This window comes from Candidatus Delongbacteria bacterium (assembly GCA_041675285.1).
GTDB lineage: Bacteria > CAIWAD01 > CAIWAD01 > CAIWAD01 > CAIWAD01 > CAIWAD01.
Genome location: JBAYTZ010000008.1, coordinates 1 through 57671, shown reverse-complemented (window position 1 = coordinate 57671; position 57671 = coordinate 1). Strand labels below are relative to the sequence as shown.

The window sequence follows — 57671 nt, the reverse complement described above, 5'->3', positions numbered from 1 at the left end:
AGCAGTTTGACCGCCCTGAAACCCGACTCCAGGGCCCGATCAAAGCTCAACCGGCTGTAGTGCAGCAGAGACTGGAACTTCAACGCCCGGGCCAGGCTCAGTTGGTCATTGGAGACCGTGGCCAGTTCCAGAGCCGTGTTCACAGGCGATTCAAGTTCGGTTAGCCGACCTTGCGTATTCAGCAGATCGCAAAGTTGGAGGGCTTCCTGCAGGCGCTGCTTCCGGTCGGATGCCTGCTCAGAATCGTTCAGCCGTTCTTCCAAATGGCCCATCCGTTTCTCGCTTTCCCTGGCCGTCCGACTCAATCGGAGATCCGATCACTTCTGCTGGCAGAGGGGCGATGTTGCGCGGACGAATTGAGGCGGTTCGGAAAGCAAGGTACCCATTAGATTCTTGAGAATCCTCAGATTCTGATCAACTGGATGCGCTCATCTAACAGCCCTGCGTGCGACTCACCTGCATGTCCGTGATTGATGTCTATCATTGACAAGCAGATATAATTGGCACAGGCCAGGAACACGATTGGCACGCAAGCTGCAAAACCGGCCGTGTTGTTGAGGGGAATCGGATGAACATTCTGCTGGTGGATGATGACTGGCTAAGTCTGCTGAGTCTGGGTCGCTTTCTTCACTCCGAAGGTCACCGGGTGGACGCGCATCAGGGTCCCGCCTCGGCTCTGGCTGCCTGCGAAAAAGGGACCTACGATCTACTTGTTTCGGACTTTCGGCTACCGGAAATGGATGGCCTGTTATTGATCAAGGCGGTCAAGGGCAAACAGCCCCAGATCAAGACCATCCTCTACTCCGGTCAGTTTTCGCCGGCGACCCTGCAGAAAGCTCACGCGCAAGGTGTGGACAAGGTGCTGGGGAAGCCGATTTACATTCAGGACTTGTTGGCCGCCATCCAATCCCTGGCCCTGCCGCTCAGTGGAGCCGGCCCGGCCATCTTCACAATCTCCGGTCAGGGATACGAAGTGAATCCCTGACCAGCCCCGCGCTTGAAGAAAAAGGCCACCCACTTGCGGTTGCGGGTGGGCGATCATCCCGGTTTAACAACCCTGTCCATGTGTGGGGAAGACTGGTGGACTGATTCCAGAGGATGGTCTGGCGAGTAGATGGGCCGTTCCCTGCGGGTCGTTGCCCCGTCTCCTTGCACGCCAAAAAAAAGCCCGCGAACGCGGGCTTTTTCGTGGGACGGAGAGGGTGGGATTCGAACCCACGGTAGGTGTAACCCTACATACGCTTTCCAAGCGCACACCATCGGCCACTCGGTCACCTCTCCCGGCCGATCGCCAGCACGTGGCCGGCTCAGGAAGCGCAAAGTGTAGGGAAGCGCGGGCGCTGATGCAACGGGCCGCGGTCTTCCCCAACTCCAACCTGTTGTCCATCATCCGCATCGAATGCGGAAATCAGCGGCGGCGGGGCGTGTGGAAATGGGTGGCGTGTCCGTAGAAGACTTCCGCCGCCTCCATCAGGGTCTCGGAGCAGGTGGGGTGCGGATGGATGCTGCGCGCCAGGTCCGAGGCCAGCGCGGCCATTTCCAGCGCCAGCACGCCCTCGGCGATCAGCTCGCCCGCGCCCTTGCCCACGATGCCCACGCCCAGCACGCGCTCCGTTTCCGGGTCGATGATCAGCTTGGTCAGGCCGTCCGGGCGGTCCATGGAGAGGGCCCGGCCGCTGGCCTGCCACGGAAAGCGCGCCACGGCCACCTTGCGGCTCTGTTCCTTGGCCTCGCCCTCCGTCAGGCCGCACCAGGCCAGTTCGGGATCCGTGTAGACCACGGACGGAATGGCAGCGGGGTCCCAGCCGGCCCCCTTCTGCCCGGCCATGTCCTCGATGGCCGCGCGGGCCTCGGCGCTGGCCTTGTGCGCCAGCATGGGGTTGCCCGTCAGGTCGCCGATGGCCCAGACCCGCGGATCCGCCGTGCGGCGCTTCCCGTCCACCTGGACGAAGCCGCGCGCGTCCAGCTGGACGGCGCTGTGCTCCAGGCCCAGTCCGTCGCTGTTGGGCCGCCGGCCCACGGAGACCAGGATCTGGTCAAAGCGCTCCTGGGTCTCCGCCCCGTCGGGCCCGGTCAGCGTGACCTTCAGGCCGTTGCGGTTCTCCACCACCTGACCGACCCGCGTGGCGGTGCGGATAGCGGCGAAGCGCGGCAGCAGGCGCTTCTCCAGCATGCGCACCAGGTCCCGATCCGCGCCAGGCAGGATGGCCGGCAGCATCTCCACCACCACCACCTGGCTGCCCAGGGCCGCGTAGACGCTGCCCAGCTCCAGCCCGATGATCCCGCCGCCCACCACCAGCAGGCGGCGCGGGATGCGCGGCAGCTCCAGCGCGCCGGTGGAATCCCAGATCCGGGCGGAGTCCGGCAGGCCGGGCAGCATCACGGGCCGCGAGCCCGTGGCCAGCAGCAGGCGCTCGAAGCCCAGCTCGGCGTGGCCGCCGCCCTCCAGGTCCACGCGCACGCGCCCCGGGGCCACCAGCCGGCCGCGGCCGCGCAGGTGGCGCACACCGCGCTTCTGGCGCAGGTCGCCCAGCCCGCCCGTCAGACCCGTCACCACCTCGTCCTTCCAGGCGCGCAGACGGTCCAAGTCCAGCCGCGGCTCGCTGAAGGCCAGGCCCCAGCGCTGGGCCTCCCGGGCCTCGTTCAGCAGCGCGGCCACGTGCAGCAGGGCCTTGGAGGGAATGCAGCCCACGTGCAGGCAAACGCCACCCGGGTTCTCCTCCGGGGCCACCAGCACGGGCTCCAGCCCCAGGTCGGCGGCCAAGAAGGCCGCGGCGTAGCCGCCCGGTCCGGCGCCCAGAATCAGCAGGGGGGCGTGGGTGATCTCGCTCATGCGGGTCTCCACTTGGTTTGCAGCACGCACCGGACACGAAGCACGGGAAGAAATCCGAAGAACACGAAGGATCCAATCATGGACCTGAACTCAAGCCAGGCAATCCTCGCCACCCGTTTCCCAGTCCGTTCTCGACTCCCAGGCCTTCTCAGGATCTCCGTGCCCTGCGTGCCGTCTTCGTGCCCTTCGTGTCCGTTCTCGAATCGACGCCCCCGCTAGAAGACCAGCAGCAGCGGGGACTCCAGCGCCTCGCAGATCCAACGCGTGAAGCGCGCGCCGTCCGCCCCGTCCACGATGCGGTGATCGTAGGAGAGCGAGAGCGGCAGCAGCAGGCGCGGCTCAAAGGTGCGCGTGGCCTCGTTCCAGACCGGCTCCACGCTGGCCCGGGAGACCCCCAGAATGGCCGCCTCCGGGTGGTTGACGATGGGCGTGAAGCCCGTGCCGCCGATCCCGCCCAGATTGGTGAGCGTGACACACGCGCCCTGCAGCTCCTCGGGCCCGCTCTTGCGCTCCCGGGCCCGCCGGGACAGCTCGCCCAACTCGCGGGCCAGCTGGAGCACGCCCTTGTGGTCGGCGTCGCGCAGCACGGGCACCAGCAGGCCGCGCTCCGTGTCCACGGCCACGCCCACGTGGCAGTAGTGCTTGCGGATCAACTTCTCGCGCCCGAGGTCCAGGCTGGCGTTGACCTGGGGAAACTGCCGCAGGGCCTGGGCCAGCACGCGGATCAGGATGGCCGTCATGGTCAGGCGCGGGGCGTCCGGCCGGCGATCCAGCAGGGCCTGCTGGCGCTTGCGGAAGGCCTCCAGCTCCGTGATGTCCGCCCGATCCTGCTGGGTGACCCGCGGCGTGAGCAGCCAGGCGCTGGCCAGGTGCCGGGCCGTGGTCCGGCGCACGCCGCTGAGCGGCAGCTCCTCCACCGCGCCCCAGCGGCTGAAGTCGGGCAGATCCTCGGCGGGCAGGCCGGGTCCGCCAGCGTCCACGCTGGCGGACCGCGCCAGCAGCTCTTTGACGTGGGCCTTGACGTCCTCGCGCGAGATCCGGCCGCCGGGTCCGGCGCCCGCCACGCGGCGGATGTCCACGCCCAGCTCCCGGGCCAGGCGCCGCACCGTGGGCGAGGCGGGCACGGGCAGACCATGCTCCCCCGGCGGAGGACCTGGCGCCACACTCCCCGAACTCGGCGCCGAAACCGGCGGAGCCGCAGGGGCGGGCGCCGGCGCTGCCGTCACCGGCAGGTCGGGCGCGGGTGGTGGAGCGGCTGCGGGAGCGGGCTCCGCCGTCGCAACGCTTGCGGCTGGGGCGCCGTCCGCCTCCGCGGCCTCCTCCAGGCTGAGCAGGGCGGCGCCCACCTCCAGCCGCTCGCCCACGCGGGCCAGCCATTCCAGAACCCGGCCGGCGCGGCCCGCAGGGACCTCCACCACGGCCTTGTCCGTCTCCAGTTCCAGCACGGGACTGTCCGCCCGCACCGGATCGCCGGGTTTGACCAGCAGGGCGGTCAGCTCGCCGGCCTTGATGTTCTCGCCCAGATCGGGCAGTGTGATGATGATCGCCATGTCTCCTCCGCTCAGGCGCTGAGAGGATTGGGTTTGTCCGCCCGGATCTCCAGCCGGTCGCGGGCGGCCGCCAGGGCCGACTCGTCAAAGGTCCCCCGGCGCGCCAATTCCGTCAGGGCGGCCAGGGCGATGTGGCGCGCGTCCACCTCGAAGAAGTCGCGCAGGGCCGCGCGGCCCTCGCTGCGCCCGTAACCCTCGGTGCCCAGCACGGCCATGGGGGCCGGCACCCAGCGGGCGACGGAATCGGGCAGCGCGCGCAGGTAATCCGTGGCCGCCACCACCGGGGCGTCAGACTCTCCCAGCTGCGCGGTCAGGAAGGGCACGCGGGCCGGCTGGTCGGGATGCAGGCGGTTCCAGCGCTCGCACTCCATCCCGTCCTGGCGCAGTTCCTTCCAGGAGGTGACGCTCCAGACGTCGGCGGCCACGCCGAACTGCTCGCGCAGCAGCGCCTGGGCCTGGCGGGCCTCGCCCACGATGGCCCCGCTGGCCAGCAGGCGCACGTGCGGGGCCTTGGCTCCCAGTTTGCGCGGCGCCTCGCTGCCCGCCTCCTTGGCCACGGCCGCCGCGGCTTTGGCCGCCTCCGCCGCGCGGCTGAAGCGGTAGAGTCCGCGCAGGATGCCCTCCCGGCAGTCGCCGGGCATGGCGGGCATCTCGATGTTCTCGTTCATCACCGTGATGTAGTAGAAGCCGTCCTCCGGGTCCTCCACCATTCGCCGGATGCCGTCCTGGATGATCACGGCCAGTTCGTAGGCGTAAGCCGGATCGTAGCAGCGCAGGTTGGGCACGGCCAGCGCGTAGAGGTGGCTCTGCCCGTCCTGGTGCTGCAGACCCTCGCCGGCCAGCGTGGTGCGGCCCGCCGTTCCGCCGATCAGGAAGCCGCGCGTGCGCATGTCGCCCGCCAGCCAGGCCTGGTCGCCGATGCGCTGGAAGCCGAACATGCTGTAGTAGACGAAGAAAGGGATGGTGGGCACGCCGTGGGTGGCGTAGGCCGTTCCCGCCGCGATGAAGCTGGCCATGCTGCCCGCCTCGGTGATGCCCTCCTCGAGGATCTGCCCGTCCCGGGCCTCGCGGTAGTAGAGCAGGCTGCCGGCATCCACGGGCTCGTAGAGCTGGCCCACGTGGGAGTAGATCCCGCACTGGCGGAACAGCGACTCCATCCCAAAGGTGCGGGCTTCGTCGGGCACGATGGGCACGATCAGCCGCCCCACGTCCGGGTCGCGCAGCAGCTTGGCCAGAATGCGCACGAAGGCCATGGTGGTGGAGACCTCGCGGCCGCCCGTGCCCTCGAGGAACTCCTGGAAGACTTCGTGGCCCGGGGCCTTCAGGCGCGGCGCCCGTGGCTGCCGGCGGGGCAGCGGACCGCCCAGCTCCGTGCGGCGGCGGCGCAGATACTCGAGTTCCGGGCTGCCCTCGGCGGGCCGGTAGAAGGGCGCGTCCTTGAGTTGATCGTCGGGGATGGGGATCCCGAAGCGCGCGCGGAATTCCCGCAGTTCGTCCTCGTTGAGCTTCTTCTGCGAGTGGGTGATGTTCTTGCCCTCGCCCGCCTCGCCCAGGCCGTAGCCCTTGACAGTCTGGGCCAGAATCACCGTGGGCTGGCCCGTGTGGGCCACGGCGGCCCGGTAGGCGGCGTAGACCTTCTCCGGATCGTGCCCGCCGCGCTTCATGCGGCGCAGCTGGTCGTCGGAGAGGTGTTCCACCAGCTTGAGCAGCCGGGGATCCGAGCCGAAGAAATGGCGCCGGATGTAGTCCCCGCCTTCGGTGGAGTACTTCTGGGACTCGCCGTCCACGACCTCCTCCATGCGCCGCTGCAGCAGGTGGTTTTCGTCCCGGGCCAGCAGGCTGTCCCACTCCGCGCCCCAGATCACCTTGAGCACGTTCCAACCCGCGCCCCGGAAGGCCGACTCCAGCTCCTGGACGATCTTGCCGTTGCCGCGCACGGGGCCGTCCAGCCGCTGCAGGTTGCAGTTGATGACGAAGATCAGGTTGTCCAGCCGCTCGCGCGCCGCCAGGGTGATGGCGCCCAGGGCCTCCGGCTCGTCGGTCTCGCCGTCGCCCAGGAAGGCCCAGACCTTGCGCCCGCTCTCCTTCTTCAGCCCGCGGTCTTCCAGGTAGCGGTTGAAGCGCGCCTGGTAGATGGCGTTGATCGGCCCCAGGCCCATGCTCACCGTGGGGAATTCCCAAAAGTCGGGCATCAGCCAGGGATGTGGATAGGAGGACAAGCCGCCGCCGGCGCGCAACTCGTGCCGGAAGTTCTTGAGCTGCTCCTCGTTCAGCCGGCCCTCCAGGAAGGCCCGGGCGTAGATGCCCGGCGAGGCGTGGCCCTGGAAGTAGATCTGGTCGGCGCTGCCGTCCAGGTCGGAGCCGTGGAAGAAGTGGTTGAAGCCCACTTCGTAGAGCGTGGCGGCGGAGGCATAGGTGGAGATGTGCCCGCCAATCCCGTTCTCTTCCCGGTTGGCGCGCACCACCATGGCCATGGCGTTCCAGCGGATGATGCTCTTGATCCGGCGCTCCAGCTCCCGGTTGCCGGGAAAGGGCACCTGTTCGTCCGGGGGAATGCTGTTCACGTAGGGCGTGCGCGCCGAGAAGGGCAGCGCCACGCCGCGGCGCCGGGCGTGAACTTCCAGCTGCTGCAGGAGCTCCACCACCCGCCCGGGTCCGCCGTCATGCAGCACGGCGTCCAGCGACTCGCGCCATTCCTGGCTTTCCACATCCCGCAGGTTCGACTCGTCCATGCGCTGCCTCCCGGTTGGAGCCCGCCCGATTCCCGAAACCACGCCGGCCAAGGTAGCATTCCCCTCCTGGCTGGTCAAAGCTGAGTTTCAGCTTTGCCTGAATTCCGAACATTTATCGACAACTGGTCCGGTCGACTTTCCCGCACTTGGCTGAATTCTGATCAGCTGGGAACTCAGCGTCTTCAATCGAAACCAGCGGGGGTGGAGGGCCAGCGCCCCGGCCGGACATGGAAAAGGGGCCGCCAAGCGGCCCCTCTGCATGGTCGATGTGCTTCGCCGATTTACTTCTTGGTGGCCTCGAGGGTGATCAGGATGCTGACCTCGTCGCCCACCATGCCGCTGCCGTAGCTCACGCCGTAATCCTGGCGGTTGAGCACCAGCGTGGCCTCGATGCCGATGCGCGTGTTGCCCCAGGGATCCTGGATCGGGCCGTTGAAGGTGAAGGGCAGCTCGATGGTCTTGGTCACGCCGTGCATGGTGAAGTCGCCGATGGCCACCCACTGGGCGCCGCGCTTCTCGATCTTCTTGCTGGTGAAGGTCAGGGTCTTGAACTTGGCCACGTCGAAGAAGTCCGCGCCGCGCAGGTGTTCGTCGCGCTTCTCGTTGTCCGTATCGACGGACGCGGCCTGGATGACGGCCTTGACGGAGGATTTGCTCAGGTCCTTGGCGTCCACCGTCAGGTCCACGGCGAAGTCGCCGAAATTGCCCCGCACTTTGCTGATCATCATATGGGTCACGGTGAACCCCACTTCGCTGTGGCTGCGGTCCAGGCTGAAGACCTCCGCCGCCCGGGCGCTGCCCGCCATCACGATCACCAGCATCAGGGCCGCCAGGCTGCTCAGTACGCGCTTCATGTCGCTCTCCTTGGTTGGGTTATTTTGTGAACCGGCCAAAGTTCGCACAACCGAAGATGAGAATCCAAGGATTGTTGCCATCTGCAACTATTTCTCACCGTTAATCTTTCAACCGCCCCTCCGACGCCGGCCCCCGACCCGGCGCTGGAACGCCCCGGGAGCGGGGCAATAGGATTTCCAGCCCCCTCGTGGTAGGTTCCCATCCCGACGCACATCCAGCATCGGGATCCCCATGAACGCACCTGTTCCCGCCCGCCTTCTGCTGCAGAACGGCCGGCTGTTCCACGGCCGGGCCCACGGCGCGCCGCGCACGGTGGCGGGCGAATTGGCCTTCCATACCGGCCAGTCCGGCTGGCAGGAGATGCTCAGCGACCCGTCCTACACGGGCCAGCTGCTCGTGCTCACCACGCCCCACGTGGGCAACACGGGCGTGCTGCCCGACGATCTGGAGAGCGACGGGATCCGCGCGGCGGGCCTCTTGTGCCGCAACCTCAGCCGGACGCCCAGCGGGGCCCGGGGCGGCGATCCCCTGCCCGACTGGCTCGAGTCGGAGGGCGTGCCCGCCCTGGAGGGCCTGGACACGCGCGCCCTGGTGCACGTGCTGCGCGAGGAGGGCGCCATGAACGGCATCCTGGCCTGCGCGGGCGAGCCCCTGGAGGAACTGCGCGAGCGGCTGGCCGCCACGCCCTCCATGGCCGGCCTGGACCTGACGGGCCGCGCGGGCTGCCGTCACGCCTGGGAGCTGCCCGCCGAGCAGGAGCGCTTCCGCGTGGCCGTGCTGGACTGCGGCGTCAAGCACAGCATCCTGGCCGAACTCTCGCGCCGGGCCTGCACGTTGGGCGTCTTTCCCCCGGACTCCTCCGCCGCCGAGCTGCTGGCCTGGCGCCCGGACGGCGTGTTTCTCTCCAACGGCCCGGGCGACCCGGCCGCCGCCGCCGGCCCGCTGGCCTGCCTGCGGGGACTGCCGCCCGCCCTCCCGCTGTTCGGGATCTGCCTGGGCCACCAGCTGCTGGCCCTGCTGGCCGGCGCGCGCACCTTCAAGCTGCCCTTCGGCCACCGGGGCGCCAACCACCCGGTGCAGCGCCTGGCGGACGGCGGCGTCTGGATCACCAGCCAGAACCACGGCTCCGCCGTGGCGGCGGAGAGCCTGCCCGCCACGGTGGAACTCACCCACCTCAGCCTGAACGACGGCACGGTGGAGGGGCTGCGCTGGCGCGACCGTCCGGCCTTCTCCGTCCAGTTCCATCCCGAGGCCGCCCCCGGCCCGCGCGAGGCCCGCGCCTGTTTCGACGAGTTCATCGCCCTGCTGGAGCGCAGCCGCGCCGGAGGTCCCCATGCCCGCACGCACTGACCTGCACTCCATCCTGGTGCTGGGCGCCGGGCCCATCGTCATCGGCCAGGCCTGCGAGTTCGACTACTCGGGCACCCAGGCCTGCCGCGCGCTTAAGGGCGACGGCTACCGCGTCATCCTGGTCAACAGCAATCCCGCCACCATCATGACCGAGCCCGATGTGGCCGACGCCACCTACCTCGAGCCCGTGACGCCCGACAGCGTGGCGGCCGTGCTGCGCAAGGAGCGCCCGGACGCCCTGCTGCCCACCGTGGGCGGACAGACGGCCCTGGACTGCGCCATGGCCCTGGAGCGCACGGGCCTTCTGAAGGAGCTGGGCGTGGAGCTGATCGGCGCCTCGGCCGCGGCCATCGAGAAGGCCGAGGACCGCGAGCTCTTCCGCCGGACCATGGAAGCCGCAGGCCTGGCCTGCGCCCGGGGCGGCTTCGCGCGCAGCGTGGAAGAGGGCCGGACCTTCGCCGCGCAGTTGGGCTTCCCGCTCATCCTGCGGCCTTCCTACACCCTGGGCGGCAGCGGCGGAGCCATCGTCTACAACCCGGAGGAGCTGGAAGAGGCCCTGCCCCGTGCCCTGGCCGCCAGCCCCATCCAGCAGGTGCTGGTGGAGGAATCGCTGCTGGGCTGGAAGGAGTTCGAGCTGGAGGTGGTCCGCGACCGGGCGGACAACGCGATCATCGTCTGCTCCATCGAAAACATCGATCCCATGGGCGTCCACACGGGGGACAGCGTCACCGTCGCGCCCCAGCTCACCTTGAGCGATCGCGAGTACCAGCGCATGCGCGACTCCGCCCTGGCCTGCCTGCGCGCCGTGGGCGTGGACACGGGCGGCAGCAACGTGCAGTTCGCCGTGGATCCGGCCAGCGGCCGCCAGGTGGTGATCGAGATGAACCCGCGGGTCAGTCGCTCCAGCGCGCTGGCCTCCAAGGCCACGGGCTTCCCCATCGCCAAAGTAGCCGCGCGCCTGGCCGTGGGCTGGACCCTGGATGAGCTGCCCAACGACATCACGGGGACCAGCCTGGCCTGCTTCGAGCCCGCGCTGGACTACGTGGTGGTCAAGGCCCCGCGCTTCCACTTCGAGAAGTTCCCCTCCGCCCCCGGCGTGCTGGGCGTGCAGATGCAGTCCGTGGGCGAGGCCATGGCCCTCGGCCGCAGTTTCCGCGAGGCGCTGCAGAAGGCCTTCCGCAGCCTCGAGGAGGGGCTGGACGGACTAGAACCGCGCCCGGCGCGCGGCCGCGGCCTGGACCTGGAGCGCCTGCGTTTCGCCACGCCCTTCCGCCTGCTAAAATTGCGAGAAGCCTTCCTACAGGGCATGAGCCTGGAGGAAGCCCACGCGCTGACTCGGATCGATCCCTGGTTCCTGGGCGAGATCCGCGCCCTGGCCGAGCAGGCCCGCGACCTGCAGGGCCGGACCCTGGCCGGGCTCTCTCGGGACGAGCTGCTGGAGGCCAAGCGCGCGGGCTTCTCCGACGGCCAACTGGGCCGCCTGCTGGGCACGGACGAGGACGCCGTGGCCGCGCGCCGAGCCGAGCTCGACCTGCAGCCCAGTTGGCGCAGCGTGGATACCTGCGCGGGCGAGTTCCGCGCCCCGACGCCCTTCGTCTACAGCAGCTGGGGCGAGGCCGACGACGGCGCGCCGCTGCCCGGGCGGCCCGTGCTGATCCTGGGGAGCGGGCCGAACCGCATCGGCCAGGGGATCGAGTTCGACTGCTGTTGCGTGCAGGCCGTGCAGGGGCTGCGCGAGCGCGGCATCCCGGTGATCATGGTCAACGCCAACCCGGAGACCGTCAGCACCGACCCGGACCTGGCGGACCGGCTCTACTTCGAGCCGCTGACCTTCGAGCACGTCTGGCACATCGCCCGGCGCGAGAACGCCCGGGGCGTGCTGGTGCAGTTCGGCGGGCAGACGCCGCTGAAGATCGCCGCTCGCCTGCAGGCCGCGGGCCTGCCCGTGCTGGGCACGCCGCCCGAGTCCATCGAGTGGGCCGAGGACCGCGAGCGCTTCGGCGCCTTGCTGGACGAGCTGGGCGTGGACGCGCCGGCCTGGGGCATCGCGCGGAGCCTGGACGAAGCCCTGGCCGCCGCGCGGCGCGTGGGCTTTCCCGCGCTGGTGCGGCCCTCCTGGGTGCTGGGCGGACGCGGCATGGAGATCGTCTACGACGAGGCCGCGCTGACCCGCTACGTCCAGGTGGCGCTGGAGCGCGAGGGCGGCCCCGTGCTGGTGGACGCCTTCCTCGAGGACGCCTTCGAATTCGACGTGGACGCGCTCTGCGACGGCGTGGAGGTGCGGGTGGCGGGCGTGCTCCAGCAGGTGGAGGAAGCCGGTGTGCACAGCGGCGACAGCTCGTGCGTGCTGCCGCCCTACCGGCTGGACCCCGTCGTGGGCGCGCGCATGCTGGAGATCGTGCGGCGCCTCGCCCTGCGCCTGGGCGTGCGCGGCCTGCTGAACGTGCAGTTCGCCCTGCAGGGCGAGCGGCTGGTGGTGCTGGAGGTGAATCCGCGCGCCAGCCGCACGGTGCCCTTCCTGGGCAAGGTGACCGGCATTCCGCTGGCCGCCGTGGCCGCGCGGCTCAGCCTGGGCGGCCGGCTGGCCGACGAGAGCTGCGACTGGGAGCGCTCCCTGGGCCTGACGGCGGTCAAGCGCCCGGTCTTCCCCTGGAGCCGCTTCCCGCGCCAGGACGTCTTCCTCTCCCCCGAGATGAAGTCCACGGGCGAGGTGATCGGGCTGGACCGCAGCCTGGACGGCGCCTGGTTCAAGGCCGCCGAGGCCGCCTCGGAAGCCCTCCCCGCCACCGGTTGCGTGCTGTTCTCCGTCAACCGCCACGACAAGCTGCGCGCCCTGGAATTGGCCCGGGACTTCGCCGAACTGGGTTTCCGCCTGGCCGCCACGGCGGGCACGGCCCGGGTCTTCCGCGAGAACGGCCTGCAGGTCCTGGAGGTGTTCAAGGTGGGCGAGGGCCGGCCGGATTTGACGGACGAGCTGAAGAACGGGCGCGTGCAATTGGTGGTGAACACGCCGCTGGGCGAACGCTCGCGCTTCGACGAGCAGGAGATCGGCCGCACGGCCGTGCGCCTGCGGATTCCGCTGATCACCACGCTCTCGGGCGCGGCAGCGGCCCTGCGGGGCATTCGTGTGGCGCGCCAGGGACGGCCCGCGCCGCTCTGCTTGCAGGAGCTCCACGCGCGATAAGCACCTCACCACAGAGACACAGAGACTCAGATGGATGCAGGGCTGGAACTTGTTCGTCATCCCTGCGGCGACCCCTTCCCCCTGCAAGGGGGAAGGTTGGGATGGGGGTTCAACGTGTCTTGCTCTTCTGCCAGGATCCTAGTTTTCCACTTTTCTGCTGGCGCCAGAAAGGTGGAGTCAGAGAGGCGCTTTTTCTCACCCGGTCTGACCGGCCGTCCAGACTCAGCCCGCCTCCCGGCGGGCTTCCGCTGGCGGCAGCGGCTCCTTCCTGACTCCACGTAGCTGGTTCCGCTTGACGGCGTCACCACCTGGTTTTGGTTCAGCCACGGGCGGTCAGCCCTGCGGGCTTCACCTCGCGTGACACAAATCGTCTTCGATCCTTTGAGCCTTCGTGTTCAAGTCGTTCACCGGCCGTTCCATGTTCCAACCCAGGCCGAGTCCAACATGAACTCTGTGCCTCTGTGTCTCTGTGGTGGGTCTGGCGCAGGGATGCTTGGCGGCTCAGGCAGGAGTCAACATTTTTACCTGCCGGATATTTGCTTGAGCCTTCCCGGAATTTTGCGTACCGTGCCTCGCCCCCCAACTCGCACACGACAACATCTCTTCAGCCGACTCGACGGAACCCGTGACGGGGACCGTCCACCGTATTCACACAGGGGGTTGATCATGTCCCACTCTCAAGGCTTGTGCGTCCTGGGCGCCGCGCTGGCGCTGGGCGGATGGCTATTGGCCGGATGCGGCGACCACGAGGGGAGCGCTCCGCCCACCGGCTCCTTTTCCCAGGTCCGGGTGACCCCGGGCCAGACCTGCACGTCGCTGCTGGCCGGGCAGACCATTCCGGCGGGCGAGGTCTGCGTGGAAGTGATCGACGAGGGCGACCAGCCGTTCCTCGCCATCACCTACACCACCACGGACGGCTGGCTGCTGCTGGAGACCCACGCCTGGGTGGGCCTGGATCTCGCCGATCTGCCCGCCACCGGCAGCGGCAATCCGCGCGTCGGGCACTTCCCCTACTGTGCCAGCGGCTTGGGCGGCTTAACCCGCCACACGCTGTTCGTGGACTTGAGCCTGTTCGGCAGCGAACACGGATCGCCCGATTTGTGCGAGCTGACCTTCCTGGCCGCCACGCACGCCGTAGTGGGCCGCGACGACAACTGCGACGGGAGATTCGAGCGGACCGAGACCGCCTGGGGCGCCGGTCCGCGACTGGTGGAGCGGGGCAACTGGGCCACCTGGTTTAGCTTCGTGATGGAATGCTGCGAGCCGGCCTTCGACGGCAGCGAGTACTCGCTGCAGGTGGACGGCCTGAACGCGTCGGGACAGGCCCGGATCCAGGCCAGCGCGCCAGGAGAGGATCTGCAGTCCTACTTCACGGCCCGGCTGGACCTGGACGGAGACGGCAGTCTTGACGGCGACGATCTGGAAGTGCCGGCTTGGTGCCTGGATCACATCCGCAACTTCACGGCCGGGACGGACTGGCATGCTGCGATCTTCTACTCGTCGCTGATCGACCTCTCCGGCCTGGAGGACCTGCAGCACAACCCGTTGCTGGATCGCTGGCAGAACCTGGACCTGGTGAACTGGATCCTCAACCAGGGCTTCGTGGGCCGGGAGTCCAGCCTGGGCAACGGACCCTTCACCTACGGGGACCTGCAGGTCGCCATCTGGACCCTGGTGGAATCCGATCTGACCGGATCCCTCGGGGGTCTGGGCGCCTGGTCCCAGGCGCGAGTCGACGAGATCCTGTCGGAGGTGCCCGACAGTCTGGGAGTGGATCTGGCCCGGGTGGACTACCTGCCGCCCTGCCCGGGGCTCATGAGTGTCGTGGTCACGCCCCGGGTGATCATCCCGAATCCCGATCCAGACAAACCCAGCCTGGGAGGCTATGTCCAGCCCCTGCTGCTGGTGCTGCCCAGCCCCTGCAGCAGTTGCGAGTAAGACCCAGGCTGCGAGGGACACCGGCAACGGAGGCCGCTGGACTCGGATTGCGAGCGGACTTGGCGGAAGGTCAGGCGAGGCTCCTGACCTTTCGCTCGATCTGCCCCGTGCGCTGGACAAACCCCACGTATGGTGTCAGGCACCGTGCCTGACACTGCTTTGGACTCAGATAGCGGACGGACCTGGCGGAAGGTCAGGTGAGGATCCTGACCTACCGGTTCGATCTGTCCCGTGCACTGGACAAACCCCTTATGCAGTGTCAGGCACGGTGCCTGACACTGCTTTGCACGCCCCCATCCGCCCGCGTGCGCTGCGCGCACCCGGACGGCTTCCCCCGCGGGGCGCGGGGGAAGCTACTCCGGTCTCCAGGACTTCTGTCATGCACAGCCCAAGGGATCCCCCGGTCAAGCCGGGGAACGACGAGCAAGGTGGTCGGATTGCGCAAGGTGAAGCGCGCAGCGCTGAACCAGAACCAGGTGGTGACGGCGTCAGCCGGAACCAACTACTCGGTTGCAGGAAGGCCAAACTGCGGCCAGCGGAAGGCCACCGCGAGGTGGCCTGACTCTGGCCGATGAGAAAAAGCGCCTCTTTGGCACCTAACCGGCCGTTCCACCTTTCTGGCGCAAGCAGAAAGGCTGAAAACATGGGTTCCGGGCAGACGACCGGGATGACAGGCAAGGCCTTAGGATCCCCCGGTCAAGCCGGGGGATGACGGGCGCGGAGCTCCAGCTCTGACTCTGTGCCTCTGTGCCCCTGTGTTGAATCTGGTCACAGAACGACTAGCTACGGAGATACGAGGCGCCGTTCAGGTCGATGGTGCCGCCCGTCAGCCAATCCGCGCGGCCCGAGACCACGAAGCGCACCGTCTCGGCGATCTCCTCCGAGCGCGCCACGCGCTGGTGCGGACTCTGGCCGCGGGTGGCCACGCCGCGCTCGCCTTGCAGGGCCTCGCGGGCCATCTCCGTCTCCACAAAGCCCGGCGCCAGGTTCACCACGTAGATCTTGTCGGGCGCCAGGGCCACGGCCATGTACTGCCCCAGGCCGTGCAGGCCGGCCTTGCTGGCGCCGTAGGCCGGCGCCGTGGGCTCGCCGCGGAAGGCGCCGCGGCTGCCGATGTTGACGATGTAGCCGCCGCCCGCCGCCGCCAGAAAGGTCCGGGCCGCGTGAATCAGCAGGGCCGGGGCCAGCAGGTTGACGGCCAGGATCTCCTTCCAGCGGGCGGCCCATTCGGAGGCGTCCATTTCACGCACCGGGTGCTCGCGGAAAATCCCCGCGTTGTTCACCAGGATGTCCAGCCCGCCCAGGGCCTGGGCGGCGCGCGGCGCCAGGGCCGCCGCCTGGGCCTCGTCGGCCAGGTCGGCCTGCAGCAGCACGTGGCCCGTGCCGGGCAACGAGGCCAGCAGTTCGCGGGCCCGCTCCTCGCTGGCCGAGTAGTGGACGGCCACGGCCACGCCGTCCTCCGCCAGCACCCGGGCGATCTCCCGACCGATTCCCCGCGAAGCACCGGTCACCAGCGCCCGCCGCCGTCCTTGTTCCATGCTCATCCTTCCTCCTCCTCCGTCAAGATCCGTTCCACCAGCACTACATCCAGGTGACGGCCGAATTTCACCCCCACCTGATGCATCACTCCCACTGTCCGGTAGCCGGCCCGGGCGAACAACTCCAGGCTGGCGGCGTTGCCGGCCTCGATGCGCCCCAGGATCACCCGGTGGCCGGCCCGGCGCGCCGCGTCTTCCAGGGCAACGGTCAGCAACCGCCCCAGGCCCCGGCGCCGCTGCTCGGCCGCGACGAAGACCGAAGCCTCCACGGTGCGGGCGTAGGCCCCCCGGGGCGACCAGGCCGTCAGGCTGGCCCAGGCGGCCAGCTCCCCGTTCTCTTCCGCCACCAACACGGGATGAAGCGTCCCGCCGTGGGCGGCGAGCCACTCCCGCGCCGCGGCGGCATCCCGCGGCTCCGTGTCGAAGGTCGCCGTGCCGTGCAGGACCTGCTCGTTGTAGATGGCCGTGATCGCCGCCAGATCCTCCGGCCGGGCGCTTCGCACCTGCATGGTCGCTCCCCCTTGTCCGGCAGGAATCTGCCAAACATCGAGCGGCCCCGTTCGCCGAGCGAACGGGGCCACAGCCATGACGGATGGAAGAGAGTCCTACTTGATCAGGGTCAGGGCGCGCACCTGGCTCAGGCCCTGGCCCTCCAGCTGCGCGTAATACAGGCCCGAGGGAACGCCGGCGGCATCCCAGCTGCGAGCGTGCTCACCCGCCCCCAGCAGGCCGTCCTGCAGCACGGCCACGGTCTGGCCCAGGCTGTTGTAGACGGACAGGCGCACCTGCTGCGCGCGGTCCAGCCGGAAGCCCAGCGTGGTGCGCGGATTGAAAGGATTGGGATAGGCGCTGCCCAACTCCAGGCCCAGCGGACGACCGCCGCCGGCCACCACGGCGCTGGCCTGCTCCAGCCACAGGGTCTGGCTGCCGTCCCCCGGGGAGTCGATGGCCACCAGCGCGCCCAGCGTACCCGCCGCCAGCGAGCCGGTGGCGAACACACTCAGGGTTGTGCCCGCGCTCAGCTCCACGGGCAGGAAGTTCAGCACCACGGTGGAGCTGCCGGCCAGGCGCACCTGCAGGCCGTAGGAGCCCGGGGCGACGGGCAGGTACGCCAGGCTCTCGTTGAAGACCACGTCGCCGAACAGGACCGTGCCGTCGGGCAGCGTGATGTCCACCGCCGGGGCGTCGCCGGCCGCGTGGACGAAGCGCACCCAGGCCTCCGTGGGCGAGGTCTGCCGCGTGTCCGTCAGGACCAGGGGACCGAAACTGCCGTCGCCCAGCAGGCCCGTGGCCGCCACCGTGGTGACGCTGCCCGGGGTGAAGTCCAGCGTGGCGTCGATCACCGGGTTCTGGTTGGTGCCCGCGACGTAGACCTGCACGTGGTGGCTGCCGCCGGGGATGTCCAGGTAGGGGCTGAAGGCCGGGTAGAGAACGCCTGTCAGGACGGCCGCTCCGTCCAGCCAGACGTCCACAGCCGGCGCGTCGGGGCTGAGATGCGCCACGCGCAGGTGGGTGCCCGCCGACTCCAGGGTCAGAAAGGTGCTGCCGTCGCCCGGGGCGTCCACGGCGGCCAGTGCGCCCAGCGTGCCTGCCGCCAGCGTGCCGGTGGCGAACACGCTCAAGGTCGTGCCCGCGCTCAGCGCCACGGGCTGGAAGGCCAGTACGACCGTTGAGCTGCCGGCCAGGCGCACCTGCAGGTCGTAGGATCCGGGGGCAACGGGCAGATAGCCCGTGCTCTCGTTGAAGACCACGTCGCCGAACAGCACCGTGCCGTCGGGCAGCGTGATGTCCACCGCCGGGGCGTCCGCCGCGCTGTGGGAGAACCTCACCCAGGCCTGGGTGGGGGACACCTCGCGGGTGTCCGGGATCACCACCGGACCAAAGCTGCCGTCCGCCAACAGGCCGGTGGCCGCCACGGTCAGGGCCTGTCCGTCCACGAAGGGCAGGGTGGCGTCGATCACCGGGTTCTGATTGGTGCCGGTGGCGAAGACCCGCACGCGGTGCGGCCCGGCGGGCACTTCCAGGTAGGGGCTGAAGGCCGGGCAGGCGACGCCGGAGAGCGCCACGCTGTTGTCCAGCCAGACATCCACGGCGGGAGCGTCGGGGCTGAGGTGGGCCACGCGCAGGTCGGCGGCAGCTTCGACGCCACCCGCCAGACCGGCCAACAGCAGGAGTCCAAACATCGAGCGGTTCATGGTCGTCCCTTTCGTATTGCTGTCGTGTTCTTCGATCGACAGCCAACATAGCGGACGATTTCAGTCTTGTCAAGACCTTGCCCTTGTTTTGTTCATGTTTTGACTGAATTCGAGGAGAGCGACGCCGGGCGGCGGAATCCCATCTTCCGCTCGGGAATGCTCCAGCAGTGGCGAGGCCCTGCCTCCGGGACGCGTCCGCCGACCAGACGTTCCGCCGCGGGTCTTCCTTGACAAAACTTGGGCAGTTCCCCTTCTTGTGGACATGACGCCATCCACACGTCCCCGCCACACCATCGCCGCCGTCGCCCTGCGCACGGGCCTGTCCCAGGATCTGCTGCGCACGTGGGAGAAGCGCCACGCCCTGGTCCGCCCCGGCCGCAGCGAGAGCGGCCGGCGCCTCTACAGCGACCAGGACGTTGAGTTCCTGCTGCTGGTGAAGGGCGGGCTGGAGCGGGGCCTGCGCATCGGTGATCTGGTGCCCCTGGACCGCGAGGCCCTGGTGCGGTTGACGGCCCCGTCCGCCGCGGCGGCGGATCCCGCGGCGGACACGGCTGTCCTGGCGAGCCGCCGGCCGGCCGGGGAGAGCCAGGCGGCCGCGGACCCCGACCCGGCCCGCCGGTTGGCGAGCTGCCTGGGACGCGTGGACGGCTGCGACGCGGCGGGTTTGTGGCGGGAGCTAAACCGGGCCAGCGTGGATCTCAGTCTGCCGGCCCTGCTGGATTCCCTGCTGGTGCCGCTGTTGCGCGACGTGGGGGAGGCCTGGACGGAGGGGCGGGTGCGCATCGGCCAGGAGCATCTGGTCACCGTGGCGGTGCGCTCCCTGCTGGAAGGCCTGCTGCGCCGGCGCCAGGCGGCACCCGGCGCCCCGCGCCTGCTGGCCGGGACACCCAGCGGACAACGCCACGAACTGGGAGCTTTGATGGCCGCGCTCCTGGCCGGGGAAGCCGGCTGGGACGCCGTCTATCCGGGGCCGGACCTGCCGGCGGAGGAGTTGGCGCAGCTGGCCCGGCGGCTGGGCGCGCAGGCGCTGGCCCTGAGCCTGACTCCGCCCGTGGACGCCACGCTCGCGCTGGAGCTGGCCCGCCTGCGCGAACTGCTCCCGCCGGAGATCACGCTGCTTTTGGGAGGGGGCGCCGTGCCGCTGACCCCGACGGGCCCGGGCATCCGCCGGCTGGATAGTCTGGCGCAACTGCCCATCGTGCTGGCCGCCCTGCGTCGACCCGTCTCCCCCGCCTGAGCCCGCTTCAGCCGGCGCTGGGCGGCGCGACCCGCCGCGCCCGCCGGACCAGCCCCGCCAGCCAGAGGCGCGCCTCGTCCACCCAGACGTAGAGCAGGGGCACCACCACCAGCGTGAAGAAGGTGCTGGCGATCAGACCGCCGGCCATGGCGCGACCCATGGGCGCGTAGGGCATGCCCACCAGGGCCGCGTTGCCCACGGCCATGGGGATCAGGCCGCAGACCGTGGTCAGGGCGGTCATCATCACCGGCCGGTAGCGCTTGCCCACGGCCTCCACCAGCGCCTCGTCCCGGGGCACGCCGTCGGCGCGCAGGCGCACCACCAGGTCGATGAGCACGATGGCGTTGTTCACCACCACACCCACCAGAATGATCAGTCCGATGCCGGCCATGATGTCGAAGGGTGTCCCGGTGATGAAGAGCGTCCACCAGGCGCCGAAGAAGGCGAAAGGCACGCTGCCCAGCACCACCAAGGGCAGGCTGTAGGATTCGAACAACATGCCCATCAGCAGATAGACGAAGGCCAGGGCCAGCACCAGGGCGAAGTTCTGCTGTTGCTCCTGCTCCTCGAAGCGGTCGAAGCCGCGCCCCAGGCTCCAGCTGTAGCCCGGCGGCAGGGCCAGGTCCGCCAAGGCCCCGCGCAGCCGCCCCTGGAAGGCGTCGTCCTTGCCGCCCTGGTCGAAGACCTTCACGCGCATGAAGGTCTGGCCCTGGGTGCGCTGGACGTTGCCCAGGCTGCGGCCGTGGCGCACCGTGGCCACCTGCGCGAGCGGCACCTTGCCCCCCGGGCCGGCCAGCTCCAGTTCCTGAACCTTGTGCAGCTGGTCGCGGTCGTCCTCCGCCAGCCGCACCAGCACGGAGACGTCGCGGTCCGGGCGCTGCAGCCAGCCGATCTGGTCGCCGGAGAGCGCGTAGCGCAGCGTGCCCGCCACCTGGCTGCCGCTGAGTCCGTGGCGCGCCAGCCGTTCGCGGTCCAGCTCCAGCACCAGCTCCTCCTGTCCGCGCTCGGCGTCCAGCTCGGTGTCGATGACTCCATCCACGAAGGCCAGCCGGCGCCGCACCTCCTCGGCCAGTTCCTTCAGACGATTGGTGTCCGGGCCGCGCACGAGAATCGTGGTGCCCGATTCCTCGCTGAAGTCGTTCCAGCCCATCCGAATCTCCACTCCCGGAACCTTGGGCAGCCGCTTGCGCAGATCCTCCAGCGCCTCGTCCCGGGAGAGCCAGTCCTGTTTGACGAGACCCAGCTTCTTGCCCGCCGCGCGGAAGAAGTAGGCGTACCAGCTCTGGCCGCTTTCGTTCTCCACCCAGACGTGCACCTGGCCCCAGGCCCGGCTGAAGCCCGAGGTCACGGTGCGGATGCGGTAGCGCTTCTCCTGGGCGTAGATGATCCGCTCGATGCGGCGCACCAGGCTGTCGGCGTCCGTCAGCGTGTAGGCGGCGGGCATGTCGAGGATCACCTGGAACTCGCCCACGTTGCCTTCGCCCTCGCCCTTTTTTTCGACTTTTTGCATCGGCAAGGACATGCTGAACAGCACCAACAGGGCCACCAGGCTGGCGTCGCCACGGTGGCGCAGGGAGAAGCTCAGCAGACCCTGGGCGTGCTGCCGGCCCCAGCGCACCAGCCGGGGCTCGTGGCTGCTCATGTTCAGCGGCAGGCGCGCGGCCAGCTGGGGGATGAAGAGCAGGGCCACCAAGAGCGAGGCGGCCAGCGAGACCACCACGGGCATGCCGATCCGGGTCAGGAAGAAGGAGAGCGTACTGTTCCCGCTCATCAGCATCAGGGGCAGGAAGACCACGATGGTCGTGCCCGTGGCCACGGTCACCGCCAGACTGACTTCCGCCGTGCCGCGCACCACGGTCTCGTGGCGCGGGTTGGCCAGGCCCGCGCGCCCCGACCCGTCCCGGGCTGGATCCGGCGGATCGGTGATGGCGATGCTCTCCATCACCACGATGGCGTTGTCCACCACCATGCCCACCGCGATCATCATGCCCATCATGGTGATGATGTTCAGCGACCAGCCGGCGAAGTAAATGCTGGCGATGGTGATCAGCATGCAAAAGGGGATGGCCGCCGTGATCAACAGGGTGGGTGTCCAGCGCCGCAGGAAGAAGTAGAGGACCAGCAGGGCGAACAGTCCGCCCCAGAGCGCGCTGCCCTTCAGGTTGTCGATGGACTCGCGGATGTAGCGGCCCTGGCTGAACAGCGGGCTGATCCGCAGCTCGGCCAGTTCCGGATCGGCGCCGGCCTGCGCCAGGATCTCGTCCACCTGGCGGCAGAGCTGCTCGGTGTTGGCCGTGGATTCGCGGGAGACGCCCAGCATCAGCGCGCCCGTCCGGTCCACGCGCTGGATCCAGTCCGATTCCGGCACGTCCAGGTGCACGTGGGCCAGGTCCCCCAGCCGTAGCACGCGCTGCTCCACGCGCACCGGCAGGTCGGCGATCTCCTCCAGGCTGCGCCAGCGGGCGTCGGCGCGCAGGGCCAGCCGCCGGTCGCCCTCGCGCACGGTGCCCAGCGAGAGCGCCAGGTTGTCGCGGGAGAGGGCCTGCACCAATTGCCAGGCGCTGACGCCGTGGGCGCCCAGGGCCTGCAGGTCCAGGTCGATGAGCACGTCCTTCAGGTCCGCGCCCCAGAGTTCCACCTTGGCCACGCCGTCCAGGCGCTCCATCGGTTTCTGGAGCTTCTCCTCCACCAGCGCGCGGGCCTGGGCCGGGTCCAGGCTGGAGCTGATCCCCAACCAGTAGACCTCCTCGTCGTCCATGCCCATCCGGCGCAGCACCACGCGCTCGATGTCCAGGCTGGACTCCGCCAGGCTGCGGTCGATGCAGTCCCGCACCTGGCTCCAGGCCTGGTTCAAGTCCGTGCCCTCGCGGAACTGCAGCCAGAACCAGCAGCCGTGGGCCTGGCTGTTGCTCTCCAGGTATTTCATCCCGTGCACGGCGCGCAGGTTGTCCTCGAAGGGCCGCGCGATGCGCTCCTCGATCTCCTCCGGCGTGGAGTTGGGATAGGGCACCCAGAAGCCCATGTAGGGCGAAGAGAAACCCTGGGGCATCATTTCATAGGAGACGCGCTGCAGGGCGATGGCCCCCAGCAGTCCCAGCGCCAGGAAGAGCATGAGCACGGTCACCGGGCGCTTGAGGGAGAGCTCGGGCAGCCAGCGATGCAGGTTCACGGGCGGGCCTCCCGGGCGTGGCCCAGCCAGGTCCGCACGCGCGCCGTGGCGGTCTCCGCGAACTCATAGAGGACGGGAATCACGAACAGGGTGAGCAGCGTGCTGGTGCTCAGGCCGACGATCACCGTGATCGCCATCGGCCGCCGCAGCTCGGCGCCGTCCCCCAGGCCCAGGGCCAGCGGCGCCAGGCCCAGCACGGTGGTCAGCGTGGTCATCAGGATGGGTCGCAAGCGCTGGGCGCCGGCCTTGACCACCGCCTCCCGGCGCTCCAGGCCTTCGCCTCGGAACAGGTTGATGGTGTCCACCAGCAGGATGGCGTTGTTGACCACGATGCCCACCAGCAGGATGGCCCCCAGGAAGACCAGGATGGAAACGGGCACGCCCAGCAGCCAGAGGGCCGGCACCACGCCCAAGAAGGCCAGTGGCACGGCCATCAGGATCACCAGCGGGTGGATCAGGCTCTCGAATTGGCTGGCCATCACCACGTAGACCAGGAAGACCGCCAGCGCCAGCGCCAGGTAGAGGCTGGACAGGCTGCGCTGCATCTCAGTGCTCTGGCCCGTCACCTCCCAGCGCTGGCCTTCCGGCCAGTCCAGGGCGGCCAGGCGCTGGCGCAGCTGGGGCACCGCCCGGCCCAGATCCAGGCCGCTCAGGTTGGCGCGGATCAGCGCCGTGCGCTCCTGCTCCAGCCGGCGGATCTCGCTGGGGCCCTCGCTCAGGAAGACCTCGGCCACGGCGGAGAGGGGAATGGGCACGGCCTGGCCGGGGTTGACGATCAGCGCGCGGATGTCCTCCACGCCCAGCAGGTCCTCCGGCCGCAGGCGCACGCGGATGTCCACGCGCTGCTCTACGTCGCGGAATTCGGTCTCGACCTCGCCCAGCACCTTGTGGCGGAGCAACGCACCCACGCTCTGCAGCTCCAGCCCCAGCCGGGCCAGCTCGGCGCGCCGGAAGCGCACGTGGATCTCCGGGTTGCCGCCGCCGGAGGTGGTGTGCAGGTCGGCCAGCCCGGGCAGGTCGGCCAGGGCCGCCGCCACCCGGCGCGCGCTGGCGCGCAGGTCGGCCAGGTCGTGGCCCGTGATCTGGACCTCCACGGGCGTCTTGTAGCTGAAGAGCACGGGGTGGCCCACGCGGCTCTTCACGTCGGGCAGGTTCAGCAGGAAGGGCCGCAGGCGGGCCAGCACGCGCTCCTCGGCGCCGCGCGGGTCGCCCGTGTCCTTCAGCCGCACCGTCAGCCGCGCCAGGTGCTCGCCGCCCTCGGTGTCGATGCCGCCCTGGGTGTCGGCCCCGGCAACCAGCGCCACGCCGGCCACTTCCGGCTGGGCGCGCAGGAAGGCCTCCAGCGGGGCCAGCCGCTCGGCCGTACGCTCCAGCGGGCTGCCCACGGGCAGTTCGGCCTCCACGAAGAACTCGCCCTGATGCAGGAGGGGAATCAGTTCGCGGCCCAGCCGGGGCAGCAGGGCCACGGCCAAGGCGAGCAGCAACAGCACCCCCGTCAACAGACCTTGGGGCCGCTCCAGCACGCGCCGCATGGTTCGCGGGTAGGCCTGATTTCCAGCGCCGCCACGGTCGAAGCGTCCGCCCAGCCGTTCCAACAGCCGCCCCAGCCCGCCGAAGGCCGCCCCCAGGCGGCGCCCGCTCCAGGCCAGGCCCAAGGTCAAGACCCAGGCCAGTACCTGCACAACGCGCGCCACCACGTCCAGCAGCACCAGCACGGGCAGGCGGAGCAGCAGCAGGCCCCAGGCCGGGAGCCAGGCCAGGCTGCGCCACGCGCGGCCCGCGCGCCGCCACTGGTTCAGGGAGCGCGCCGACCGGCGGGTCTGCTCCCAGGCCGCCGGCCGGCCCAGCAACAAGGCCCGCTGCCCGCGCCAACCGCCGGGCCGCTCCGGCGCTGGGTCTGCCGGGGAATCCGGCGCGCCGGCCTCCGCCCCCCGGGCGCCCAGGGCGGCCAGCATGGGGATGAAGGTCAGCGCGAAGACCAGCGAGGCGCTGAGGGAGAACACCACCACCAGCGCCAGGTCGCCGAAGACCTGGCCGGCCACGCCTTCCACGAAGACCATGGGAAAGAACACGGCCACGGTGGTGAGCGTGGAGGCCGTCACCGCCTGGGCCACCTCCCCCGTGCCCCGGATGGCCGCCCGCAGGCGGTCGTCGCCCTCGGCCCGGCAGCGGTGGATGGATTCCAGCACCACGATGGCGTTGTCCACCAGCATGCCGATGCCCAGGGCCAGGCCGCCCAGGCTCATCACGTTGAGCGAGAGCGAGCTGAGCTGCATGGGACCGAAGGTCGCCACGATGGAGAGCGGGATGGTCAGCGCCACGATCAGCGTGGGCCCCACGCTGCGCAGGAAGAGGAAGAGGATCAGCACGGCCAGCAGACCGCCCTGCACGGCGTTGGAGCGCAGTTCGTCCAGGCTGCCCTGGATGAACGTGCTCTGATCCGCCAACAGGGAGAGCGCCACGCCCTGGCCGCCCAGCTGCTTGGCCAGCGGCTCCGGGCCCATGGGTTGGGGCGGGCCGCCCTTGCCGGGGCGACCGGAGCTCTTCTCGGCGGCCGCCGCCTGGCTGGAATCCGCCGGGAGCCCGGCCGTCCCGGGTTTGTCCTGGCCGAACAGGCGCTTGCGCAGGCTGGCCGCCACTCGCACCACGTTGGCGTCGGCCTCCTTGTGGATCTCGATCTCAACCGCCGGGCGGCCCTCCACCCGGGTCAGGGTCTCGGCGTCGCGCCCCGTGCGCCGGATGGTGGCGATGTCGCCCAGGGTGATGAACGCGCCGTCCGCCGTGCGCAGGCGCGTGTCCGCGATCTCCGCCAGGCTCTTGAATTCAGACAGCACGCGCACCACGTACTCCGAGCGGCCCTCCTTCAAATTGCCGCCCGCCAGGTTGACGTTCTCCGAGGCCAGCTGGCGGGAGATGGACTGGATGTCCAGCCCGCGCAGGCTCAGTTCGGCCTCGTCCAGCTCGACGCGGATCTCCTCCTCCAGGCCGCCCTTGACCTTGACGGCGGCCACGCCGGGCAGCTTCTCCAGCTCGAGCTTGACCCGTTCCTCGCCCAGCAGGCGCAGGCTGCGCAGGGCGGACTCGTCACCCGCGCCGTCTTGCCAGGTCAGGCCCACGCGCAGGACGGGATCCAGCGCGGGATCGTAGCGCAGGATCAGCGGGCGCTCCGCGTCATCGGGCAGGCGGACGGTCTCCAGTTTCTCGCGCAGGTCCTGGATGGAGAGGTCCATGTCGTTGTCCCAGCCGAACTCCACCACCACGTCGGACTGGCCGGCGCGGGAGAGGCTGGAGATGGAGACTTTGCCCGCCACCACGCCCATGGCCTGCTCGATCGGCCGCGAGATAAACTGCTCCACCTCTTCCGGGGCGGCGCCCTCCCAGACCGTGCGCAGGGTGATGCTGGGGTAGCTGATGTCGGGCATCAGCGTCAGGGGCAGGCGCTGCATTGAGATCAGACCGAAGACCATCACGGCCAGCACCAGCATGGTCACGGCCACGGGCCGGCTGGTAATGAAGGCCACGAAACCGTGGCGCTGAAGTGGATCGGCGGGTTCGGGGAGTGGCGACATGGAACTTCCTGGGCTGGCGGTGGCGAACTACTTCTGCGGCCGGGAGCCGGCCTTCACGCTGTCCGCGGGCTGGGGCAGGTCGCGGCCGTCCCGGCGCACCACGCGGATGGGCGAGCCCGGCTTGAGCGCGCTCTGTCCCACCACCACCAGGGCTTCGCCGGCCTGCAGGCCCTGGCGCACCTCCAGCCGCTCCTCGTCCTCGTAGCCGCGTTCCACCTGCCGCCGGACGGCGCTGCTGTCGCCGGCCACCCAGACGTAGCTCAAGTCGCGGTCGTAGACCAGCGCGCGCTTGGGCACCACCACCACGTCGTTGCGCGTGTCCGTCAGGATGGAGAAGCGCGCGTACATGCCGGCCCGCAGCGCGCTGCCGCTGTCCTTGACTCCCACCGTGACCCGCAGCGTGCCGCTGGCCGGGTCCACCACCGGGCTGATGCGCTTGATCCAGCCCTGGCGCACGCTGCCGTCCCCGGAACTGGGCGTGACGTCGACGCTCTGGCCCTGGCGCAAGCGGACCAGATCGCGCTCGGGCACGTCCAGCACGGAGATCAGTTCGCGATCGTCCACCAGGGTGAAGAGCTGGCTGCCCGGCTGGACGAAGTCGCCCTGTTGGACCAGCCGCCGTCCCACCACGCCGCCCACGGGCGCGGTCACCCGGCTGCGCTGCACGGTGAGCCGCGCGCTCTCCCAGGCCAGCTTGGCCTTGTCGGCCAGGTACTGGGCGTCGCTCAGATCCTGTTCGGGCACCAGCCGCGCCTCCGCCAGTTGGCGCACGCGCTCCAGGTCCTGGGCGGCCTTCTCCATCTCCAGCCGCAGGCGGCGCTCGCTGAGCAGGATCTCGGCGTCCTCCAGTACCAGCAGCGTGTCGCCGCGCCGCACGCGGTCCCCCTCCTCCACGCGCAGACGGCCCACGTGGCCGGCCACCAGCGGGTAGACCTTGATCTCGCCCTCGGTGGTGAGCACGCCGTTCAGGTGCAGGCGCGAGGCCATGCTGCCCAGCACGACGGTCTCCAGTTCCACCGGGACGGGCTGCACCTTGTTGCTGTCGGCCGGGTTGGACTCGCCGCGGCCCGTCTGCACCTGGCAGGCGCCGGTCAGCAGGGCGAGACTGGAGAGCAACAGGACGGAGAAGTGACGCAGACGGACGGGAAAGGGCCGGGCGACGTTCCGGATCATGGGGACTCCCTGGACTGTGGTGCTGGGGCGGGCGGCTGTGTCGGCCCGCGGCGCAAAGTGCCAAATACCCTGCCCGGGCGGAAGGGTTTCCTGCCAAGGACGATTCCGGCCCATTTCGTCCACGATTCTGCCAGAGCGTTTGGATTGCCGGCCCACTTCTGGAAAAGCAGACGCCGAACGGGCCTGGCGGGCGGGAAGGAGCTTGGCCCTGTTCTTGCAATCGACAGGCGGGAGTTCAAGTTCAGGTTCACGTCAGGACGTGTCGGCCGGTCCCTGGGGATCTCCGATGCGTCGGGGGTCGACGCCGCGGAATGCGACGACCCCCAGGTGGCTCCGCAGTGCCACAGGCCGCCCCCGGTCCTCCGCCGGGGGCGTCACTTTTCCTCCCGGTCGCTTCAGCCCAGCCGCTCGCGCACCTGGTACTCGGGCTCCTTCTGGCTGCGCGAGATCATCTCGCCGATCAGCCCCAGGCTGACCAGCTGCAGACCCACGATCATCAGCAGGATGCCCAGGAAGAGCAGCGGGCGGTTGGAGAGACCCTGGCCGCAGACCAGCTTCTGCCAGGTCAGCCAGAGGTTGATCAGCGCGCCGGCGAAGCCGAAGCAGAGGCCGGGAGCGCCGAAGAAGTGCAGGGGTTTCTTGATGTAGCGCGTGGTCACCACCACGGTCATCAGGTCCAGCAGGCCGCTGATGAAGCGCCGCGCGCCGTACTTGCTCTTCCCGAAGGGCCGGGCGTGGTGCTCCACTTCCATCTCCGTGACCCGGAAGCCGATCATGTGGGCGATGGCCGGCAGGAAGCGATGCAGCTCGCCGTAGACCCGTAGCGCCTGGGTGACCTCGCGCCGGTAGCACTTGAAGCCGCAGTTGAAATCGTGCAGGCGCACGCCCGAGACGCGGCTGGTCACGGCGTTGAACAACTTGCTGGGCAGGGTCTTGCTCAAGGGGTCGTGCCGCCGGCGCTTCCAGCCGGAGACCAGATCCCAGCCCTCGTTGAGCTTCGCCACGAAGCGCGGGATTTCTTTGGGGTCGTCCTGCAGGTCGGCGTCCATGGTGAAAATGAGCTCGCCCTGGGCCGCGCGGAAGCCGGCGTCCAGCGCGTCGGACTTACCGAAGTTGCGCCGGAAGGAGATGATCCGCAGGCGCGGATCCCGGCTGCGCAGGCTTTTCAGCACCTCCAGCGAACCGTCGGTGGAGCCGTCGTCCACGGCGATGATCTCGCAAGGCAGGCCCAGCGGCAGGCAGGCCTGGAAGATTCCCTTGACCAGCGGCTCGAGGGATTCCCGTTCGTTGTAGAGGGGCACGATGATGCTGACCCGCGCGTCCATGCTTACTCCTTGCTCATCTCGGTCACCTGCGCCTCGCGCAGTTGCAGCACCACGCGCCGCCGCGCGGCGGGCTGGCTGATGCTCATCCGGCCGGGTAGCACGACGCCCCCGGACCGGCGCTCGTAGCCGTCCAGCTGGATGCTCCAGCCGTCCTGCTCCACCTGTTCCACCAGGCCGCTGGCGGCGCCCACGCTCCAACTGGACTTGCCCTGTTCAAAGCGCCGCTCGGCGGGCCGCCAGCGCGCGCCGAGCGGCGGGCGCCACTCGCCCCACAGCCAGGGGGCCAGGCTCTCCCGCCGACAGAGACCTTCGTCCAGCACGCCGGCGGGCAACTTGTCCAGGGCCAATACCAACAGCGGGGCCAGCGAGGGATCCTTCAATTCGACGCTGACGCCCTCGGGCAGCCCGGCCAGCCGGGCCGCGCCCCAGTCCAGCCAGTCGGCGGGCCGCCCCTCCAGGGCGCCGGCGACGCGCTCCAGCCAACCGGGCAGCGCTGCGCCGCTGCGCGCGGCGAGCTGTTCGGCCGAGCAGCGGAAGACGGCCAGTTCCCCACCGAATGGCGAGCAGAGCGCCAGGCGCGTGCTGTCCGCGCACCAAGCCAATTCCACGCGGAAGGGGACGTCGGTCTCGGCGTCCTGGTACTGCCCGCGCCAGGAAAGGCGCAGGGCCGTCAAAGGCTGCCAGTTGCCCTCGATCCAGGCGCGCATGGCGGCCTCGTCCAGCCGCTCGGGCCGGACCTGACGGCCGGCGCAGCCGGCCAGCAGGAGCAGGCCGGCCAAGAGGATCATTGGCAGGAGCAGGCGGTTGGTCTTCATCCGCCGGGCCGCCGCTTGCTGGCCAGGTGCTCGGCCAGGCTGCCCGGGGCGGGACGGGCCGGCGGGCGCGACGGGGATTGGCCGCCCGGGCGCTCGCGGTCGGCCGACCGGGCCTTCTCCGGCCGGTGCCCGCGGGGAACGGGAGGCGCCTCCAGCAGGGCCTTGAGCGAGAGGGCCAGCCGGTTGCGGACCAGGTCCACCTCCAACACCTGGGCCTTGACCCGCTCACCCACGCGCAGCACGTCCAGCGGGTGGCGGACGCGCTCGTGGCGCAGCTGCGAGACGTGCACCAGACCCTCGGTCTTCAGACCCACGTCCACGAAGGCGCCGAAGTCCACGATGTTGCGCACCGTGCCTTCCAGTACCATCCCGGGTTTCAGCTCCTCCAGCCGCAGGATGCCGCCGCGCATCAGCGGCGGGTCCAGCTCGTCGCGCGGGTCGCGGCCGGGCTTGCGCAGCTCGGCCAGGATGTCGCGCAGGGTGGGAACGCCGAGCTCCAACTCGGCGGCCAGGGCGGCCAGCCGGGCCTCGTCTCCGCCCAGCTCCGCGTCCACGGCGGCGGCCAGCTCCCGGGGCTGCGCTCCGGAGACGCCGCAGCGCTGGAAGAGGCGGCGCAGGGCCGGGTAGCTCTCGGGATGGACGCCCGTGTTGTCCAGGGCCTCCTCGCCGTCGCGGATGCGCAAGAAGCCCGCGCACTGCCGGAAGGCTGCCGGGCCGATCCCGCTTACCTCGCGCAGCTGCTCGCGGCGCCGGAAGGGGCCGTGCTCCTCGCGCCACTGCACCACGGCGCGGCTGGTGCGGCGGGTCAAACCCGCCACGTGCCGCAGCAGGCTGGCAGAGGCCGTGTTCAGGTCCACGCCCACCAGGTTCACGCAGGATTCCACCACCGCGTCCAGGCGGCCACCCAGGCGGCTCTCAGTCACGTCGTGCTGGTACTGGCCCACGCCCAGGCTGCGCGGATCGATCTTCACCAGTTCAGCCAGCGGATCCTGCAGGCGGCGGGCGATGCTGATGTTGCCGCGCTGGGTGGCGTCCAGCTCGGGGAACTCCTCCCGGGCCTCCTCGCTGGCCGAGTAGACGCTGGCGCCGGCCTCGCTGACCACGCACCATTGCACGCTGAGCTGGTTCTCGGCGATCCACTCCGCCACCAGCTCCTCGGTCTCGCGCCCAGCCGTGCCGTTGCCGATGGCCACCACGTCCACCTGATGGTCCCGGGCCAGCTCGAGCAGCATCACACGCGCCTCGGCCTGCTTGTTCTGGGGCGGGTGCGGGTAGATGGTCGCCCCGGCCAGCAGGCGCCCGGTGGCGTCCACCACGGCCACTTTGCAGCCCGTCCGAAAACCCGGGTCGATGCCCAGCACGCGCCGGCCCGTCAAGGGCGGCTGCAGCAGCAACTGCCGCAGGTTGCCCGCGTAGATCTCCAGGCTGTGGAGCTCGGCCTCGACGGTCTTCTCCTCGCGCAGCTCGCGCCCCAGCGAAGGCAGCAGCAGGCGCTCCAGGCCGTCGGCGAAAGCCTCCAGGACGTCCGCCGCCCAGGGCGAATCCGGCCGCTTCAGATAGGTGCCCGTCACCCGCTCCAGGGGCCGGACGGGCTGCCAGTCCAGTTTGATCTGGAGTACGCCCAGGCGTTCGCCGCGGTTCAGGGCCAGCACCCGGTGGGGCGGCAGGTCGCGCAGCAGTTCGTGGAAGTCGTGATAGAGGGAAAACTTGGCCGCCTCCGGGCCGGACTCTTTGAGCCGGGCCTGCAGGACGGCGTGACGCGCCCCGCCCTGGCGCAGGGCCGCGCGCAACTCGGCGCGCTCGCTCAGCCACTCGGCCAGGATATCCCGCGCGCCGGCCAGGGCCTCCGCCGGACCCGGCACCTCGTCGCCCAAGAAGGCCGCCAAGGCCTCATCGCGGGAGGCCCGGCGCAATTCGTCCCAGCTGAGCGGGGCAGGCCGGTCGGCGGGACCGCTGTCCGGAACCAGGGCAGGATCCTCTCCCTCCAGCGGCGCGACGTGGCCAAGTTCCTCTTGCCAGCGCGCCTCGCCGGTCACCGAGACCAGCAGCAGGGCCGCCAGCGGGGTCAGTCCGCGCCGCCGCGCCTCGCTGGCGCGGGTCTTGCGCTTGGGCCGGTAGGGCAGGTAGAGGTCCTCCAGCTCCGCCAGCCGCTCGCAGGCCAGCAGGGCCGCGCGCAGCTCGTCCGTCAGGCGGCCCTGGGACTCGATGGAGCGCAGGATGGCCTGGCGCCGCTCCTCCAGGCCGCGCAGGGCGTCGCGCAGTTCCAGCACGCGGCGGATCTGCTCTTCGTCCAGGTCGCCCGTCAGTTCCTTGCGGTAGCGCGTGATGAAGGGCACGCTGTTGCCCTCGTCCAGCAGGGCCAGGGTTTGCTGGACCTGCTGCAGCTTGAGGTTGAGCTGCGCGGCGATCTGGGAGAGGAGTTCCATCGCACCCGTCTGGCGTTGTGTCACCGCCGGGCCCGACGCCGGGTCCCGGAGGCGAAATTCGTCCGCATCTGCGCGGCCTGCCCAAGGTAGCAGAGCCCGGCCGCTGGCGGGCCGGCTCAATCCGGGTCCCCGGCCTGCCGATCCCTGCCGGGCAGGCGTGGCGAATCTTCGCCATGTTGGGTCCGGATCTGGAAAGGAGAACCCGTGCGATTCCTGAAGAAGCTCATCGGCCTGGACGGCCGGCCCGACGAACTGCGCGACGGCGCCCTGGAAGAGCTGGTGCAGAAAGAGCCGCGACCCGTGGTGGCGGAGTTCTACTCCAACACGTGAAGCGGCTGCCAGACCGTGTCCGGTCTGCTCTATCAATTGCGCGACGACTTCCCCGACCAGTTGCGGCTGGCCCGGGCCAACGTGCTGGGCAACTTCGCCACGGCCCAGCAGTACGGCGTGCGCGGCGCGCCCACGGTGCTGATCTTCCACAAGGGACGGCTGGTGAAGCGCTGGAGCGTGCGCATCGACGTGGACGAGCTGTACGCCGTGCTGGAAGGGCTGCTGGAGCTCCCGCCGCCCGCGCCGGCCTCTTGAGTCACCCGGCCCCGGACGTGGAAATCGGACCTGCGCCGCAGGGGCAAAAAAAGTTCGGCGCAGGCCTCAAGCATTTTCGTGGAGTTCCGATAGTCGCCTCAGATCGTGGCTCTGACCCTTTGGCCGAAGGTTCAGGGGGCGGTCGAACCCCGCGGAGGGCCATCCGCGGGATAGCGCGAAGACCTCCACGATTCGCGCGGCACTCTGGGCGCGGCAGTCGCGACTGTCGCGCCTAGATTTTTATGGGCCGCACAGCAGGCAGACCGCCTGGGCGGCGATGCCCTCGCCGCGACCGGTGAAGCCCAGCCGCTCGGTGGTGGTGCCCTTGACGTTGACAGCCGCTTCCGGCAGCTCCAGCGCGGCGGCGATGCGCGCGCGCATGGCCGGAACGTAGGGTCGGATCTTGGGCCGCTCGCAGATCAGCGTGGCATCCACGTTGAGGGGCCGGAAGCCCGCCGCCCGCACCCGGCGGTTCACCTCCACCAGCAACTTCCAGCTGTCCGCGCCCTTCCAAGCGGAGTCCGTGTCCGGGAAGTGGGCGCCGATGTCGTCCAGGCCCGCCGCGCCCAGCAGGGCGTCGCTGATGGCGTGCAGCAGCACGTCGGCGTCGCTGTGGCCGGCCAAGCCGCGCTCGTGGGGGATCTCGACGCCACCCAGGATTAACGGTCGACCTTCGGTAAAGGCGTGGACGTCGAAGCCCTGGCCCACCCGCAGGTCCGCCAGGCTGGAGCCTGGCGGTCCCGCCTCACCCCTCAGATAGCCTTCCGCCATGGCCAGATCCTCCGGCCGGGTAAGTTTCAGGTTGACGCGCCGTCCCTCCGCCGCCAACACCCGGCCCTCCGGCGCGTAGCGCTCGGCCAGCGAGGCGTCGTCTGTGCCTACAAAGCCCTCGGCGGCCGCCCGCTCGTGCCAGCGGCGCAGGTCCGGCCAGCGAAAGAGCTGGGGTGTCTGCACGGCCCGCACGCCCTCGCGATCCACCGTGGCCGTGACCTGGGCCAGACCGTCGGCCGCGCAGCTGATGGCCTTCAGGGTGTCGCCGGGCGGGAGCAGGGGCACGACGCCCAGCGCGGCAGGAGTGCGCTCCAACAACTGCCAAAGGGATTGATAGAGCTCGGCGGACGCCAGGGGCCGGGCCCCGTCGTGGACAAAGACGGCGGTCAGATCATCGGGCAGGCCGGCCAGGGCCAGCCTCACGCTCTCCTGGCGCGTGGCCCCGCCGTCCAGGCAGCGCAGCTGCAGGTCGGGCGCCCAGGTGGCGCAGTCCGCCGCCTGGCAGGCCGCCACGGCCAGCCGCGCGGTTTCCGCCCCCCCACCGGCGGGATGGCTCACCACCAGGGCAGCCAGTTCCAGCGCGGGCGCCGCCCGCCGGCCCCACTCCAGGGCCTGCTCAAGGGTGCGGGCCAGCACCGGCCGGCCCGCCAGGGTCAGAAACTGCTTGGGGGCTCCCGCGCCCATCCGTCTGCCCGTGCCGCCCGCCGTGATCACCACGGCCAGCCGGAGGGGCGCGGCCGTCCGCGGCGCGCTCACTTGATCAACATGGCGTCGCCGTAACTGAAGAAGCGGTACTTCTCCTTGACGGCGGCCTTGTAGGAGGCCAGGATCTGGTCGCGGGTGGCGAAGGCGGACACCAGCATCAGCAGCGTGCTGGAAGGCAGGTGGAAGTTGGTGATCAGCCGGTCCACCACCTTGAACTCGTAGGGCGGGTAGATGAACTTGTCCGTCCAGCCCTTGTCCGGGTTGATCCCGCCGTTGAAGCGCGCCACGGTCTCCAACGTGCGGGCCACGGTGGTGCCCACAGCCCAGACCTTGCCGCCCAGTTTGATGCGGTCGTTGACGGTCCGGGCGGTCTCCCGGGTGACGATGTAATGCTCGCTGTCCATCCGGTGGCGGGTCAAGTCCTCCACGTTCACCGGGCGGAAGGTGCCCAGGCTGACGTGCAGGGTGATGGGAACCACGGCCACACCCTTCTTCTCAAGCCGCCCCAGCAGGCGCTTGGTGAAGTGCAGGCCGGCGGTCGGCGCGGCCACGGCGCCCACCCGGCCCTCGTCGGCGAAGATGGTCTGGTAGTTCTTCTCGTCCTTCTTGTCCGGCGTGCGGCGGATGTAGGGGGGCAGCGGCACGCTGCCGTACTTCTCGATGATCTTGTGGAAGTCGCCGTCGTAGTTGACGCGCACTACACGGCCGCCGGAGGTGGTGTTGTCGATGATGTCGCAGGTGATCCCCTCCTGGAGGGTGATGGTGTTACCCATGCGCACCTTGCGCGCCGGCTTGACCATGATCTCCCACATGTTCTCGTTGAGTTCGCGCAGCAGGAAGACCTCGATCTCGGCGTCGGTCTTCTCCTTGTAGCCCGTCATGCGCGCCTTCACCACCCGCGTGTCGTTCACCACCACCACGTCATGCTCGCCGAAGTAATCCACCACGTCCTTGAAGAGCTTGTGCTCCACCTGGCCCGTCTGCTTGTCCAGGATCAGCAGGCGCGACTTGTCGCGCTCCTTCAAGGGTTCCTGGGCAATGAGTTTCTCGGGAAGCGTGTACTTGAAGTCGGACAGACGCATGGCGGGAATCCTCGCTTGGCTCCCCTCCACCCCGACACGGGTGGTGGAAGCGCACCGGACAGCCTCCGGCGGGCGGAAAAATGGCTGTCCAAGGTAGGAAAACCCGGGCCGGACCGCCACTCGGGGATTCTTGCGGTCTGATAGCACTTCAGTTTTTAATAGAGAATCCAAATAGCCGCCATAAACTGCAGCTGAATTTTAACCGAACAAATCGCCACTTAACTAATCTTGCGAATTTAAATAGATTTTGATGCGTAACTTAGGTTGGGGTCTGGCATCAGCCTGACACCGCCTGGGTCCGCCGTCCAAGGTGATAGACACGGATTCCACTTCATGCACGGTGCCTGGCACCGGCCTGGCACCGGCCTGGCACCGACCTGGCACCCGCCTGGCACCCGCCTGGCACCCGCCTGGCACCGGCCTGGCACTGGTCTGGCATCGGTCTGGCGCCGGCCTGGCGCCGGCCTGGCAACGACCTGGCACCGACCTGGCAACGACTTGGCACCCGCCTGGCACCGACCTGGCACCGGCCTGGCACCGACCTGGCACGGCTCCGGGGAATCAGGCCTGCGCGCTCCGCAAGTGCGTAAGGCCCGCCGGCCAGCGCTCCGGGTGGAGGAAGAAGTAGCAGCAGCGCGCCTCGTAGCCGGCGACGGTCACCAGCTGGTCGTGGGAATCCGCCCGGAGGGCCTGGTAGCCCAGTTCGCCCACAAAGGCGAAGATGTCCTCCGGCCGATGCCCCGAGCGCTCCAGATAGGGGGCCTCCACCTCGCAGAATAGGGCGGGATGACAGCGGGCCAGTAGCTCGCGCGCGCCCTGCAGCACGAAGAGTTCCTGCCCCTCCGTGTCACACTTGATCAGGCTGATGTCCGGTTCGCCCTGCTGCTTCCAATAGGTGTCGAGGGACAGCAGCGGCACCTCGAGACGTAAACCTTCCTCGCCGCCGTCTCCAGCCCGGTGGGTGATCTGGTGCATGGGTTTCCAATTGTCCTTCAAGGGAATTAGCAGTTCCAGCCGGCCGTCCTCCCGGCCCACCGCGGCGGGCACGACCGTCACCTGGCGGAGCCGGCGCAGCTTCACCAGCGCCTCGAGGACGCGACGCGCCATGGGGGTGGGTTCGAAGGCGTGGACGCGGCCGGCCGGCCCCACCGCCCGGGCCAGGGCGTGGGTGATGCGCCCGATATTGGCGCCCACGTCCAGCACGGTGTCGCCACGCCGGACCAATTGTCCCGTGATGATGCGCATGCCCCGGGTGCGCGGGGGGAGCAGGGCGTGGTGCAGCTCGGTCCAGAAGGTCACGCGGTCCGCCCAGAAGGCGCGACCCACCAGGCGGATGCAGAGGTCTTTCAGCATCGGGCTTCCTGAGTTGGGTGCCGGGGAGCGCAGGAAGCCCCGCGATCCAGTGACTAGAATGGCAGACGGTCGGACTCCCCGGGCGCCGGACGGGGGCTGAGTCCCAGGTGGCTCCAGGCACGGGGCAGGGCCACGCGGCCGCGCTGGGTGCGCTGCACGAATCCCTCCTTCACCAGGAAGGGCTCCAGCACCTCCTCCAGCGTGTCCTCCTCCTCGCCCAGGGCCACGGCCAGCGTGCCCAGGCCCACCGGACCGCCTTGGTAGACCTCGCACAGGGCGCGCAGGAAGCGGCGGTCCAGCTTGTCCAGCCCGGCCTCGTCCACTTCCAGCCGCTCCAGCCCGTAGCGCGCGATTTCCAGGGTCACCCGGCCCGTGCCCTTGACCTGGGCGAAGTCGCGCAGGCGGCGCAGCAGGCGGTTGGCGATGCGCGGAGTGCCCCGGCAGCGGCCCGCCAGCTCGGCGGCGGCCTCCGGGGCCAGATCGATGTCCAGCAGCGTGGCGCTGCGCGCCAGGATGGCGGCCAGCTCGTGGACCTGGTAGTGCTCCAGGTGCACGACGATCCCGAAACGGGCCATCAGCGGACTGGAGAGCAGACCGGCCCGGGTGGTGGCGCCCACCAGCGTGAAGCGCGGCAGGCTGAGCTGCACGCTGCGCGCCGCCGCGCCGCGGTCCAGCAGGATGTCCAGGCGGAAGTCCTCCATCGCCGGGTAGAGGTACTCCTCCACCACCTTGCCCAGCCGATGCACCTCGTCCACGAACAGGATGTCCCGGTCGCTCAGATTGGTCAGCAGACCCGCCAGGTCGGCAGGTTTCTCGAGCACGGGGCCGCTGGTGACGCGGATTTCGCAGCCGAGTTCGCGGGCCAGGATGTGGGCCAGCGTGGTCTTGCCCAGCCCGGGCGGGCCGTGGAACAGGCAGTGGTCCAGCCCCTCGCCGCGCCGGCGCGCCGCCTCGATGAAGACCCGCAGGTTTTCCTTGTGGCGCTCCTGCCCCACGAAGTCCTCCAGCCGCTCCGGGCGCAGGGCGCCCTCGAAGCGGTCGTCCGGCGTGAGCCGGGTGGAGATGATGCGGGATTCGTCTTCGAACTCGTCCACGTGATCCTCTGCTTGTCGTACGGGCGAAGCCAATTCCCTTCCCCCGACCCCGGCGGGGGAAGGCGCCGCGCAGCGGCGGGGGATGGAGGCCAGCAACGAATGCCCCATTCGCATCCGGGGCGCTGCTTCGCCTCACTCATGCCTTGGGATCCCAGCTTTCGCTGGGATGACAGGTCCAGCAACCGTTCAGGCGATCCCGGCATGCGACAGGATAACGGTCAACGCCCCTTCTGCAGCACGCGGCGGATCCACTCGCCCACCTCCGGCAGGCCCGCGCCGCCCTCGGCCTGGAACTGGGCCAGCGCGCGGGCCAGCTCCGGCTCCGCCTGGGCGGGCTTGAAGCCCAGCGCCACCAACGCTTCCAGGGCCTGCTGGCGCGGATCGTCCGGTGCGCCGCCCGGCAGGCTCAGACCACCGGGCCCCGGACCCTGGCGCTTCTCAAAGCGATCCTTCAGCTCCAACAAAAGGCGCTCGGCGATCTTGCGCCCGATGCCCGGCACGCGGGTCAGGCGCTCGACGGACTGGCTGCGCACCACCTCCAGCAGGTCGTTCTCCTCCAGCCCGGAGAGCACGGCCAGCGCCACCTTGGGACCCACGCCGGCCACGGAGATCAGGTCGCGGAACAGCTCGCGCTCGCCCCGGCTGTGGAAGGCCGTCAGGGCCAGCAGATCCTCGCGCACCAGCAGGTGCACCCAGAGGCGCGCCTCCTGCCCGCGCTCCAGCCGGCGACTGGTGTTGACGCTGCAGGCCAGGTCCCAGCCCACGCCGGCGGTCTCCAGCACCACCTGGGTGGGAGCGACGGATTCCACACGGCCACGGAGGTATTCGTACATGCTCAGGTCCGGATGCGTTCGGCCAAGACGGCCCGGTGGAGGTGGCAAAGGGCGGCGGCCAGGGCGTCGCTGGCGTCCAGGGGTTTGGGCGGTTCGCGCAGGTTCAGCAGCCGCGTGACCATGAAGCCCACCTGGGTCTTGTCGGCGCCGCCCCGCCCGGTCACGGCGCGCTTGATCTGCATGGGCGTGTACTCGGCCACGGGCAGGCCCTTCAACCCGGCCGCCAGGATGGCCGCGGCCCGGGCGTGGGAGAGCTTGACCAGCGACGAGACGTTGGGCCCCTGGAACACGCTTTCGATGGAGAGGGCGTCGGGGGAATGCCGCGCCACCAGTTCGGCCAGGGAGCGGTAGAGCTGCACCAGCCGCTCCGGGAACTCGCCGGCCGTGGTCACCACGCCGTAGTCCACGGCCTGATAGCGGCCGCCCACGCCGTCCACGATCCCGAAGCCCGTGCGGGCCAGGCCCGGATCGATGCCCAGCACGCGCACGGCGGCCTCCGCTACTCCAGTCCGGCCAGCACGGCCTCGTCCGCCGTGAAGTTGGTGTAGACCTCCTGCACGTCGTCCAGGTCCTCCAGGACGTCGATCAGCTTGAGCACGCGCGGGGCGTCCTCGGCGCCGGTGTCGCAGAGGGTCTTGGCCTTCAGGGTGGGGCTGTACTCTTTGACCTCGAGCTTGTTGGCCACCACGGCCAGGCGCACGGCCTCCAGCGACTCCAGCGGGCAGTAGATCTCCCAGACCTCGTCGCCGTCTTCGAGGTTCTCGGCGCCGGCGTCCATCACCATCAGCATCAGGTCGTCTTCGCTGGTGTTGCCTTTGGCCACGCTCAGGTAGCCCAGCCGCTCGAAGTTCCAGGAGACCGCGCCGCTCTCGGCCATGTTGCCGTTGTTGCGCGAAAAGGCGTGGCGCACCTCGCCCACCGTGCGGTTGCGGTTGTCCGTCATGCACTCCACGATGAAGGCCACGCCGCCCGGGCCGTAGCCCTCGTAGGTGATCTCTTCATAGTGCACGCCGTCCGCCTCCCCCGAGCCCTTGGCGATGGCGCGCTCGATGTTGGTGGTGGGCATGCTGTTGGAGCGGGCCTTGTTGAGGGCCAGCCGCAGCCGCGGGTTGGCGTCCTCGTCCGCGCCGCCCGTGCGCACGGCGACGGTGATCTCCTTGACCAGTTTGGAGAAGATCTTGCCGCGCTTGGCGTCCAGCGCGCCCTTCTTCCGCTTGATGGTGGACCACTTGGAATGACCCGACATGAGACCTCCTGACACCGTCCTTGCTGTTTGAAGCCGGGAAAGAGTAGCGAAATCGGCCTCCGGGCACAACACACACGCTGGCCGCGCGGGCTCTCGCGCTGCCGCGCGGGCGGACTCAAGTCCCGGGAATGGGCTGCGCTGTGCGTCCCTTCCCCCTGCAAGGTGGGCGGACTCAAGTCCCGGCAATGGGCTGCGCTGTGCGTCCCTTCCCCCTGCAAGGGGGAAGGTTAGGATGGGGGTTCAACGCGCCTTGCTCATCAGCCGGAGCCCTTGTTTTCCACCTTTCTGCTGGCGCCAGAAAGGTGGAGCCAAAGAGGCGCTTTTTCTCACCCGCCAGAGTCAGGCCACCTCGCGGTGGCCTTCCGCTGGCGGCAGTTTGGCCTTCCTGCAACCGTGTAGTTGGTTCCGCCTGACGGCGTCACCACCTGGTTCTGGTTCAGTCCTGCGGGCTTCACCTCACGCATCCATTTCGTCATCCCCCGGCTTGACCGGGGGATCCCATGGCCTGGGCGAGGCGAAGCCAATTCCCTTCCCTCGCGCCCCGCGGTGGGATGGGGGGTGCTCAACCCCCAAGTCCGCCCGTCTTCGAGCCTTCGAGTCTTCGTGCCCAAGCAGATCCTCGGACGCGTCACGCGCAACCCAGGCCAAGACCTTTCCGGCCTCTGCGCCTCTGTGACTCTGTGGTAAACGCCTAGCGCGAGAGGTCAGCGGAGCAGGGTGATCGAGCGGCTGGCGCGTTGCCCGGCCACGTCCAGAGTGACGACGTAGAGGCCGCTGGCCAGTCCGGCGCCGTCCAGCACGATGTCCTGCCGACCGGCCACGAGGGGAGCGTTGACCAGCACGGCCACTTCCTGGCCCAGCAGGTTGTGCACGCTAAGCCGCACGTGGGCTGGGCGGCGCAGCAGGAAGGGGATGTGGATCGCCGGGTTGAAGGGATTGGGATAAGGCGCGCCCAGCGAAAAGACGCCGGGCCGGGCGGTGGGCTCCCAGTCCGGCAGCGCGCTCCAGGTCGTGTCCCGCAGGGCGGCGTGCGGACCGCCCGTGAAGCCCATGTCGTTGCGCAGATTGCCCAGGCTGGGCCAGAGCGGGAAGCCGGGGTTAGCGGGATCCTCCGGGTCATTGTAGGCAGGTTCTGGGTTGCCGGCATCGATACAGGGGGATTCCAGGGCCAGGAAGGGTGCACCCAACTGGCTGTCGAAGCGCGGATCGGCCACCAGATTGCCCGTCCCGGGCAAGGTCTCCTGAGCCAGGCAATGGTCCCAGCTGACTGTACCGCCCGAACCGGTGAAGGCCAAGGGCCCCGAGTTGTTGTCCCAGAACAGGCTGTTGCGGAACAGGGCCTGAGCCCCCCCATCGAGTTTGATCGGGTGGCGCAGGCCGTCGCAGCCGCTGATCGTCACGTTCTCCAGGACCGGGTTCGAACCCAGCCCCAACGCATACTGGTTGAAGAGATCCGCATCCTGGGGTTGAAGCTCATCGTCGGCAACGTCCACATTCGAGATCTGGAGATTGGTAACGCTACCGTTGGAGTTGACGTAAAGTCCTTGTCGCCCCACATTGCGAACGATTACATTGGATACCGGACCTTCGTGAGCAAAGGCGTACATACCTCCGTCATCACAATCTTCTATAAGAATATTCTCGATCGTACTATAGTCATGAGAACTGGCGAACACCACGCAGCCCGGCCTGCTTTGGGACAGCAAATCACCCACCCATTCTGGACACCAGTTGGGTTGTCGACTGTTGCGGATGATCACATTCTTCATCCGCAACGTATCCATGCCAGTAACGTGAAGCTCGCGACCCCAGTTCTCTCGGGGCGCCCATGAGGCCGGGAGCTGGTAATCGTCTAAATCCTCAACGAGGTTGTTCTCACAAAGAGCATTCTCGATTCGAATATTCTCGCCATACCAAATGTTCATCATGGATCCAACGGAAAGGTAGTATCCGCTGCTTTGACCCACATCAGGATCCCCTGCTATAATAACCCGATTGTCATGAATATGCGCACCCAGCAGATTGATTCTACGGAGCATTACAATGGGGGAATGCGATATTTCATGTATCAAACTATCCCCTCGAACATTGTTATCAACATGTAGATTGCGCATTATACTACCATTATCGGCCCGGCAGTATATTCCGGCAGTAATTCCCGAGGTTGGATTGCGAGTATGATGGATGTGGAGGCTATCTATTTCCAACTTCGGGCCGCCTGAGTTTATAAGTAACGCTTCGCTCAAAGTGGTATTTAGCAGTTCCAAGTTATGAACCGTGCCAAATGTTGTGTCTGCGCCAACTTGGACGAAATCGAGTGTCAACCCGCAACCATCCAACTTAACGTTGGTGACCTTTCCGGCATTTCGAGTCCTGGTCCTTCCCATCCAATACAAGCGCGAGTTATTGCAATTGAACACATGCACGTTCGAAAGAGCTAATGTATCAAGCGCCAATGATTGATTTCGCATAACGAACATGCCCAACCCGCCACCATCGAAGCGGAACCCATCGACAATGACTCGTCCGTACTCCTGTGAGATCAGAATGGCGTCGGATCCATTCTCTTGAGGAGTGTCCACCACACACCCCCGGCAGTGTATGTTCTTCATAACTAAGTCGCCATGTACTGACCACCCGCTGCATTCTACCCCTTTGAAGAGAATGGACGCCATTCGCGGCGCTCGGCAATCGGCGAAGACCAAATCCGTTAGGGTGGCGCTGACGTCTGCCTGCATGTTCACCGCTCCAGCACGATCGCAGTACCCGGCACCACCGGTTTGCTGTCCTTGTCCGCGCCAGAAAGTGAAGCCCGTCACTGTCAGCATGCCCGGTTCCAGCGTGTTCACATTCAGGATGGTCCCCGCGTACTGGCCGTCCAGCACGCTCTCCACGATATCCGTGGAATCCTGGCTGAACAGGTAGTGGGAGCAGAAGAGGATGGAGTGGACGGGGCTTTCCAGCAGGCCCATCCAAGTCCCGCGCGCCACCAGGACGGTGTCGCCCTCTGCGCTGGCATCGAAGGCAGCTTGGATGCCGGCATGGTCGGCAGGCACACGCAGAATCGCCGCTTGCACCGGCAAGGCAACGAGCAACGACAGAGAGAGCCAGAGGGGCAGTCGCACGGGAGAACCTCCAAAAGTGGCCGGAGTAGCCGGGGAGGGGCAAACAGCACGGGCCAAAGGTACGGATCCAGTTGCGCCTCGGAGTGTCCACGCAGCGTGGCGAACGAGATGTGAAGGTCAGGTGATGCACCTAAGGTCAGGTGATGCACCTGACCTTTCGGCTCGATCTGCCCCGTGCGCTGGACAAACCCCGAAAGTGGTGTCAGGCACGGTGCCAGACTCCGTTTTGGCATGCCCCCATCCCCCGCCGCTTCGCGACGCCTTCCCCCTCGGGGCGAGGGGGAAGGGAGTTGGCTTCGCCTCGCGTGTCGCAATTCACCTTCGAGCCTTCGCGACTTCGTGCGCACCTCAACTCACAGGCGCCCCCACCCCGACCCCGGCCAAGACCAACTCAGCCACTGTGTCCCTGTGTCTTTGTGTTGAATCCCATTTCAAAACCACCCCCACAACGAGCCCAGCCCTCAACACAAACATCCCGGCATGCACCGGGATGTGGAGCGAGCAACAGGATGAAGCCGAGCGCTCAGTTCATGCGCGTCTGCCGGGAGTGCAGCCAGGAGAGGGCCTGGCTGACCATGCCCAGCAGATCCAGGAACTCGGGCTGGGTCAGGCGAAAGACGAAGCTGTCGCAGTGGATGTAGACGCGGCCGTCCTGGGCGTGGCGCTCGAAGTCCCGCGCGATGCCCAGCAGCAGCTCGGAGAGCCGGCTCAGGCTGCGCTGGGTCAGGGGCAGCAGCACGGGACCCAGGCCCAGCACCAGCCGCCGCTCGTCGAAAAAGATGATCTGGTTGCCGCCTTCGGCGTGGGAAATGACTTGCCTGGTTTGCACGGGCTGCCCCCAGTTGGACTCTGGCCCGGCGCGCGCCTCCCCTGACACTCGCTGACCACGGAGAGGTGTATCGGCAGCTTGGAAAAAGCCTTGACCGGCTCCGGGGCGCTTGTGACACGGCCCCGGCGGGCGAGATGCCTCCGGGGCCGCACACGTTCAGGCTGTCGTGATGCTTAGCGCAGGAGCAGCGACTCCTCGGCGCGCAGGGTCCAGAAGGGATCGCCCAGGCGCGCCGGCTCCTCCTCCAGCTGGCCGACGAAGTCGCCCATGCCCAGCCACTTGGCGCCGGCGCTGAGCTGCGCGCCGGGCAGCAGGTCGCGGGGCTTCAGGTGGCCGGACAAGAGCAGGCTCAGCAGGCTCTCCTGGCGCGGATACTGCGAGACGGGCAGGGGCGTCGCACCCAGGGTGGCCTGCAGCGAATCCAGGCAGTCCTGCAGATCGCCCAGCTGGTCGGCCAGCCCCAGCTCCACGGCCCGCCGTCCGCTCCAGACCCGGCCGCCGGCCACGGGGGTCAGCTGCTCGGCGCTCAGCGGCCGGTGGGCCAGCACGCGGGAGCGGAACTCGGCGTAGACCTCGCCTAAGCGCAGATTCATGGCCGCCAGGGTGGAGGCCTCCACCGGGCTGCCCAGATCGCCCAGTTTGGCGGCGGGCAGCGGATGGATGCCCTGGGGGTTCAGGCCCAGCTTGCCCGCGGCGCCGGAGAGGTCGGGCACCAGCGCCACCACGCCGATGGAACCCAGCACCGAGAAGGGGCTGGCCCAGATCTGCGCGCCGGGCAGCGCCAGATAGTAGCCGCCCGAGGCCGCCACGGGGCCGGCGGAAATCCAGAGCGGCTTGACCTTGGCCAGCTTCACCAGTTCCTGATAGATCTCCTCGGAGGCCAGGGCGCTGCCGCCGGGGGATTCCACCCGCAGGACCACGGCCTTGACCGCGTCGCTCTCCTGCAGGTCGCGGATCTGCTCGATCATCGCCCGGGACTGGACCTGCACCTGGGCGCTGCGCAGCAGGCCCGGCACGATGTTGCCCTCGGCCCAGAGGACGGCCACGTGGTCCTGGGTCGTGATCTTCGGCTCGCCCTGGCTGGGCAGCTGGCGGCGCGAGCCGATCCAGTCGCTGATGGACAGCCGGCTGTGGCCCGGGAAGCGGGCCTCCACGGCGTCGTCCCAGTCCGCCCGGCTGAGCAGCGTGTCCACCAGGCCCAGACCCCGGGCTTCGCTGGGCGAGAGCCAGACGCGCTCGGGCCGGCCCAGCTCCTGGCGCAGGCGGGCGGGCTCCACGTGGCGGCGCGCGCCGATCCAGGCCAGTTCCTCGCCCAGCAGATCCTCCACCAGCAGGCCGAGATTCTCGCGCACGGCCGGGCTCATGGTTTGCTGGATGTATTCCTCGCCGTAGCTCTTGGCGTCGCCCTGGTGCAGCACGTGCATGCGCACGCCCAGCCGCTTCAGCGCTTCGCTCATGTAGAGCCGGCTGACGCTGGGACCGGGCAGGATCAGCCCGCCGGAGGCGCTGGGGCTCAAGGCCAGCGTGTCCGCCAGGCAGGCCGCCAGATAGGAGGAGCCATAGCCCAGCTCCAGGTGGGCCCAGACGGGCTTGCCCGCCTGGCGGAAGCTCTCCAGCGCACCGCCCAGCTCCTGCAGGTATTCCCGGGGCAGTTCGAGGTTGCGCTCAATCAAAATGCCGGTGATCTCCGGCCGCCCGGCGGCCTCGCGGATGGCCGCGCTCACGTGGCTCAGGGTCACGGGCGTGCCGAAATCCGCGTCGGCGGGATGGATCTGGTGTCCGGGCAGCGGCCCGCTCCAGTCCAGCACCAGCAGGCTGTTGTCCGCCAGCTGGAGCTCCTGGCCGCCCGCCATCCGCATGAGGCCCCAGACCCCGGCCACCAGCAGGCCCACGGCCAGCAACAGGCCCAGGAACACGCCCAGAAATAGTCGCTTCATGTCACGCCCCTCTCAAACCAGTTGTGGTCATTGGCGGCCGGGTGGGAACTCAACACAGGGACACAGAGGCACAGAGATTTTATAGATGAGTCAGCACCAATCGGGTCGTGTCCGATCTATCCAAAAGGATCTCTCTGTGCCGCTCCGCGGCTGTGTCTCTGTGTTGAATCTGGAGACCGCTCAGTCCTCGGATTCCAGCTCGGCCTTGACGCGCTCGTGCTCGGCCAGAGCCGCCTCCCACTGCGGATAGAGGCCCTTCACCAGCTCCCGCAGCTTGGCGTATTCCGTGGTGGCCTGCTTCATTTTTTCCGGGTGGTTCCAGATCTCCTCGCGGGCCAGGGAGGCCTCGAGCTCGCTGATCCGCGCCTCGCGCCGGGCGATCTCCGCCTCGAGCTTCTCGGCGGCCTCGGCCGATTCCCGCAACAGCCGGCCGCGGCGGATCTTCTCCTCCGTGGCGGCCTTGCGTTCCTCGCGCGAGCGGGGCTTGGCCGCGGCGGACCGGCCCGCGGCCTCGTCGACGGCCGCCCCCTGGGCGCGGGCCGTGCGCGTGGCCTGGGCGGCCTCCTCCTTCTCCAGCTCGTCGCGCCAGGCCACGAACTCGCTGTAGCTGCCCGGGCGGTCCAGCAGCCGGCCGTCGCGCAGCTCGAGCACGCGCGTCACCACCTTGTCCAGGAAGTAGCGGTCGTGGCTGACCACCAGCACGGTGCCCTCGAAGGAGGCCAGGGCCTGTTGGAGCATGTCCTTGGCCTTCAGGTCCAGGTGGTTGGTGGGCTCGTCCAGCACCAGGAAATTGCACTTGTCCAGCAGGATGCCCGCCACGGCCAGCCGGCTCTTCTCCCCGCCGGAGAGCACGTCCACCTTCTTGAAGACGGCCTCGCCCGAGAACAGGAAGGCCCCCAGCAGGCTGCGCAGCTCCGTCTGGCCCAGGCCGCGGTTGTGGCTGCTGAGTTCGTCCAGCACCGTGCGGCGGGGGTCCATCTGGTCCTCCACCTCCTGCGTGTAGACGTCCAGGCTGACCTTGTGCCCCAGCCGCAGCTGGCCCGTGGTGGGCTGCTGGAGGCCGGAGATCAGTCGGGCCAGCGTGGACTTGCCCGCGCCGTTGGGCCCCGTCAGCGCCACACGCTCGCCGCGCTTGATCAGCAGGTCCAGGTCGCGGAAGACCCAGCCCTGGCCGTAGTCCATTCCCAGCCCGTCCAGCTCCAGCACCAGATCGCCCGAGCGCTCGCAGGGCGGGAAGCGGAAGCTCAACCCGCGCTCCTCCTTCTCCACCTCGTGGATCTCGAGCTTGTCCAGCTGCTTGATCCGGCTCTGCACCTGGCGCGCCTTGGTGGACTTGTAGCGGAAGCGCTCGATGAAGTGCTGCATGTCCTCCACCTTGCCGCGCATGCGCTCGGCCTCGGCGGCCAGCCGCAGCATGTGCTCCTCCTTGAGCTGCCGGTAACGCGTGAAGTTGCCCGTGAACAGGGTCAGTTTGCCCCGGGCGATCTCGGCGATCTGGGTCACCGTGCGGTCCAGGAAGAAGCGGTCGTGGCTGATGGTCAGCACCGTGCCGTCGTAGGCCTTGAGGAAGCGCTCGAGCCACTCCAGCGCGTCGGTGTCCAGGTGGTTGGTGGGCTCGTCCAGCAGCAGCAGGTCAGGCGAGGCCACCAGCAGGCGGGCCATGGCCGCGCGCATCTGCCAGCCGCCGGAGAAGGTGTCCAGCGGGCGCTCGAGGGAGTCCGCGGGAAAGCCCAGCCCCTGCAGGATGCGCCGGGCCTCGGACTCCAGCCGGTAGCCGTCCCGGTGGTCGAACTGGTCCTGCAGGTGCCCCAGGTGGGCCAACAGGGCCGGCTGGTCCTCGTGGTCCGGCGGCAGCTCGGCCAGGGTGCCGCGGGTCTCCTCCATGTCGCGCTCCAGCTGGCGGATGTCCCCGGCCGCGGCCAGGACGATCTCCAGCAGGGGCTGGGAGGACGAGAAGCTGAAGGTTTGGGACAGGTAGCCCGTCCGGATGCGCGGGGCGCGGTGCAGGCTGCCCTCGTCGGCCTCGCGCTCGCCGGCCAGGATGCGCAGCAGCGTGGTCTTGCCCACGCCGTTGTCGCCCACCAGGCCCACGCGCTGGCCGGGCAGGATCCGCCAGGAGAGATTCTCGAACAGCACCTTGTCGGGAAAGCGCACGGCCAGCTGGTGCAGAGCGATCAAAGGGACATCCTGTTCTTGGGTTGCATCGGGCCTAGTAGAGGGCCACCACACGCAGGCAGCGCCGTTCGTCCCCGCCCGCCGGCAGGGCCAGGCTCAGGTCCGCGGTCTCGCCCACGGGCAGCCAGTCCCCGCTCCAGGGCGTGGTCGCGGCCTCCACCCGATAGGCCGTCGCCCCGGGCTGGGCCGTCCACTCCAGCAGCACGCCGCCGGACTGCAGGCGGATCGACAGCTGGGGCGGCGCCAGCGCCTGAAGTTGCCGCAGGCCCAGATCCTGCCAGTCCGCGCTGCCGGGCAGCAGGCCGAAGGCCAGCCGGCCCGGCACTCCGCCCACGCTCTCCACCTCGATCCAGAGGCTGTCCCCCGCGCTCCAGTCCGGCGCCAGCTCGCGCAGCTCCAGGGCCACCACGCCCTCGGCCAGGCCGTTCACCCAGGCGCCGCCGCCCGGACTCGTGCCGCAGCGGGCGCGCAGCCCGCCCGGGCCGGGGAAGGAGCCGTCGGGGGCCTGGGCCCGCAGGGCCAGGTGCCGCAGCAGGCCGTTCAAGTTGCCCGAGACGTGCGTCTCCAGCAGCCAGTCGTCGGGATCCACGCTGGCCGCGCTGGGCGCCGTGCCCGTCACCACCACGTGGCCCTGCAGGCGCAGGTGGTTGCGCACCCACTCGCTGCGCAGGGTGCCGGCGTTGATCCGCCAGGGCAGCCGGAGGTCGAAGGGGGCCTCGGCCTGGGTCTGCTGCACGCGCAGCTCGGTCACGGGCAGCCCGCCCACCGTGCGCGCGCGCCAGTCCGTCCGGTAGCTGGGCCGGTTCAGGCCGTAGAGGTAGCCGTTCCAGAGCCCCGTCAGGTCGTGGGGCGTGTACTGGGCCGCGTGGGCCGTGAAATCCGCCACGTGGGCCGAGCCGTAGGCGAAGGGCCCGGCCGTCCAGCCGTTCATCAGCGCGAAGAAGGCGCTGTCCCCCACCTGGCCGCGCAGCATGTGCAGCAGCCAGGCGCCCTTGCGGTAGACCGTGTTGGAGCTGAAGGTGCTGGGCGGGTCGTAGATCGGCCCGCTGGGATCGGTGACGTTGCAGCGCCCGGTCATGTGCTGGACCAGCGCCGTGTGCCCGCCCAGGTGCTCCATCCAGAGCGCCTCGCTGTAGGTGGCGAAGCCCTCGTTGAGCCAGATGTCCTCCCAGGCCGCGCAGGTCACTTTGTCCCCGAACCACTGGTGGGCCAGTTCGTGGGCCACGATGTAGTCGTAGGCGTGGTCGCCGCGCAGCAGCGTGGAGCCGTAGCTCGTGTTGCACTGGTGCTCCATGGCGCCGCCCCAGGTGAACTCGCTGTGCCCGTACTTCTCGTCCACGAAGGGATACTCGCCGAAGGTGGTGGCGTAGAAGCCGATCATCGGCACGGTCACGTTGAAGTCCACCAGCGCGTCGGCGTGGTCCTCGGGCCAGACGTAGTGGTGGACCGGCATGGGGCTGCCGTCCAGGGCCGTGTACTCATCGGTGATGAGCTGATAGTTGGTGACGCTCATGCAGACCAGATAGGTGGCGATGGGGTGACGCTCGCGCCAGTGCCAGGTCACCAAGGCGCCCGTGGTGTCGGCGGCAAGCAGCCGGCCGTTGGAGGTGGCCACCTGCCCCAGCGGGACGGTAATCCGCACGTCGGCCGAGTCCGCCTTGTCGGAGGGGTCGTCCTTGGTGGGCCACCAGGAGGGCGCGCCGTTGGGCTCGGAGAGCGTGCTGACAATGGGCACGCCCGCGTGCAGGGCCAGCTGGTAGCTGCCGAAGCCCGTGGCGGCCGGGTCGCCCGCGTAGTGGACGGTCAGGCAGGCCTCCGCGCCCAGGGCCAGCGGCGCGGGCAGCACGCAGTGCAGCACGTGACCGCCGTGGCTGAACGAGAGCGCGCCGTCCACGGCGCTCACCGCCAGGTTGTCGTGCAGGTCGAAGTCCACGTCCGCCAGGCCTTCCTGCAGGCTGCGCACGCACAGGGTGGCGACGCCCGCCAGGGTGGCCGTGCTCAGGCTGGGGGTCAACTGAAGCTCCACGCGCCCCAGATCGTAGCGCGTGTCCACGCGCTCGCCCGCGCGGGCGGCCAGCGCGCGCTGGGTGCCCTCCAGGTGCGCCTTGAGCCAAGCCTCCGCGTGTCCGTCCGTGGATTCCTGGGCCCGGGACGCGCCCGCCGGCAGCAGGAGCGCGCCGGTCAACAGAAGCAAACCGCCGGGGAGCCGCATCCCACACCTCCGTTCTTTCCTGTTCCGTGAAGCTGTTCCGCCCAGCGGAAGAATAGTAGGTTGCGCCCATGGAGCGCAGCCTGACCATTCCCTCGGATCCGGCGGCCATCGATCAGGTGGAGGCCTTCCTCAGCGAGCTGGCCCAGGAACTGGGCCTGTCGGAGGACTTCACCGGGGATCTGATCATCGCCGGGACCGAGGCGGCCAACAACGCCATTCTCCACGGCAACCAGCAGCGGCCGGAGCTGGAGGTGCGCCTGGAAGCCCGGGTCACCGTCCAGGGTGCCGTGCGGCAACTGCTGCTGGCGGTCACGGACCACGGCCTGGGTCTGCCCGTCCCTCTGCCTGATCCCACCGAACCCGAACACCTGCTGGACATTTCCGGCCGCGGCCTGCTGATCATCCGCCACCTGATGGACGACGTGCGCATCGAGACCGGCGCCCGGGGCACGCGCGTGGTGCTGGTCAAGACCCTGGTCTGAGCCCGGATCCTAGCGATCCACGTGATCCACGATTCCCACGATGCAGGCGTCCACCGGGCTGAGTTTGGCCGGCAGCGGCAGCGCCGCCTCCTTGGATCCCACGTAGTAGACGATCTGTCCGGTTGCCGACCCGCGCAGGTCCACGGCGGCCAGCCGCGCACCGTCGGGCCGCAGGTCGCCGTCCACCGGCTGGATCACCAGCAGGGTCGCCTGCTCCAGGCCGGGCGCCTTGCGCGTGGCCCAGACCTTGCCCACCACCCGCGCCAGGTTCATGGCGTGCCCGCCGCCAACGCCGCCGGGTCCAGCTCCACCTTGTCCACGATGGCCATGATCACCGTGTCCACGGGCGCGCCGTCCGTCTGTTCGGTCAGGCGCGCGCTGGAACCGGCCACCAGCAGAACCACCTCGCCCACGCCGGCGCCCACGCTGTCCACGGCCACAGTGTGGGCGTCCTTCTCGCGATAGTCGAAGTCCAGGTGGCGCACCATCAGGAACTTCAAGCCGGTTAGCTTGGGGTCCTTGCGCGTGGCCCAGACCGTGCCGACGACCCGTCCCAACTGCATGGAGCCTCCTACTGGTTGAGGACCAGGGCGAAGATCAGCGGCGCCACGATGGTGGCATCGGACTCCACGATGAAGCGCGGCGTGTCCTGGCCCAGCTTGCCCCAGGTGATCTTCTCGTTGGGCACGGCGCCGGAATAGCTGCCGTAGCTGGTGGTGGAGTCGCTGATCTGGCAGAAGTAGCCCCAGAGCGGCGTGTTCTCCTCCTCCATGTCCTGCTCCAGCATGGGCACGACGCAGATCGGGAAGTCGCCGGCGATGCCGCCACCGATCTGGAAGAAGCCCACTGGGCTCTGGTAGGCCGTCTTGCGGTACCAGTCGGCCAGGAAGGCCATGTACTCGATGCCCGTGCGCACGGTGTGCACGCGCTTCACGTCGCCCTTCATGCAGTGGGCCGTGAAGATGTTGCCCAGCGTGCTGTCCTCCCAGCCGGGCACGATGATCGGCAGGTCGCGCTCGCAGGCCGCCACCAGCCACGAGTCCTGCTCGTCGATCTGGTACTTGTCCTTGAGCACGCCGGAGCGGATCAGCCGGTACATGAATTCGTGGGGGAAATAGCTGGCGCCGGCGCGGTCCGCGGCCTGCCACTCCTCCAGCACGGCGCGCTCCAGCACACGGATGGCCTCCTCCTCCGGGATGCACGTGTCGGTGACCCGATTCAGATGGCGCTCCAGCAGGGCCTGCTCTTCGGCCGGGCTGAGCTGGCGGTAGTGCGGCACGCGGACGTAGTGCTTGTGGGCCACCAGGTTGAACAGATCCTCCTCCAGGTTGGCCCCGGTGCAGGAGATGATGTCCACCTTGCCCTGGCGGATCATCTGGGCCAGACTCAGGCCCAGCTCCGCCGTGCTCATGGCGCCGGCCAGCGAGACCAGCATCTTGCCCCCCTGCTCCAGGTGGGCGGAATAGCCGTCGGCGGCGTCGATCAGCGCGGCGGCGTTGAAGTGGCGGTAGTGGTGGCGCACGTAGGCCGAGACGGGGCCGAGGGACATGGTGCTTCTCCAGAGTTGGGTTGCATGAATGTGCCACTGCGGGCACGGGCCTGCAAGCTGCGGGCCTTGCACCTCGAATCACTTCTGGACACGAAGAACACGAAGGGAGGGAAAGGGCACGAAGGAGGAAGGATGGCGGGGAAAGCAGCGGGTCCCCGGTCGGATCCAGCCGATCCCGTTCGTTTCTACTTCCCGGTCTACGTTCCCTGCGTGGACTTCGTGTCCGTTTCGGCGCCTGGACCTCAGCGGGCATCCATCTCCGACAGGAACGAACGGCCCGGTCCGGCGGCGTCCAACCCGAACCAGTCCAGCAGCGTGGCGCCCACGTCGGTGAAACTGGCCCGCGTGCCCAGCGGGCGCCCGGCCCGCCCGGCTTGGTAGGCCAGCAGCGGGACGTACTCACGGCTGTGGTCCGTGCTCCCGCTGGTGGGGTCGTTGCCGTGATCCGCCGTGATCACCAGCAGGTCCTGTTCGCCCAGCCGCGCCAACAGGTCGGGCAGGCGCCGATCGAAGGCCTCCAGCCCGCCCCGGAAGCCCACGGGATCCAGCCGGTGGCCCCAGAGCATGTCGAAGTCCACCAGGTTGAGCAGGATCAGCTGGTCGCGGCCGGCGGCGGCTTCGTCCAGCACGCGCTCCAGCACATCCAGGCCCTGCATGTTGTTCTTGCTGGGCAGGGCGCGCTCGATCCCCACGCCTGCGAACAGGTCGCGAATCTTGCCGATGGAGACCACCTCCACGCCCGCCGCCGCCGCCCGGTCCAGGGCCGTGGGCGCTCCAGGCGGCAGGCTGAAGTCCCGGCGGTTGGACGTGCGCTGGTAGGCCCCCGCGGGTCCGGTGAAGGGTCGCGCGATCACCCGGGCCACGGCGTGCGGCCCCGTCAGCAGGTCGCGCGCGCTCCGGCAGACCTCGTACAAGCGCTCCAGGCCGAAGTGCTCCTCGTGGGCGGCCACCTGGAAGACGCTGTCCGCGCTGGTGTAGAGGATGGGCCGGCCCGTGGCCACGTGCTCGTCGCCCAGGCGCTCGATGATCTCGGTGCCCGAGGCCACGCAGTTGCCCAGCACGCCGGGCAGGTGGTTGGCCTGCAGCCAGGCGGCCACCAGCTCGGCCGGAAAGCCCCGCGGGTAGGTGGGCAGCGCCACGGGAGTCACCAGCCCCACCAGTTCCCAGTGGCCCAGGGTGGAGTCCTTGCCTTGGGACTTCTCGGCCATTCGGCCCCAGGAAGCCCGGGGCGCGGCCGCGGGGGGCACGCCAGGCAGCTCCAGCACGCTGCCCAGCCCCAGCTCCTGGAGGTGGGGCAGCGTCAGTCCGCCCTGCTGGCGGGCCAGGTTGCCCAGGGTGTTGTGGCCCGCGTCGCCGAAGGCCGCGGCGTCGGGCAGTTCGCCCACGCCCACGCCGTCCAGGACAAGCAGGATGAAGCGTTTGTTCGACATGGTCATCCTTCGCCTTTGCGCCGGGGTAGGGCGCTTGAAACACAGAGACACAGAGGCACAGTCGAGCAGGAAACTGGAGCTCTGGCTTCCTGGAATCCTGTCTCGTACTGGGGGTGTCCAGCCTTTTCATGACGATTGAACACATCTCAGGGACGCCGAGGCACGGCGCGCCATCCAAATCACATTTCGATGAACTGTGCCTCTGTGCCTCTGTGGTCATTCCCCCCGCCCCGCCCCCGGAGCGGACCCAACGAAAAAGGGCCTGTCGCCAGGCCCGGAAGAGACAATTCGCAGGACCTGGACTTAGCCCAGGATCTCCTTCTCGTTGTCCTTGGTCACGTAGACGATTTCCTTCTTGACCTTGAAGGTGCCCTTCTCGGTCCGCTCCATCGTGACTTTCAAGACCGGGCGGTCGTGGGCCGATTCTTTGGCCACGAACTTCTGTACCTTTGCCATCTCCGTGTCCTCCGCTAGTCGGTTTCACCCCGCGCACGGCGCTGCACGGACTCACGGAGTCCACACAAAGGGGCCCGCAAGAGTAGGGTTCGACGGGGAAAGATGCAAGCTCCCGCACGGATCCAGCCAGCGCCCGGCCGGACCCCGCCGTCCCCGTCTCCAACAAATCGTCTATTTCTCAATCGGATCGCTCGGTCGCCCGGCCCGCCGGCTCAGCGCAGATCCTCCGGCAACACCAGGTCCGGATCCTGCACGGGACCCAGCCGCAGTTCGGCGCTCAGCCGCAGCGGCAGGGCCGGGAATTCGACCTCCGGAGCCAGCGACTCCTCAGCCTCCGCCAGCGCCACGCTGCGCTGGATGTCCGTGGTGACGCTCAGGAAGCGCCGGGGCAGATAGGCGCCGATGTTGAGCGTCAGCGCGGGCGTCTGGGTATAGAGCAGGCGCGTGGACTCGTCCGGGGTCTGGTCGGGCTCGCTCAGCGTGTGCACCCACCAGCCCGCCACGGTCCAGTTGGGCAGGGAGAGGCTGGTGCTCCAACTCAGGCCCACCAGCGGCAGGCCCACCTGGGCCACCAGCTCGGTGTTCACCCAGTTGCCGCCCCAGTAGCGGAAGACCAGCGGCGGGCCGGGCGCGCCGGCGTTGCCCGCGGCGTCCACGATCCGCGCCAGCACCCAGACGCTGTCGCCGATCCAGGGCTGCTGGGGCAGGGTCAGGCCCGTGGAGGCCGCCTGGCCCAGATTGGAATAGTTCAGGCGCGTGAAGCGCAGTTCGCCCTCCTCCACCTGACTGATGGCGTGGGAGGCCAAGGCCAGTTCGAAGGTGTAGAAGGTGGAATCCGGGTGCTGGTTGGGCCAGGAGAGCGTGATCCCGCCCGAGCTGGTCAGGGCCGCCAGATTGGGGCCGTTGAAGGCCGCCGGCGCCGTGCCGTCCACGCCGATCCGCCAGTCGTCCACGATCCCGCAATCGTCCTCGCTGCCCGAGCAGCCCAGAATCTCGCCGTGCTGGTCGTCGCTGGCGTGGAACTCCAGCCGCTTGATGCCCGTGCCCGTCACCGCCAGCGTCACGGTGATCGTGGTGTCGCGCGAGAAACCGCTGAGACCCAGGTCCTGCCAGCCCTCCCCCGTGCCGTAGAGACCGTTGTTGTTCTGGTCCACGCGCACTTCCAGGCTGGAGAGATCCACCTGGTGGTGGACGTCGCGCACACGCACCTGGATCGAGCCGCCCCCCGGCGGCACCCAGTAGCGCGTGTGCCCGGTGGGATAGCGCGCCAGCAACAGGGGCGGGTGCAGATCGTCGGGCGCGCCGTAGACCGTGTCTGTCCAGGCCGTGCGGCGGCCCTCCTGGTCCAGCCCCCGCAGCAGGAAAGCGTGGTTGACCCGGTAGTCCAGGCCGCTGACGCGCACGGCCTTGAGCGGCGCCCAGCAGAGCAGGTCCAGATCCGTGGAGGTGAAGAGGCGAGCCTCGGGCGTGATGGTCCCCGACGGATCCGCCAGGATCTCATAGCTCTCGAAGTGGCTGGACCAGGTGGGCGTCCAGGCCAGGTCCACGGCGTCCACGTCCACGCCGGTCACCGACAGGTTGACGGGATCCGTGGGCGCCGGCGTGGGCCGGTTGGCAGCCAGGCTGTCCTCGGCCTCCGCCAGGGCCAGGAAGAGCGGCTGGAAGTAGTCCGTGCTGTGGCCGTAGTTGCCCCAGCCCACCGGCGTGCCGCTGCTGGTGCCGTACCAGAAGGAGGTGCCCGCCGTGTGCGAGATCGTGGGCAGCTCGTCCATCTCCACGTGCACCCAATCCTCGCCGGCGTGGCAGTCCGGGTAGCCCGCCGGGTGGGAATCCGCCTCCTGGCAGCTGTTGGGGAAACCCCAGAGGTCGGGCGAGATGGTCAGCCAGATCTCTTGTCCGGCAGTGCCGCCGTCCACGCGGATCTCGTTCTGGGACTGGGTGGAGATGTAGCTGAGCAGACTGACCGCGCTGTGCGTGAATCCCAGGGCGTTGGCCGCGTGGACGGGATCGCTCAGGTTGTTGAGCAGGCCGGTGGGCCCGTTGCCCGTGTCGTAGAGCGGGGAGAAGTTCAGCCGGCGGTTGCGCCCGCCGGAGAGCACGGCGCTCTTCAGGTCGCGGTGGGCCGCGTCGTCGTAGCTGTGGATCTGCAGCGTGCGCTCCAGCTGGCCCTGTTCGCGCCAGAAGTTCACGCAGCGCTCGTGGATCACGGCGAAGGGAGTCAGGCAGTTGCGCGATGGATCCGAGAGCGAGGCCGAATTGGTGTAGGCCCCCGGGCTGCCCGTGTAGGCCACTTCGCGGCCCGCGCCGTTCACCATCAACACGCCGGCCCCGTGGTCCAGGAAGAGATCCGTGGCCAGGTAAGAACTGGGATAGTCATCGTTGGGATGCGGGGCCTCCACCACCCAGCGCGGCCGGGCCGCCGCCGGGTTGAAGACGAAGAGTCCCCAGCCATGGCGAAAGGAGCCCGTCACGTCGTCCGCCGTGCCGGTGTTGTTCAGGTCCACATAACTTGTGTCCAGCTGCTCGCGCAACATGTAGAAGCTGCCGCCGGTCTCCGTGTCCTGGAAGCGCAGCAGGTCGAAATCCAGATCCGGCACCTGTTGCATGCGCGCCAGGGCGCCCTCGCCGCGGTCGCGCAGCAGGCTGTCTGCCAGGTCGGCGAAGAGCGAGAGGATGGCGTCGCCGTGGGCGTCGTCCTCCAGCACCTCGAAGGTGCCGAAGCCATTGGTCTGGGGATCCAGGGCCGTGGGCGCATAGGCGTTGTAGCCCGGCCGGGCGATGCCCTCGGAGATGTGGCTGATCCAGTTGTCGTAGGCGCAGGCCGGCTCCACGCCGCCCATGAAGTTGCGGAAGACGCCGGTTTCCACGGGCAGTTGGGCGTGACACAGGCTGGCCACGAACAGAAACAGTCCCAGACGGGGGAAATGGCGGGTCATGAATCCTCCGGGCTGCGGGGAGTGCGGGGCCACGGGCCAGGTGCGCGGGCTGCCGGGTGTAGGCCGCGGCGACCTGTTGGCGCCTTGACAAGCAAACATGCTCGCAGGGCCGGATCAAGCCGGCGGCAGAAGTGCGCCGGTTTTTTCCCAGGGCAGCCGAAAACTGCGCCGGTGGACGGGCAGGCGGCCGCGCTCCTGCAGCAGGGCCAGGTGGGCGGCCGTGCCGTAGCCCTTGTGCCGGGCGAAGCCCCAGCCCGGAAACTCGGCGTCCAGGCGCAGCAGCTCGCCGTCGCGCTCCACCTTGGCCAGGATTCCCGCCGCGGCCACGCAGGCGCTGAGCCCGTCGCCCTTCACCAGGGCCCGGCCGCGCCGTTCCGGAAAGGGAAAGTCCCGACCGTCCACCAGCAGATAGCCGGGCTCCCGGCCCAGCCCGGCCACGGCACGCGCCATGGCCAGGAAGGTGGCGCGCAGGATGCCCAGCCCGTCGATCTCCTCCACCTCTGCGCGGCCCGTGGCCCAAGCCAGGGCCTGGCGCTTGATTTCCGCCGCCAGGCGGGCACGCGTCTCCGCCTGGAGCTGCTTGCTGTCGTTCAGCCCGGGCAGGCGGCCGTCGGCGGGCAGGATGACGGCGCCGGCCACCACGGGACCGGCCAACGGGCCGCGGCCGGCCTCGTCAACGCCGCACAGGTTCAGTCCGGGGGCGTCGGACTGGAGCCGCTCGCGCAGTTCCTGGTCGTGGGCCCACAAGCGCTCGAATGGATCGGCACGCATGCCTGCTCCAAAGTCTAGCCGGCCATCCCGTCATCCCCCGGCTCGACCGGGGGATCCCAACCCTAGTCCGTCATCCAGACGGGGGCTGGGGCGCCTTGTTTTCCACCTTTCTGCTGGCGCCAGAAAGGTGGAGCCAAAGAGGCGCTTTTTCTCACTCGCCAGAGTCAGCCCGCCTCCCGGCGGGCTTCCGCTGGCGGCAGCGGCTCCTTCC

Annotated in this window: 41 protein-coding genes and 1 tRNA gene (1 of these 42 running past the window's edge); 8 read left to right on the top strand and 34 right to left on the bottom strand. The window is 69.0% G+C overall.

Annotated elements, in window-relative coordinates; translation table 11 throughout:
* Positions 1 to 272, bottom strand: the start of a protein-coding gene (locus tag WC326_09660) for an ATP-binding protein (GenBank protein MFA7331323.1). The gene continues 1396 nt to the left of window position 1, outside the view; 272 of the gene's 1668 nt are visible here — the first part of the coding sequence; it begins with the start codon at positions 270 to 272; its stop codon lies off the left edge, out of view.
* 296 nt (positions 273 to 568) lie between these two features.
* Between WC326_09660 and WC326_09655 the strand changes: the two genes are divergently transcribed.
* Positions 569 to 985 carry a response regulator gene (locus WC326_09655; GenBank protein MFA7331322.1) on the top strand — a complete coding sequence of 139 codons (417 nt, stop codon included), beginning with the start codon at positions 569 to 571 and terminating at the stop codon, positions 983 to 985.
* A 209-nt stretch (positions 986 to 1194) separates the two neighbouring features.
* Here WC326_09655 and WC326_09650 read toward each other — a convergent pair.
* The 5 genes from WC326_09650 to WC326_09630 form a co-directional block, all read right to left on the bottom strand.
* Positions 1195 to 1281 (bottom strand) — tRNA-Ser (locus WC326_09650).
* Between the two features lie 127 nt (positions 1282 to 1408).
* Positions 1409 to 2833 carry a dihydrolipoyl dehydrogenase gene (gene lpdA, locus WC326_09645; GenBank protein MFA7331321.1) on the bottom strand — a complete coding sequence of 475 codons (1425 nt, stop codon included), beginning with the start codon at positions 2831 to 2833 and terminating at the stop codon, positions 1409 to 1411.
* Positions 2834 to 3048: 215 nt separating this feature from the next.
* Positions 3049 to 4383 (bottom strand): 2-oxo acid dehydrogenase subunit E2, encoded by a 1335-nt coding sequence (locus tag WC326_09640; protein MFA7331320.1) that lies wholly within the window; start codon positions 4381 to 4383, stop codon positions 3049 to 3051.
* Between the two features lie 11 nt (positions 4384 to 4394).
* On the bottom strand, positions 4395 to 7115 hold the full coding sequence (aceE, locus tag WC326_09635; GenBank protein ID MFA7331319.1) for a pyruvate dehydrogenase (acetyl-transferring), homodimeric type: 2721 nt from the start codon (positions 7113 to 7115) through the stop codon (positions 4395 to 4397).
* A gap of 281 nt (positions 7116 to 7396) precedes the next feature.
* Positions 7397 to 7969 carry a YceI family protein gene (locus tag WC326_09630; GenBank protein MFA7331318.1) on the bottom strand — a complete coding sequence of 191 codons (573 nt, stop codon included), beginning with the start codon at positions 7967 to 7969 and terminating at the stop codon, positions 7397 to 7399.
* 232 nt (positions 7970 to 8201) lie between these two features.
* On the opposite strand from WC326_09630, the gene carA reads away from it, so the two are divergent.
* From carA to WC326_09615, 3 genes are all read left to right on the top strand, one after another.
* Positions 8202 to 9320 (top strand): glutamine-hydrolyzing carbamoyl-phosphate synthase small subunit, encoded by a 1119-nt coding sequence (gene carA, locus WC326_09625; protein ID MFA7331317.1) that lies wholly within the window; start codon positions 8202 to 8204, stop codon positions 9318 to 9320.
* On the top strand, positions 9304 to 12504 hold the full coding sequence (gene carB, locus WC326_09620) for a carbamoyl-phosphate synthase large subunit (protein MFA7331316.1): 3201 nt from the start codon (positions 9304 to 9306) through the stop codon (positions 12502 to 12504). The genes carA and carB overlap by 17 nt, the downstream gene beginning before the upstream one ends.
* Positions 12505 to 13170: 666 nt before the next feature.
* Complete coding sequence (locus WC326_09615; protein ID MFA7331315.1) at positions 13171 to 14442, top strand: hypothetical protein; 1272 nt, start codon at positions 13171 to 13173, stop codon at positions 14440 to 14442.
* A 779-nt stretch (positions 14443 to 15221) separates the two neighbouring features.
* On the opposite strand, the gene WC326_09610 is transcribed toward WC326_09615, so the two are convergent.
* The 3 genes from WC326_09610 to WC326_09600 all read right to left on the bottom strand — a co-directional run bounded on the left by WC326_09610 (position 15222) and on the right by WC326_09600 (position 18175).
* Positions 15222 to 15986: an SDR family oxidoreductase gene (locus WC326_09610; GenBank protein ID MFA7331314.1), complete on the bottom strand. Its 765-nt coding sequence runs from the start codon at positions 15984 to 15986 to the stop codon at positions 15222 to 15224.
* Positions 15983 to 16489: an N-acetyltransferase family protein gene (locus WC326_09605; protein ID MFA7331313.1), complete on the bottom strand. Its 507-nt coding sequence runs from the start codon at positions 16487 to 16489 to the stop codon at positions 15983 to 15985. The genes WC326_09610 and WC326_09605 overlap by 4 nt, the downstream gene beginning before the upstream one ends.
* A gap of 96 nt (positions 16490 to 16585) precedes the next feature.
* Positions 16586 to 18175: a DUF4397 domain-containing protein gene (locus WC326_09600; protein MFA7331312.1), complete on the bottom strand. Its 1590-nt coding sequence runs from the start codon at positions 18173 to 18175 to the stop codon at positions 16586 to 16588.
* A 262-nt stretch (positions 18176 to 18437) separates the two neighbouring features.
* Here WC326_09600 and WC326_09595 point away from each other — a divergent pair, with 262 nt between their 5' ends.
* On the top strand, positions 18438 to 19412 hold the full coding sequence (locus WC326_09595) for a MerR family transcriptional regulator (GenBank protein ID MFA7331311.1): 975 nt from the start codon (positions 18438 to 18440) through the stop codon (positions 19410 to 19412).
* 7 nt (positions 19413 to 19419) lie between these two features.
* On the opposite strand, the gene WC326_09590 is transcribed toward WC326_09595, so the two are convergent.
* The 6 genes from WC326_09590 to WC326_09565 form a co-directional block, all read right to left on the bottom strand.
* Positions 19420 to 22581: an efflux RND transporter permease subunit gene (locus WC326_09590; protein ID MFA7331310.1), complete on the bottom strand. Its 3162-nt coding sequence runs from the start codon at positions 22579 to 22581 to the stop codon at positions 19420 to 19422.
* Positions 22578 to 26150, bottom strand: coding sequence for an efflux RND transporter permease subunit (locus tag WC326_09585; protein ID MFA7331309.1), 3573 nt, complete (start codon positions 26148 to 26150; stop codon positions 22578 to 22580). The genes WC326_09590 and WC326_09585 overlap by 4 nt, the downstream gene beginning before the upstream one ends.
* 27 nt (positions 26151 to 26177) lie before the next feature.
* On the bottom strand, positions 26178 to 27323 hold the full coding sequence (locus tag WC326_09580) for an efflux RND transporter periplasmic adaptor subunit (protein ID MFA7331308.1): 1146 nt from the start codon (positions 27321 to 27323) through the stop codon (positions 26178 to 26180).
* 395 nt (positions 27324 to 27718) lie between these two features.
* Positions 27719 to 28648, bottom strand: coding sequence for a glycosyltransferase family 2 protein (locus WC326_09575; protein MFA7331307.1), 930 nt, complete (start codon positions 28646 to 28648; stop codon positions 27719 to 27721).
* Positions 28649 to 28650: 2 nt separating this feature from the next.
* On the bottom strand, positions 28651 to 29463 hold the full coding sequence (locus WC326_09570) for a hypothetical protein (protein MFA7331306.1): 813 nt from the start codon (positions 29461 to 29463) through the stop codon (positions 28651 to 28653).
* The gene (locus WC326_09565; GenBank protein ID MFA7331305.1) at positions 29460 to 31889 is read right to left on the bottom strand and encodes a Tex family protein; all 2430 of its coding nucleotides are present in this window, start codon (positions 31887 to 31889) and stop codon (positions 29460 to 29462) included. Before WC326_09565 ends, WC326_09570 begins: the two co-directional genes overlap by 4 nt.
* A gap of 204 nt (positions 31890 to 32093) precedes the next feature.
* Here WC326_09565 and WC326_09560 point away from each other — a divergent pair, with 204 nt between their 5' ends.
* Complete coding sequence (locus WC326_09560; GenBank protein MFA7331304.1) at positions 32094 to 32219, top strand: hypothetical protein; 126 nt, start codon at positions 32094 to 32096, stop codon at positions 32217 to 32219.
* A gap of 15 nt (positions 32220 to 32234) precedes the next feature.
* The gene (locus WC326_09555) at positions 32235 to 32474 is read left to right on the top strand and encodes a thioredoxin family protein (protein ID MFA7331303.1); all 240 of its coding nucleotides are present in this window, start codon (positions 32235 to 32237) and stop codon (positions 32472 to 32474) included.
* Between the two features lie 240 nt (positions 32475 to 32714).
* Here the strand turns inward: WC326_09555 and ispF are convergent, their stop codons facing one another.
* The 12 genes from ispF to WC326_09495 form a co-directional block, all read right to left on the bottom strand.
* Positions 32715 to 34001 carry a 2-C-methyl-D-erythritol 2,4-cyclodiphosphate synthase gene (gene ispF, locus WC326_09550; protein ID MFA7331302.1) on the bottom strand — a complete coding sequence of 429 codons (1287 nt, stop codon included), beginning with the start codon at positions 33999 to 34001 and terminating at the stop codon, positions 32715 to 32717.
* Complete coding sequence (queA, locus tag WC326_09545) at positions 33998 to 35032, bottom strand: tRNA preQ1(34) S-adenosylmethionine ribosyltransferase-isomerase QueA (protein ID MFA7331301.1); 1035 nt, start codon at positions 35030 to 35032, stop codon at positions 33998 to 34000. The genes ispF and queA overlap by 4 nt, the downstream gene beginning before the upstream one ends.
* A 561-nt stretch (positions 35033 to 35593) precedes the next feature.
* On the bottom strand, positions 35594 to 36385 hold the full coding sequence (locus WC326_09540) for an FkbM family methyltransferase (protein MFA7331300.1): 792 nt from the start codon (positions 36383 to 36385) through the stop codon (positions 35594 to 35596).
* 53 nt (positions 36386 to 36438) lie between these two features.
* On the bottom strand, positions 36439 to 37479 hold the full coding sequence (gene ruvB, locus WC326_09535) for a Holliday junction branch migration DNA helicase RuvB (GenBank protein MFA7331299.1): 1041 nt from the start codon (positions 37477 to 37479) through the stop codon (positions 36439 to 36441).
* 218 nt (positions 37480 to 37697) lie between these two features.
* On the bottom strand, positions 37698 to 38312 hold the full coding sequence (gene ruvA, locus WC326_09530; protein MFA7331298.1) for a Holliday junction branch migration protein RuvA: 615 nt from the start codon (positions 38310 to 38312) through the stop codon (positions 37698 to 37700).
* 2 nt (positions 38313 to 38314) lie between these two features.
* Entirely contained in the window at positions 38315 to 38800 is a 486-nt protein-coding gene (ruvC, locus tag WC326_09525) for a crossover junction endodeoxyribonuclease RuvC (GenBank protein MFA7331297.1), read from the bottom strand.
* Between the two features lie 11 nt (positions 38801 to 38811).
* Positions 38812 to 39558: a YebC/PmpR family DNA-binding transcriptional regulator gene (locus WC326_09520; protein ID MFA7331296.1), complete on the bottom strand. Its 747-nt coding sequence runs from the start codon at positions 39556 to 39558 to the stop codon at positions 38812 to 38814.
* A 704-nt stretch (positions 39559 to 40262) separates the two neighbouring features.
* On the bottom strand, positions 40263 to 42683 hold the full coding sequence (locus WC326_09515) for a hypothetical protein (protein MFA7331295.1): 2421 nt from the start codon (positions 42681 to 42683) through the stop codon (positions 40263 to 40265).
* A gap of 523 nt (positions 42684 to 43206) precedes the next feature.
* Entirely contained in the window at positions 43207 to 43512 is a 306-nt protein-coding gene (locus tag WC326_09510) for a hypothetical protein (protein ID MFA7331294.1), read from the bottom strand.
* Between the two features lie 173 nt (positions 43513 to 43685).
* Positions 43686 to 45449 carry a S49 family peptidase gene (locus WC326_09505; GenBank protein MFA7331293.1) on the bottom strand — a complete coding sequence of 588 codons (1764 nt, stop codon included), beginning with the start codon at positions 45447 to 45449 and terminating at the stop codon, positions 43686 to 43688.
* Between the two features lie 180 nt (positions 45450 to 45629).
* A complete protein-coding gene (locus tag WC326_09500; GenBank protein MFA7331292.1) occupies positions 45630 to 47627 on the bottom strand; it encodes an ATP-binding cassette domain-containing protein in 1998 nt (665 codons plus the stop codon).
* A 31-nt stretch (positions 47628 to 47658) separates the two neighbouring features.
* A complete protein-coding gene (locus tag WC326_09495) occupies positions 47659 to 49836 on the bottom strand; it encodes a M1 family metallopeptidase (protein ID MFA7331291.1) in 2178 nt (725 codons plus the stop codon).
* Positions 49837 to 49904: 68 nt separating this feature from the next.
* Between WC326_09495 and WC326_09490 the strand changes: the two genes are divergently transcribed.
* Complete coding sequence (locus tag WC326_09490) at positions 49905 to 50318, top strand: ATP-binding protein (protein MFA7331290.1); 414 nt, start codon at positions 49905 to 49907, stop codon at positions 50316 to 50318.
* Positions 50319 to 50327: 9 nt separating this feature from the next.
* Here the strand turns inward: WC326_09490 and WC326_09485 are convergent, their stop codons facing one another.
* The 7 genes from WC326_09485 to WC326_09455 all read right to left on the bottom strand — a co-directional run bounded on the left by WC326_09485 (position 50328) and on the right by WC326_09455 (position 57460).
* Positions 50328 to 50591 carry a EutN/CcmL family microcompartment protein gene (locus WC326_09485; GenBank protein ID MFA7331289.1) on the bottom strand — a complete coding sequence of 88 codons (264 nt, stop codon included), beginning with the start codon at positions 50589 to 50591 and terminating at the stop codon, positions 50328 to 50330.
* The gene (locus WC326_09480) at positions 50588 to 50881 is read right to left on the bottom strand and encodes a EutN/CcmL family microcompartment protein (protein ID MFA7331288.1); all 294 of its coding nucleotides are present in this window, start codon (positions 50879 to 50881) and stop codon (positions 50588 to 50590) included. Before WC326_09480 ends, WC326_09485 begins: the two co-directional genes overlap by 4 nt.
* 8 nt (positions 50882 to 50889) lie before the next feature.
* Positions 50890 to 51867: a deoxyhypusine synthase family protein gene (locus WC326_09475; protein MFA7331287.1), complete on the bottom strand. Its 978-nt coding sequence runs from the start codon at positions 51865 to 51867 to the stop codon at positions 50890 to 50892.
* Positions 51868 to 52109: 242 nt separating this feature from the next.
* A complete protein-coding gene (locus WC326_09470) occupies positions 52110 to 53297 on the bottom strand; it encodes a phosphopentomutase (GenBank protein MFA7331286.1) in 1188 nt (395 codons plus the stop codon).
* A 303-nt stretch (positions 53298 to 53600) separates the two neighbouring features.
* Positions 53601 to 53753 (bottom strand): hypothetical protein, encoded by a 153-nt coding sequence (locus WC326_09465; GenBank protein ID MFA7331285.1) that lies wholly within the window; start codon positions 53751 to 53753, stop codon positions 53601 to 53603.
* 212 nt (positions 53754 to 53965) lie between these two features.
* Positions 53966 to 56689, bottom strand: a complete 2724-nt coding sequence (locus tag WC326_09460) for a hypothetical protein (protein MFA7331284.1) — start codon at positions 56687 to 56689, stop codon at positions 53966 to 53968.
* A 114-nt stretch (positions 56690 to 56803) separates the two neighbouring features.
* The gene (locus WC326_09455; GenBank protein ID MFA7331283.1) at positions 56804 to 57460 is read right to left on the bottom strand and encodes a ribonuclease HII; all 657 of its coding nucleotides are present in this window, start codon (positions 57458 to 57460) and stop codon (positions 56804 to 56806) included.
* Positions 57461 to 57671: the final 211 nt, after the last annotated feature.

What these genes read in the sequence shown, in the direction of transcription:
- WC326_09655 (MFA7331322.1), top strand. Translation starts at nt 569, where the DNA reads ATGAACATTCTGCTGGTGGATGATGACTGGCTAAGTCTGCTGAGTCTG.
- lpdA (MFA7331321.1), bottom strand. Translation starts at nt 2,833, where the DNA reads ATGAGCGAGATCACCCACGCCCCCCTGCTGATTCTGGGCGCCGGACCG.
- WC326_09640 (MFA7331320.1), bottom strand. Translation starts at nt 4,383, where the DNA reads ATGGCGATCATCATCACACTGCCCGATCTGGGCGAGAACATCAAGGCC.
- aceE (MFA7331319.1), bottom strand. Translation starts at nt 7,115, where the DNA reads ATGGACGAGTCGAACCTGCGGGATGTGGAAAGCCAGGAATGGCGCGAG.
- WC326_09630 (MFA7331318.1), bottom strand. Translation starts at nt 7,969, where the DNA reads ATGAAGCGCGTACTGAGCAGCCTGGCGGCCCTGATGCTGGTGATCGTG.
- carA (MFA7331317.1), top strand. Translation starts at nt 8,202, where the DNA reads ATGAACGCACCTGTTCCCGCCCGCCTTCTGCTGCAGAACGGCCGGCTG.
- carB (MFA7331316.1), top strand. Translation starts at nt 9,304, where the DNA reads ATGCCCGCACGCACTGACCTGCACTCCATCCTGGTGCTGGGCGCCGGG.
- WC326_09615 (MFA7331315.1), top strand. Translation starts at nt 13,171, where the DNA reads ATGTCCCACTCTCAAGGCTTGTGCGTCCTGGGCGCCGCGCTGGCGCTG.
- WC326_09610 (MFA7331314.1), bottom strand. Translation starts at nt 15,986, where the DNA reads ATGAGCATGGAACAAGGACGGCGGCGGGCGCTGGTGACCGGTGCTTCG.
- WC326_09605 (MFA7331313.1), bottom strand. Translation starts at nt 16,489, where the DNA reads ATGCAGGTGCGAAGCGCCCGGCCGGAGGATCTGGCGGCGATCACGGCC.
- WC326_09600 (MFA7331312.1), bottom strand. Translation starts at nt 18,175, where the DNA reads ATGAACCGCTCGATGTTTGGACTCCTGCTGTTGGCCGGTCTGGCGGGT.
- WC326_09595 (MFA7331311.1), top strand. Translation starts at nt 18,438, where the DNA reads ATGACGCCATCCACACGTCCCCGCCACACCATCGCCGCCGTCGCCCTG.
- WC326_09585 (MFA7331309.1), bottom strand. Translation starts at nt 26,150, where the DNA reads ATGTCGCCACTCCCCGAACCCGCCGATCCACTTCAGCGCCACGGTTTC.
- WC326_09580 (MFA7331308.1), bottom strand. Translation starts at nt 27,323, where the DNA reads ATGATCCGGAACGTCGCCCGGCCCTTTCCCGTCCGTCTGCGTCACTTC.
- WC326_09575 (MFA7331307.1), bottom strand. Translation starts at nt 28,648, where the DNA reads ATGGACGCGCGGGTCAGCATCATCGTGCCCCTCTACAACGAACGGGAA.
- WC326_09570 (MFA7331306.1), bottom strand. Translation starts at nt 29,463, where the DNA reads ATGAAGACCAACCGCCTGCTCCTGCCAATGATCCTCTTGGCCGGCCTG.
- WC326_09565 (MFA7331305.1), bottom strand. Translation starts at nt 31,889, where the DNA reads ATGGAACTCCTCTCCCAGATCGCCGCGCAGCTCAACCTCAAGCTGCAG.
- queA (MFA7331301.1), bottom strand. Translation starts at nt 35,032, where the DNA reads ATGCGTCTGTCCGACTTCAAGTACACGCTTCCCGAGAAACTCATTGCC.
- WC326_09540 (MFA7331300.1), bottom strand. Translation starts at nt 36,385, where the DNA reads ATGCTGAAAGACCTCTGCATCCGCCTGGTGGGTCGCGCCTTCTGGGCG.
- ruvA (MFA7331298.1), bottom strand. Translation starts at nt 38,312, where the DNA reads ATGTACGAATACCTCCGTGGCCGTGTGGAATCCGTCGCTCCCACCCAG.
- WC326_09520 (MFA7331296.1), bottom strand. Translation starts at nt 39,558, where the DNA reads ATGTCGGGTCATTCCAAGTGGTCCACCATCAAGCGGAAGAAGGGCGCG.
- WC326_09505 (MFA7331293.1), bottom strand. Translation starts at nt 45,449, where the DNA reads ATGAAGCGACTATTTCTGGGCGTGTTCCTGGGCCTGTTGCTGGCCGTG.
- WC326_09495 (MFA7331291.1), bottom strand. Translation starts at nt 49,836, where the DNA reads ATGCGGCTCCCCGGCGGTTTGCTTCTGTTGACCGGCGCGCTCCTGCTG.
- WC326_09490 (MFA7331290.1), top strand. Translation starts at nt 49,905, where the DNA reads ATGGAGCGCAGCCTGACCATTCCCTCGGATCCGGCGGCCATCGATCAG.
- WC326_09485 (MFA7331289.1), bottom strand. Translation starts at nt 50,591, where the DNA reads ATGAACCTGGCGCGGGTGGTGGGCAAGGTCTGGGCCACGCGCAAGGCG.
- WC326_09480 (MFA7331288.1), bottom strand. Translation starts at nt 50,881, where the DNA reads ATGCAGTTGGGACGGGTCGTCGGCACGGTCTGGGCCACGCGCAAGGAC.
- WC326_09475 (MFA7331287.1), bottom strand. Translation starts at nt 51,867, where the DNA reads ATGTCCCTCGGCCCCGTCTCGGCCTACGTGCGCCACCACTACCGCCAC.
- WC326_09470 (MFA7331286.1), bottom strand. Translation starts at nt 53,297, where the DNA reads ATGTCGAACAAACGCTTCATCCTGCTTGTCCTGGACGGCGTGGGCGTG.
- WC326_09465 (MFA7331285.1), bottom strand. Translation starts at nt 53,753, where the DNA reads ATGGCAAAGGTACAGAAGTTCGTGGCCAAAGAATCGGCCCACGACCGC.
- WC326_09460 (MFA7331284.1), bottom strand. Translation starts at nt 56,689, where the DNA reads ATGACCCGCCATTTCCCCCGTCTGGGACTGTTTCTGTTCGTGGCCAGC.
- WC326_09455 (MFA7331283.1), bottom strand. Translation starts at nt 57,460, where the DNA reads ATGCGTGCCGATCCATTCGAGCGCTTGTGGGCCCACGACCAGGAACTG.